At 39.0% G+C, this 57,671-nt stretch carries 54 protein-coding genes and 1 pseudogene (2 of these 55 only partly in view); 27 read left to right on the forward strand and 28 right to left on the reverse strand.

The genetic code is table 11. From position 1 onward, the window contains the following. Positions 1-1,657, forward strand: the 3' portion of a protein-coding gene (locus O99_RS04140) for a MacB family efflux pump subunit (protein WP_035006502.1). The gene continues 326 nt to the left of window position 1, outside the view; only the last 1,657 of its 1,983 coding nucleotides appear in the window; its start codon lies beyond the left edge, outside the window; the stop codon is at positions 1,655-1,657. A gap of 175 nt (positions 1,658-1,832) precedes the next feature. Here the strand turns inward: O99_RS04140 and O99_RS04145 are convergent, their stop codons facing one another. The 5 genes from O99_RS04145 to O99_RS04165 all read right to left on the reverse strand — a co-directional run bounded on the left by O99_RS04145 (position 1,833) and on the right by O99_RS04165 (position 7,319). Then, positions 1,833-2,528, reverse strand: coding sequence for a YdcF family protein (locus O99_RS04145; protein WP_078674024.1), 696 nt, complete (start codon positions 2,526-2,528; stop codon positions 1,833-1,835). A gap of 4 nt (positions 2,529-2,532) precedes the next feature. Next, positions 2,533-3,507: a cell division protein FtsX gene (locus tag O99_RS04150; protein ID WP_035006503.1), complete on the reverse strand. Its 975-nt coding sequence runs from the start codon at positions 3,505-3,507 to the stop codon at positions 2,533-2,535. Beyond that, positions 3,500-4,159, reverse strand: coding sequence for a cell division ATP-binding protein FtsE (gene ftsE / locus O99_RS04155; protein WP_035006504.1), 660 nt, complete (start codon positions 4,157-4,159; stop codon positions 3,500-3,502). The genes O99_RS04150 and ftsE overlap by 8 nt, the downstream gene beginning before the upstream one ends. A gap of 101 nt (positions 4,160-4,260) precedes the next feature. Further along, the gene (gene acs, locus O99_RS04160; protein ID WP_035006505.1) at positions 4,261-6,216 is read right to left on the reverse strand and encodes an acetate--CoA ligase; all 1,956 of its coding nucleotides are present in this window, start codon (positions 6,214-6,216) and stop codon (positions 4,261-4,263) included. A 422-nt stretch (positions 6,217-6,638) separates the two neighbouring features. Beyond that, positions 6,639-7,319: a YggS family pyridoxal phosphate-dependent enzyme gene (locus O99_RS04165; protein ID WP_035006506.1), complete on the reverse strand. Its 681-nt coding sequence runs from the start codon at positions 7,317-7,319 to the stop codon at positions 6,639-6,641. Positions 7,320-7,466: 147 nt separating this feature from the next. Between O99_RS04165 and leuS the strand changes: the two genes are divergently transcribed. Together leuS and O99_RS04175 are read left to right on the forward strand one after the other, a co-directional pair. Next, a complete protein-coding gene (gene leuS / locus O99_RS04170; RefSeq protein ID WP_035006507.1) occupies positions 7,467-10,091 on the forward strand; it encodes a leucine--tRNA ligase in 2,625 nt (874 codons plus the stop codon). Next, the gene (locus O99_RS04175) at positions 10,078-10,674 is read left to right on the forward strand and encodes a hypothetical protein (protein WP_035006509.1); all 597 of its coding nucleotides are present in this window, start codon (positions 10,078-10,080) and stop codon (positions 10,672-10,674) included. The genes leuS and O99_RS04175 overlap by 14 nt, the downstream gene beginning before the upstream one ends. 164 nt (positions 10,675-10,838) lie before the next feature. Here O99_RS04175 and fsa read toward each other — a convergent pair whose 3' ends face one another. Beyond that, complete coding sequence (gene fsa, locus O99_RS04180) at positions 10,839-11,492, reverse strand: fructose-6-phosphate aldolase (protein WP_035006510.1); 654 nt, start codon at positions 11,490-11,492, stop codon at positions 10,839-10,841. A 292-nt stretch (positions 11,493-11,784) separates the two neighbouring features. Here fsa and O99_RS04185 point away from each other — a divergent pair, with 292 nt between their 5' ends. From O99_RS04185 to O99_RS04225, 9 genes are all read left to right on the forward strand, one after another. Beyond that, positions 11,785-14,013, forward strand: a complete 2,229-nt coding sequence (locus O99_RS04185) for a primosomal protein N' (RefSeq protein WP_035006511.1) — start codon at positions 11,785-11,787, stop codon at positions 14,011-14,013. Between the two features lie 61 nt (positions 14,014-14,074). Beyond that, a complete protein-coding gene (locus O99_RS04190; protein WP_235692221.1) occupies positions 14,075-14,689 on the forward strand; it encodes a hypothetical protein in 615 nt (204 codons plus the stop codon). A 186-nt stretch (positions 14,690-14,875) separates the two neighbouring features. After that, complete coding sequence (gene atpH / locus O99_RS04195; RefSeq protein WP_035006513.1) at positions 14,876-15,460, forward strand: ATP synthase F1 subunit delta; 585 nt, start codon at positions 14,876-14,878, stop codon at positions 15,458-15,460. Then, positions 15,460-16,995 carry a F0F1 ATP synthase subunit alpha gene (atpA, locus tag O99_RS04200; RefSeq protein ID WP_035006514.1) on the forward strand — a complete coding sequence of 512 codons (1,536 nt, stop codon included), beginning with the start codon at positions 15,460-15,462 and terminating at the stop codon, positions 16,993-16,995. The genes atpH and atpA overlap by 1 nt, the downstream gene beginning before the upstream one ends. Before the next feature lie 20 nt (positions 16,996-17,015). Continuing rightward, a complete protein-coding gene (locus O99_RS04205; RefSeq protein WP_035006515.1) occupies positions 17,016-17,927 on the forward strand; it encodes a F0F1 ATP synthase subunit gamma in 912 nt (303 codons plus the stop codon). A gap of 19 nt (positions 17,928-17,946) precedes the next feature. Beyond that, positions 17,947-19,539: a F0F1 ATP synthase subunit beta gene (atpD, locus tag O99_RS04210; protein WP_035006516.1), complete on the forward strand. Its 1,593-nt coding sequence runs from the start codon at positions 17,947-17,949 to the stop codon at positions 19,537-19,539. A gap of 17 nt (positions 19,540-19,556) precedes the next feature. Continuing rightward, on the forward strand, positions 19,557-20,003 hold the full coding sequence (atpC, locus tag O99_RS04215) for an ATP synthase F1 subunit epsilon (protein ID WP_051668858.1): 447 nt from the start codon (positions 19,557-19,559) through the stop codon (positions 20,001-20,003). Positions 20,004-20,023: 20 nt separating this feature from the next. Beyond that, positions 20,024-21,664 carry an MFS transporter gene (locus O99_RS04220; RefSeq protein ID WP_035006517.1) on the forward strand — a complete coding sequence of 547 codons (1,641 nt, stop codon included), beginning with the start codon at positions 20,024-20,026 and terminating at the stop codon, positions 21,662-21,664. 23 nt (positions 21,665-21,687) lie between these two features. Then, a complete protein-coding gene (locus O99_RS04225; RefSeq protein WP_035006518.1) occupies positions 21,688-22,659 on the forward strand; it encodes an HlyD family secretion protein in 972 nt (323 codons plus the stop codon). 200 nt (positions 22,660-22,859) lie between these two features. On the opposite strand, the gene O99_RS04230 is transcribed toward O99_RS04225, so the two are convergent. After that, positions 22,860-23,147 carry a hypothetical protein gene (locus O99_RS04230; RefSeq protein ID WP_035006520.1) on the reverse strand — a complete coding sequence of 96 codons (288 nt, stop codon included), beginning with the start codon at positions 23,145-23,147 and terminating at the stop codon, positions 22,860-22,862. Between the two features lie 255 nt (positions 23,148-23,402). Between O99_RS04230 and ispG the strand changes: the two genes are divergently transcribed. Then, entirely contained in the window at positions 23,403-24,641 is a 1,239-nt protein-coding gene (gene ispG / locus O99_RS04235; protein ID WP_035006521.1) for a flavodoxin-dependent (E)-4-hydroxy-3-methylbut-2-enyl-diphosphate synthase, read from the forward strand. A gap of 170 nt (positions 24,642-24,811) precedes the next feature. Here the strand turns inward: ispG and O99_RS04240 are convergent, their stop codons facing one another. After that, positions 24,812-25,714 carry a polyprenyl synthetase family protein gene (locus O99_RS04240; protein ID WP_035006523.1) on the reverse strand — a complete coding sequence of 301 codons (903 nt, stop codon included), beginning with the start codon at positions 25,712-25,714 and terminating at the stop codon, positions 24,812-24,814. A gap of 118 nt (positions 25,715-25,832) precedes the next feature. Here O99_RS04240 and mtgA point away from each other — a divergent pair, with 118 nt between their 5' ends. Further along, the gene (gene mtgA, locus O99_RS04245; RefSeq protein WP_035006525.1) at positions 25,833-26,501 is read left to right on the forward strand and encodes a monofunctional biosynthetic peptidoglycan transglycosylase; all 669 of its coding nucleotides are present in this window, start codon (positions 25,833-25,835) and stop codon (positions 26,499-26,501) included. A 165-nt stretch (positions 26,502-26,666) separates the two neighbouring features. Next, positions 26,667-26,846: a 50S ribosomal protein L32 gene (gene rpmF, locus O99_RS04250; protein ID WP_035006774.1), complete on the forward strand. Its 180-nt coding sequence runs from the start codon at positions 26,667-26,669 to the stop codon at positions 26,844-26,846. 551 nt (positions 26,847-27,397) lie between these two features. Here rpmF and O99_RS04255 read toward each other — a convergent pair. The 3 genes from O99_RS04255 to O99_RS04265 all read right to left on the reverse strand — a co-directional run bounded on the left by O99_RS04255 (position 27,398) and on the right by O99_RS04265 (position 30,140). Further along, entirely contained in the window at positions 27,398-27,973 is a 576-nt protein-coding gene (locus O99_RS04255) for a CarD family transcriptional regulator (RefSeq protein ID WP_035006527.1), read from the reverse strand. 250 nt (positions 27,974-28,223) lie between these two features. After that, positions 28,224-28,562 carry a ferredoxin FdxA gene (gene fdxA, locus O99_RS04260; RefSeq protein ID WP_035006529.1) on the reverse strand — a complete coding sequence of 113 codons (339 nt, stop codon included), beginning with the start codon at positions 28,560-28,562 and terminating at the stop codon, positions 28,224-28,226. Positions 28,563-28,604: 42 nt separating this feature from the next. Then, positions 28,605-30,140 carry a hypothetical protein gene (locus O99_RS04265; RefSeq protein WP_035006776.1) on the reverse strand — a complete coding sequence of 512 codons (1,536 nt, stop codon included), beginning with the start codon at positions 30,138-30,140 and terminating at the stop codon, positions 28,605-28,607. A 503-nt stretch (positions 30,141-30,643) separates the two neighbouring features. Here O99_RS04265 and O99_RS04270 point away from each other — a divergent pair. Then, the gene (locus tag O99_RS04270; RefSeq protein WP_035006531.1) at positions 30,644-31,555 is read left to right on the forward strand and encodes an RNA polymerase factor sigma-32; all 912 of its coding nucleotides are present in this window, start codon (positions 30,644-30,646) and stop codon (positions 31,553-31,555) included. Positions 31,556-31,632: 77 nt separating this feature from the next. On the opposite strand, the gene O99_RS04275 is transcribed toward O99_RS04270, so the two are convergent. Further along, a complete protein-coding gene (locus O99_RS04275) occupies positions 31,633-32,946 on the reverse strand; it encodes a M48 family metalloprotease (protein WP_456061746.1) in 1,314 nt (437 codons plus the stop codon). A 345-nt stretch (positions 32,947-33,291) separates the two neighbouring features. On the opposite strand from O99_RS04275, the gene O99_RS04280 reads away from it, so the two are divergent. Beyond that, positions 33,292-33,927, forward strand: a complete 636-nt coding sequence (locus O99_RS04280) for a thiamine diphosphokinase (RefSeq protein ID WP_035006532.1) — start codon at positions 33,292-33,294, stop codon at positions 33,925-33,927. Positions 33,928-34,247: 320 nt separating this feature from the next. Here O99_RS04280 and O99_RS07225 read toward each other — a convergent pair whose 3' ends face one another. Next, entirely contained in the window at positions 34,248-34,472 is a 225-nt protein-coding gene (locus O99_RS07225; protein WP_153300835.1) for a GvpL/GvpF family gas vesicle protein, read from the reverse strand. Between the two features lie 4 nt (positions 34,473-34,476). On the opposite strand from O99_RS07225, the gene O99_RS04290 reads away from it, so the two are divergent. Next, positions 34,477-36,300, forward strand: a complete 1,824-nt coding sequence (locus O99_RS04290; protein WP_035006536.1) for an ABC-F family ATP-binding cassette domain-containing protein — start codon at positions 34,477-34,479, stop codon at positions 36,298-36,300. Here the strand turns inward: O99_RS04290 and O99_RS04295 are convergent. Continuing rightward, on the reverse strand, positions 36,297-36,554 hold the full coding sequence (locus tag O99_RS04295) for a DUF2312 domain-containing protein (RefSeq protein WP_035006538.1): 258 nt from the start codon (positions 36,552-36,554) through the stop codon (positions 36,297-36,299). The two genes, O99_RS04290 and O99_RS04295, sit on opposite strands and share 4 nt — an antisense overlap. A 326-nt stretch (positions 36,555-36,880) precedes the next feature. Between O99_RS04295 and O99_RS04300 the strand changes: the two are divergent. After that, positions 36,881-37,345, forward strand: a pseudogene (locus tag O99_RS04300) (DUF1036 domain-containing protein); the annotation flags it as partial. A 340-nt stretch (positions 37,346-37,685) separates the two neighbouring features. On the opposite strand, the gene O99_RS04305 reads toward O99_RS04300, so the two are convergent. Both O99_RS04305 and O99_RS04310 read right to left on the reverse strand, forming a co-directional pair. Continuing rightward, positions 37,686-38,051, reverse strand: coding sequence for a cell division protein ZapA (locus O99_RS04305; RefSeq protein ID WP_035006540.1), 366 nt, complete (start codon positions 38,049-38,051; stop codon positions 37,686-37,688). Between the two features lie 11 nt (positions 38,052-38,062). Continuing rightward, on the reverse strand, positions 38,063-38,338 hold the full coding sequence (locus O99_RS04310; RefSeq protein ID WP_035006542.1) for a DUF4164 domain-containing protein: 276 nt from the start codon (positions 38,336-38,338) through the stop codon (positions 38,063-38,065). 312 nt (positions 38,339-38,650) lie between these two features. Here O99_RS04310 and tkt point away from each other — a divergent pair, with 312 nt between their 5' ends. The 4 genes from tkt (at position 38,651) to O99_RS04330 (ending at position 44,186) form a co-directional block, all read left to right on the forward strand. Continuing rightward, a complete protein-coding gene (tkt, locus tag O99_RS04315) occupies positions 38,651-40,657 on the forward strand; it encodes a transketolase (RefSeq protein ID WP_035006544.1) in 2,007 nt (668 codons plus the stop codon). Continuing rightward, complete coding sequence (gene gap / locus O99_RS04320) at positions 40,654-41,661, forward strand: type I glyceraldehyde-3-phosphate dehydrogenase (protein ID WP_035006546.1); 1,008 nt, start codon at positions 40,654-40,656, stop codon at positions 41,659-41,661. The genes tkt and gap overlap by 4 nt, the downstream gene beginning before the upstream one ends. A gap of 220 nt (positions 41,662-41,881) precedes the next feature. Then, complete coding sequence (locus O99_RS04325) at positions 41,882-43,075, forward strand: phosphoglycerate kinase (RefSeq protein WP_035006782.1); 1,194 nt, start codon at positions 41,882-41,884, stop codon at positions 43,073-43,075. A 79-nt stretch (positions 43,076-43,154) separates the two neighbouring features. Next, positions 43,155-44,186 carry a class I fructose-bisphosphate aldolase gene (locus tag O99_RS04330; RefSeq protein ID WP_035006547.1) on the forward strand — a complete coding sequence of 344 codons (1,032 nt, stop codon included), beginning with the start codon at positions 43,155-43,157 and terminating at the stop codon, positions 44,184-44,186. 294 nt (positions 44,187-44,480) lie between these two features. Here the strand turns inward: O99_RS04330 and tolB are convergent, their stop codons facing one another. From tolB to O99_RS04385, 11 genes are all read right to left on the reverse strand, one after another. Continuing rightward, complete coding sequence (gene tolB, locus O99_RS04335; protein WP_035006548.1) at positions 44,481-45,803, reverse strand: Tol-Pal system beta propeller repeat protein TolB; 1,323 nt, start codon at positions 45,801-45,803, stop codon at positions 44,481-44,483. 37 nt (positions 45,804-45,840) lie between these two features. Beyond that, a complete protein-coding gene (locus tag O99_RS04340; protein WP_035006549.1) occupies positions 45,841-46,992 on the reverse strand; it encodes a hypothetical protein in 1,152 nt (383 codons plus the stop codon). Between the two features lie 76 nt (positions 46,993-47,068). Next, positions 47,069-47,521, reverse strand: coding sequence for a protein TolR (gene tolR, locus O99_RS04345; RefSeq protein WP_035006550.1), 453 nt, complete (start codon positions 47,519-47,521; stop codon positions 47,069-47,071). An 11-nt stretch (positions 47,522-47,532) separates the two neighbouring features. Next, complete coding sequence (gene tolQ, locus O99_RS04350; RefSeq protein ID WP_035006551.1) at positions 47,533-48,246, reverse strand: protein TolQ; 714 nt, start codon at positions 48,244-48,246, stop codon at positions 47,533-47,535. Between the two features lie 146 nt (positions 48,247-48,392). Then, positions 48,393-48,863 carry a tol-pal system-associated acyl-CoA thioesterase gene (gene ybgC / locus O99_RS04355; protein WP_051668860.1) on the reverse strand — a complete coding sequence of 157 codons (471 nt, stop codon included), beginning with the start codon at positions 48,861-48,863 and terminating at the stop codon, positions 48,393-48,395. Beyond that, the gene (gene ruvB, locus O99_RS04360) at positions 48,856-49,938 is read right to left on the reverse strand and encodes a Holliday junction branch migration DNA helicase RuvB (RefSeq protein ID WP_035006552.1); all 1,083 of its coding nucleotides are present in this window, start codon (positions 49,936-49,938) and stop codon (positions 48,856-48,858) included. The genes ybgC and ruvB overlap by 8 nt, the downstream gene beginning before the upstream one ends. Next, positions 49,938-50,585 (reverse strand): Holliday junction branch migration protein RuvA, encoded by a 648-nt coding sequence (gene ruvA, locus O99_RS04365; protein ID WP_035006553.1) that lies wholly within the window; start codon positions 50,583-50,585, stop codon positions 49,938-49,940. The genes ruvB and ruvA overlap by 1 nt, the downstream gene beginning before the upstream one ends. Continuing rightward, positions 50,582-50,764, reverse strand: coding sequence for a hypothetical protein (locus O99_RS04370; RefSeq protein ID WP_035006554.1), 183 nt, complete (start codon positions 50,762-50,764; stop codon positions 50,582-50,584). Before O99_RS04370 ends, ruvA begins: the two co-directional genes overlap by 4 nt. Continuing rightward, positions 50,761-51,270 carry a crossover junction endodeoxyribonuclease RuvC gene (gene ruvC, locus O99_RS04375; protein ID WP_035006555.1) on the reverse strand — a complete coding sequence of 170 codons (510 nt, stop codon included), beginning with the start codon at positions 51,268-51,270 and terminating at the stop codon, positions 50,761-50,763. The genes O99_RS04370 and ruvC overlap by 4 nt, the downstream gene beginning before the upstream one ends. A 208-nt stretch (positions 51,271-51,478) precedes the next feature. Continuing rightward, entirely contained in the window at positions 51,479-51,997 is a 519-nt protein-coding gene (locus O99_RS04380; protein ID WP_035006785.1) for a DUF1465 family protein, read from the reverse strand. A gap of 179 nt (positions 51,998-52,176) precedes the next feature. Beyond that, on the reverse strand, positions 52,177-53,298 hold the full coding sequence (locus O99_RS04385; RefSeq protein WP_035006556.1) for an OpgC family protein: 1,122 nt from the start codon (positions 53,296-53,298) through the stop codon (positions 52,177-52,179). 105 nt (positions 53,299-53,403) lie between these two features. Here O99_RS04385 and O99_RS04390 point away from each other — a divergent pair, with 105 nt between their 5' ends. The 4 genes from O99_RS04390 (at position 53,404) to O99_RS04405 (ending at position 56,562) form a co-directional block, all read left to right on the forward strand. Next, a complete protein-coding gene (locus tag O99_RS04390; protein WP_035006557.1) occupies positions 53,404-54,087 on the forward strand; it encodes a thiamine phosphate synthase in 684 nt (227 codons plus the stop codon). After that, positions 54,084-55,118 (forward strand): tetratricopeptide repeat protein, encoded by a 1,035-nt coding sequence (locus O99_RS04395; RefSeq protein ID WP_035006558.1) that lies wholly within the window; start codon positions 54,084-54,086, stop codon positions 55,116-55,118. The genes O99_RS04390 and O99_RS04395 overlap by 4 nt, the downstream gene beginning before the upstream one ends. 76 nt (positions 55,119-55,194) lie before the next feature. Next, on the forward strand, positions 55,195-55,767 hold the full coding sequence (gene efp / locus O99_RS04400) for an elongation factor P (protein ID WP_035006559.1): 573 nt from the start codon (positions 55,195-55,197) through the stop codon (positions 55,765-55,767). A gap of 3 nt (positions 55,768-55,770) precedes the next feature. Beyond that, positions 55,771-56,562, forward strand: coding sequence for an inositol monophosphatase family protein (locus O99_RS04405; protein WP_035006560.1), 792 nt, complete (start codon positions 55,771-55,773; stop codon positions 56,560-56,562). Between the two features lie 188 nt (positions 56,563-56,750). Here O99_RS04405 and O99_RS04410 read toward each other — a convergent pair whose 3' ends face one another. After that, positions 56,751-57,671, reverse strand: partial view of an ABC transporter transmembrane domain-containing protein gene (locus tag O99_RS04410; RefSeq protein ID WP_051668862.1) — the final stretch only. 936 nt of this gene lie beyond the right edge of the window; only the last 921 of its 1,857 coding nucleotides appear in the window; its start codon lies beyond the right edge, outside the window — the gene reads right to left on this strand; the stop codon is at positions 56,751-56,753.

A 57,671-nucleotide genomic window follows, 5' to 3' on the forward strand; every position in this document is an offset into this window, starting at 1 on the left:
TGGAAATGTTGAAATTCCGGCTATTTATGCAGGATGTTCAGTAGAAATAAGAAAACAACGTGCACAGAGCCTTTTAACACGTTTAGGAATGCGTGATCGGATGGGCCATTATCCCAATCAGCTCTCAGGAGGGCAGCAGCAACGTGTTTCAATTGCTCGTGCTTTAATGAATGATGCTGATATTATTCTTGCAGATGAACCAACCGGTGCTTTAGACAAAAAAAGTGGTCAAGAAGTTTTGCATATTTTAGATGAGCTTCATCAAGAGGGACGGACTATTATCATTGTAACGCATGATATGCAGGTCGCCGAAAGGGCAGATCGTATTATTGAGATCAGTGATGGGGAGATTATTTCTGATACTGTTTCAAAAATTAACAAAACACCTAATAAAGAACACTCTTTTCAAAAAGAAGGTAATTTCAAAAGTACTCAACAGTTGGGAATTTTCCGCGCTTTTATGGGACGTTTTGGTGAAGCGTTTGTTATGGCTTTATTGGCCATGAATGCCCATCGAATGCGGACTTTTTTAACAATGCTTGGGATGATTATCGGTATTTCTTCAGTTGTTGCGATGATTGCTTTGGGAAATGGTACCCAGAAAAAGATTCTTGAAAATTTAAAGAGTTTCGGGACCAATACTTTGACAATTATGCCAGGTAAAAGCTTTTCTGATCCACAATCGGGAAAAATAACCAGTTTAGTGGAGGCAGATGCAGAAGCACTGTCTGAATTGCCTTATGTTGCTGGTGTTACGTCTCAGATTTCGGTAAGCTCGATGGTGTATTATAATGCAATTGAAACAAAGGCTATTGTTGTTGGTGTAGGAGAACAATTTTTTGAAATACAGGGGCTGAAAGTCATTCAAGGAAGGTTATTTGATCAATCAAGTGTGCGTGATCGGGCTGTTGATTTGATCATAGAAAAAGAGGCGCTTTCTGTTCTTTTTCCCCATAGTCAAGAAAATCCTATTGGAAAAATTATACGTGTGGGGAATGTGCCAGCTCGTATCATTGGTGTTGTGGATTCACAAAACAATAGCGGTGTTTCAGATACAATACAGATTTATTTGCCTTATACGGCAGTACAAATGCGCTTTCTTGGTAGAACAGATGTTCGTGCTATTATTCTTAAAATTGCTGATAACGTTGATTCACATTTAGCAGAAACTATGATTCGGCGTTTGTTAATTATGCGGCATGGGCAAGAAGATTTTTTTATTAAAAATTCGGAAGAGTTTCGCAAAAAAATTGTGAATAGTACAGATATTTTAACGCTTTTAGTGACTTCAATTGCAGCAATTTCACTCATTGTGGGCGGAATTGGAGTCATGAATATTATGCTTGTTACTGTTTCTGAGCGGATTAATGAAATTGGGGTACGTATGGCGATTGGTGCACGTCAGAGTGATATTTTGCAACAATTTTTAATTGAATCAATTTTGGTTTGTTTGATTGGTGGAAGTTTAGGGGTTCTCTTTGGACTTGCTATTGGGGGGATATTTATGTTGGGAAATTCTCCTATACAATTGATTTATACTGTTCGTTCAATCATAATAGCTGTTCTCTTTGCAGCCTTTATTGGGGTAGGCTTTGGTTTTTTTCCAGCACGAAAAGCTTCACGGCTTGATCCTGTCGTTGCTCTTGCACGGGATTGAGAAACTTCATTCAAGAGGATGATGACTCTTTTCGTAATTGTAAGAGCAAAGGATGGTCTTGTTTATAAGATTGTTGAGTTGTTTTTGGAATGTTAAGAGTTAAAAATATCTATGATGCAGGGAAATATGAAAAAAGGATTGATTGTCTAAAGTGAAAAGACAGTTGAAAATTTTTTTACAAAGAAGACAATATGATTCTTATTTTTACACTGATGCTTTTGATATATTCAAGGGCAAGAAGACGTATTTGATTGGCTTGTTTTATCCAGTTATCCGCAACATTTTGTTTTATCGGATAGGCAATAAAATTGACGTCAGGCATTAAATATTTAAACTCAAGTAAAGAACGGATCATATGATAATCGTGAGTAACGATATAAAGTGTTTTATAGCGATGCTTTTTGATCCAATGAGCACTTTCTTTAGCGTTTCCTTGAGTGTTGACTGCTTGATGATCAATGTCAACACAACAGGAAAAGAGTCGAGGATTGATGTTCATGATACGGATCAGTCTGTTGGGATGTGTTGTTGTGTTCACTCCGCTGATTAAGAGTCGCGAACCAAGCTTTTTTTGTAAAAGCTTTAATCCTGTTTCTATTCTGTTTTTTCCTCCTGTAAGGACAATAATAGCATCAGCTTTCGGTAAAGGCTGTGGAGGAGTAAGCTGCCCAACTTTTTCAGTAAAGGCAACAAAAGTAAAACAAAAAATGAGAATGATGATCAAAATAAAGAATGCTGTTGGTGGCAAATAGTAAAAAAATCGTTTACGTTTTCTCGTAACATCTATTCTGTATTTAAGAAGAGAATTTTGCGGTCTATCATGGGCAAAATTGTTATGCGAAAAATTGGGATCAGGAGTATTGTGGGTCATAAAATTAAAATAAGCCGTTGTCGCATTGATCGATTTTTTTAAGTTGTGCGAGAATCGTAATTCGATTGGTAAGCGCTGTGATGATAGCAACACAAAGAATAAGAATGAAAATTTTTCCATAGGTGGTCAAACTAATGGAAAAGTGCCCAAATAAAGCGATAATTTGACGCGTTTTTTCTAAACCTAAATTGTAATTTGTCCAAAAAAGAAAAACATTAAAGAGTAGTATACTGATCACACCGCCATATAATGCACCGCGGAATGCAGTTTTAAAAAAATGCCAATCAAACTGTTGGGCAATGAAGACGGTTTCAGTACCCAGAAAATATAAGACATTAATGATATGTGCATTTTCTGCTAGCGCGTTACATGTAGCGAAAATAATTGTAAGGATTAATGAGCCAAGAATGAGAGCTAGAATTGCAAAACCAATAAAAACAGTTGTTTGTGTCATAGTGCTAAATCGATTCATCCAAAAGCGGTGATCATCGAATTGACCACCTGGAATTTGTGTTTTAATAGCGTGACTGATTGCTTGAAAATCAATTTTTTCATTTTCTTTCAAAGTGACAATGATAAGTCGGGGAATGGGAAATTCTTTGAGGGATATACCTGTTCCAAGCCATGGTTCGAGTAATTGTTCAGTGGCTCTTTGATCAATAATTTTGGCGTTTTGTACACCTTGAAATGTTTTCACTAATTTAACAGCATCATGGAGAGATTTTTCAATATCAATATTTTCAATTGGACGGATTTGAATCGTTGCTTCATAGCTTATTTGACTGCTCCAGTTATTGGCAGCGCGTTGTATTAAATCAACGCTGATTAATGTTAAGCTTGAAAGAAATGTCATAATAGCAATGACTGCAACTAATGCTTGCCCAGAGATATTATTACTAGGAATAAGAGGTGTTCTTTTTCCTTTATCAGCTGTAAAGATGCGTTTTAGAATGTAGAAAATGGAGGAAGATTTATTCATAAATTGTCATCCGTCCCTGGTGAAGAATTAAACGCCGCGCTGAAACTTGCTCCATCAATGAGATATCGTGGGTAGCAATGACGACAGCTGTGCCAAAACGATTTAATTCAATAAATAAGCGAAGTAAGCGCGATGCTAAAGATGGATCAACATTTCCTGTGGGCTCATCTGCAAGAAGAATTTCGGGTTGATCAATAAGAGCACGTGCAATCGCTACTCTTTGTTTTTCTCCACCTGAAAGGACGGGTGGTAAAACATGAATATAATTTCCAAGACCAACCCATCGCAAAAGATCTTCCACTTCACTGCGATAGGTTGCTTCTTCTTGTCCTTTGATGCGTAAAGGCAGAGCAACATTTTCATAAGTTGTCATATGATCAAGCAATCGAAAATCTTGAAAAACAACCCCAATACGTCGTCGTAGAGCGGGAAGCTCTCGTCGTTTAAGTAATGCTGTATCATTGCCAAATAAATCAATGTGACCACGATTTGGTTTGATTGCAAGAAACATAAGACGCATCAACGATGTTTTTCCTGATCCAGAAGCTCCGGTTATAAATTGAAACGACCCTTCGGGAATGTGAAAGCTAATATCCCGGAGGATTTCGGGTCCCATTCCATAGCGCAAACCAACATTTTCAAAACGAATCACTTTTAAATACCACTTCTGTTTTTGGAGTGAATATGATGACAATGCTCTCTTAAGTACTTAATTTACTTTCTTTTTCCAATGTTATTGTTCTATTGGTAACCTCAATTATTTTCTATATTTTGCCGGTTTGCAATAAGATCATCGATGACTTGTGGTTCGGCAAGGGTTGAAATATCTCCTAGGGTATCAAGATCATTTTCAGCAATTTTTCGCAAAATACGTCTCATGATTTTTCCTGATCGTGTTTTGGGCAATTGGGCAGTAAATTGAAGTTTATCTATTATTGCAATAGCCCCAATTTCTTTTTTTACATGTTGAATAAGATTTTGGTGTAACTCCTCACTTGATGTTATCCCTTCCATTAAGGTTACAAAACTATAAATTCCTTGTCCTTTAATAGAGTGAGGATATCCTACAATAGCTGCTTCTGAAACAGAAGGGTGTGAAACAAGGGCTGATTCAAGTTCAGCAGTTCCTAGTCTGTGACCAGAAACATTAAGTATATCATCAATTCGTCCTGTAATCCAATAATAGCCATCGCTATCCCGTTTACATCCATCGCCTGTAAAATATTTTCCTTTATATGTGGAAAAATATGTTTGGATAAAGCGCTCATGGTTATTATAAAGGGTGCGCATTTGACCAGGCCATGAATCAGCGATACAAAGGCTTCCTTCTGCTTCTCCTTCCAAAACATTTCCTTGCGCATCAATGATTTGTAAACGGATGCCAAAGAATGGATGTGTAGCTGATCCCGGTTTGAGTGTTGTTACTCCGGGGAGAGGAGTGATGATATGTCCTCCTGTTTCTGTTTGCCACCATGTGTCAAGAATGGGACAACGGCTGTCTCCAATGGTATGATAAAACCATTCCCATGCTTCTGGATTGATCGGTTCGCCTACTGTTCCTAAGAGGCGAAGAGAGGTTCTTTGAGAGCGGGTGACATATGAGTCTCCTGCGCCCATTAAAGCACGAATAGCCGTTGGTGCGGTGTAGAGTGTATTGACTTTGTGTTTATCGACAATATCCCAGAATCTCCCTTTATCAGGGAAAGTTGGTGTGCCTTCGAACATTAAGGTAGTCGCACCATTACATAAAGGTCCATAGACCAAATAAGAGTGGCCAGTGATCCAGCCAATGTCAGCTGTACACCAATAAATTTCATGGGGATGGTAATCAAAAACATATTGATGTGTCATCGATACATAGACAAGATATCCACCTGTTGTATGCAGAACACCTTTTGGTTTGCCTGTTGATCCTGAGGTATAGAGTATAAAAAGAGGATCTTCTGCATTCATTTTTTCAGGGGGACAATCAGTTGGAGCTTGAAGTGCTTCTTCATGGTACCAGAAGTCACGTTCTGCAACCCAGTTAATTTTTTCATTTGTGCGTTGTATGACCATGACGTGGTTGACATGCACATTGTGGCGTGCTGCTATATGAATAGCTTGATCAATATTCTCTTTTAAATTAATTGTTTTTCCTCCACGTAAACCTTGATCAGCAGTAATGATAAAAGTTGATTCACAATCAATGAGACGCCCTGCAATCGCTTCAGCAGAAAAACCAGCAAAGATAACTGAATGAATAGCTCCAATACGGGCACATGCGAGCATAGCGTAAGCTGCTTCAGGAATCATTGGTAGATAGATGGTGACTCTGTCTCCTTTTTTAATACCGTATTTTTTTAAGATGTTTGCAAAACGACAGACTTTTTCATACAGAGAATTATAAGTTATTTTTTGATCAATATTGGGATCATCACTTTCCCAAATAAGTGCGATTTGATCACCGTGATTTTTTAAATGACGATCAATGCAATTATAAGCTACATTGGTAATTCCGTCTTCATACCATTTAATCGATACAGAGTCATTAAATGAAGCGTTTTTTGCCTTTGTGTAGGGTTTAAACCATTCAATACGGCGACCATGTTTTGCCCAGAAAGCTTCTGGATTGTTAATGCTTTCTTGATACTGTTGTTGGTAGGTTTCGTAGTGAATGAAAGCATTTTTTTTGAGATGCATTGGTACTGGATAAGTTTTTTCAGACATTGTTTCCCCCCTATTTTATTGATGTCAAAAAGATTGCTCTATGGCTCTCTTGTTCTTCTGTTTTTTGAGATGCATTGGGTCTGATAAGTTTTTTCAGACGTTGTTCCCCTTCATTTATTGATATCAAAAAGATTGCTCTGTTGCTCTCTTGTTATGCTATTTTTGAGATACATTGGATCTGGTAAGTTTTTTCAGACATTGTTTCCCTCCTATTTTATTGATATCAAAAAGATTGCTCTATGGCTCTCTTGTTATTCTATTTTGGGGACAACTTTTTCATGAGTACTTTGATAAGAATGAAAATTTTATATTTAACTTAGTTTAAATCATAGGCTTGAATAGTTAATTTTATGCAATGAAGATCAAAAAAAGCTTTTTTATGTGTGTTTGTAAAAGGTGGAAAGTCTTAAAAAAGACAATCATTAAAAGGAGCGGGGACCAAATAAAGCTGATCCAATACGAAGAACATTTGCACCAAATTGGAGAGCGATTTTAAAGTCATTGGACATGCCCATAGAGAGTTTTGAAAGACCAATTTCTTTTGCAAGTTTTGCTAAAAGAGCAAAATAAGGGCCGGGATTTTCTTGAATAGGAGGGATGCCCATCAGTCCAACGATATCAAGCCCATAATTATTTTTGCATTGAGCAACAAAGGCTTTCACTTCGTGTGGAAAAATGCCACTTTTTTGTGGTTCTAATCCTATATTGACTTGGATATAGCAGGGGAGATGCTTTTTTTGCTTGTGCATTTCTTCTGCTAGGCTTTTAGCTATTTTTTCTCGATCAACAGTTTGAATCACATCGAAGATTCTGACAGCTTCTGCTGTTTTGTTGGATTGTAAGGGACCAATAAGATGAAGTTCGATTGTGTTGAATTTTTGTCGTAAGGAAGGCCATTTTTCGGCTGCTTCTTGCACGCGATTTTCAGCAAAAAGGGAGTGGCCTGCTTGTAGAAGAGGAACAATATTGTTTGCGGCAACAGTTTTTGAAACAGCAATGAGTTGAATATTCTCCACGGGGCGATGATAGTCATGACATGTTTTGGCAATGTCTTGTTGAAGGTTTTTCCACGCGTCAATAGAGGAAATATGAGGTATATTCATAGGGGTGTGCTTTCTGTTTTTATGCAAGAATGAGATAATTTTTTTATAAAAGCTTTAAAATAATTCATGAAAAGGTTGACGATAAAGTTAATCCGTGGTGAATCTTGCAAGAATTTTGAAGTTAATTTTATAAAGAGTATAACGGGAATGATAAGCGAACGCTATAATCCACGTGCACAGGAAAAAAAATGGCAAGCGATTTGGGATGAAAAGAAAATTTTTCAAGTCGCTGATAATGGTGAGCATGAAAAATATTATGTTTTAGAGATGTTCCCTTATCCTTCTGGACGTATTCATATGGGGCATGTGCGCAATTATACTATGGGCGATGTTGTTGCCCGATATAAGCGGGCAAAGGGATTTCATGTGCTACATCCAATGGGATGGGATGCTTTTGGAATGCCTGCTGAAAATGCTGCCATGCAAAATAAAGTCCATCCTAAAGTATGGACCTATGACAATATCAAGGTCATGCGAAAGCAGTTGCAGCAACTGGGTTTTTCTTTGGATTGGTCCCGTGAATTTGCTACATGTGATGTCGACTATTATCATCGTCAACAAATGTTATTTCTGGATTTCTATCAGAAGGGGCTTATTGCACGGCAGGTGGCTAAAGTTAATTGGGATCCCGTTGATCAAACAGTTTTAGCGAATGAACAGGTTGTTGATGGTCGTGGTTGGCGTTCTGGTGCATTGGTTGAACAACGCGAATTAACCCAGTGGTTTTTCAAAATCAGTGATTTTAGTGATGATTTATTGGCGGGACTTGAAACGCTTGATCAGTGGCCAGAAAAAGTACGCATTATGCAAAAAAATTGGATTGGCAAATCACAGGGGCTTCTGATTCGTTGGGCTTTGCATAAAACCAATATAGTGGATGATGTCTGTGATGCATTTGATGAGATTGTTTGTTATTCAACACGTCCTGAGACTCTTTTTGGTGCTTCTTTTTTAGCACTTTCTGTTGATCATCCAATTGCAAAAGCTTTAGCGCAAAAAGATAAGACACTTGATACTTTTATTAAAGATTGTCAGTGTCATGGTACCACAGAAGCGGCATTTGAGACAGTGGAAAAACAAGGATTTCGTACGCCACTTTTTGCTCTTCATCCTTTTGATCAGACGGTGCGTCTTCCTGTTTATATCGCTAATTTTGTTCTCATGAATTATGGAACCGGAGCTATTTTTGGCTGCCCTGCTCATGATCAGAGAGATTTGGATTTTGCTCGAAAATATAATCTTGCTGTGCGTCCAGTAATTGTACCAAAAGAAAGTGACGCTAAGCAGTTTGTCATTGCTGAAACAGCTTATATGGGCGACGGCGTGATGATGAATTCAGGTTTTTTAGATAGTTTGACACCGCAAGAAGCTTTTCAAATGGTTGTTGAACGGCTTGAGAAACAGTTGCTCAAGGATCAGCCTCAAGCACAAAAAACAGTGCAATTTCGATTACGGGATTGGGGAATTTCGCGTCAGCGTTATTGGGGCTGTCCGATTCCTATAATCCATTGTACGGATTGTGGTGTCGTGCCTGTCCCACGTGATGATTTGCCCGTTGTGTTACCCGATGATGTCACTTTTGATCAGCCCGGTAATCCACTTGCGCGCCATGATGAATGGCAAAGGGTGGTTTGTCCTTCTTGTGGTCAGTTGGCAAAACGTGAAACCGATACAATGGATACTTTTGTTGATTCTTCTTGGTATTATGCGCGCTTTACAACACCCCATGCCCAAGAACCAATAGACCAGAAAATAGCAGCGCAATGGTTACCTGTTCAGCAATATATTGGTGGGATTGAACATGCGATTTTGCATCTTTTATATGCACGTTTTTTCACACGTGCAATGAAGATGATAGGCTATGTTTCGGTAGATGAGCCTTTCAAAGGCTTGTTTACGCAGGGTATGGTTGTTCATGAAACCTATCAAGATGAGAAAGGATGGGTTTCGCCAGCGGATGTCGCAATTGTTGAAAAGGATGGAAAACGTCATGCCTATAAGTTGACCGATCAAAGTGAAGTAAGGATTGGTTCAATTGAAAAAATGTCCAAATCAAAAAAGAATGTCGTTGATCCTGATGACATTATCGCTTCCTATGGGGCGGATACTGTACGCTGGTTTATGTTATCGGATTCTCCTCCTGAGCGTGATGTCATTTGGTCGGAATCTGGAATTGAAGGGGCGCACCGTTTTGTGCAGCGTGTTTGGCGTTTAGTGGCTTTAAGTGCTCCGGTTTTAAAGGAAGCAAAGTCATGTGCAGGACAGCAAGGAGCTGCTTTGGAGCTTTCCAAAGCAGCCCATCGCACACTTTGTGCTGTAGAAGATGATTTAGAAAAACTCGCTTTTAATCGAGCTGTCGCACGCCTTTATGAATTATTGAATGTGATTGCTTCCTCTTTAAATAATATAGAAAATGCTGAAGATGAGATGAAGTCTGCATTGCGTCAAGCAATGGATTTTTTCATTGCAATGATCGCTCCTATGATGCCTCATTTAGCAGAAGAATGTCATGCTGCTTTGGGTGGGAATACACTGATGTCGCAGTGCGCTTGGCCTGCTTATGATTCTGCATTAACGGTTGAGGAATATATTACTTTACCAGTGCAAATTAATGGCAAAAAACGAGGGACTGTCACTCTTGCTGCAGTGGCTGATAATGCGGCAATTGAAGAAGCGGTTTGTGCTCTTGACTTTGTCCAAGCACACTTAGCTGGCAAATCTATTAAGAAAATGATTATTGTTCCAAAAAGGATTGTTAATGTCATTATTTAATGGATTGAGTGTTGCTATTTTTTCTTGTTTGTTTGCTTTTCTTAGTGGATGTACCGTTGAACCACTTTATCGTCAGGTTTCACAGGGATCGACATCCGCAATTTCTCTTTTGCATGGTGGGACATCAGAAAAGATTTCTACAGGACTTTCTGAGAAATTTGCAGCCATTGTGATTGAAGAACCCTCTGATCATTTCAGTCAAATGGTTCGTAATCATTTATTGTTTCTTCTCTATGGGCATGGAGGAAAGCCTTCTGTACCTCTTTATCAATTGTCATTGCAAACATCGGTTTTTACACGAACATCTTTCGAGATAGATATAGATAATGACCAGGAAGGGGATGGAAGGGGACACCCTTCTGTTGGGACAATTGTGAGTAGAGCTTCTTATCTTTTAAAGACTATGAACAATGAACTTATTGCGAAAGGGGCAGGAACAATAAGGGCTTCTTTTGATCGACTTCGTCAAGAATATGCAACGGTGCAAGCTGAAAAAAATGCGCAAAAACGCGTTGCTGAAGAATTAGCTGAACGCATTTTTATGTTGCTTGCAAAAGATCTCGCAAAAAATTCTTCTTTGTAAAAGCTCAAATTCTTTCACAATTAAAAGGATATGAAGAAGTTTTGGACACGGTATAGCCAAAAAATCTTATTCTCATCCCTTCAATTTATATTTTTGTTTGTTTCAACATCCCAGTTGAGATGTTTGAAGAAGAATCATAATATTTGTAGGGTTTTAAATGCTTTTTAAGCGATGCTTTGTCCCGTTTTTGCCCAGTCCGCCGCAAATGTTTGTAAGCCCTGGTCGGTTAGAGGATGTTTAATCAGATTTTTTAGGATTGCTGGTGGAACAGTTGCAACATCTGCACCACTTAATGCTGCTTCTTTAACGTGATTGACAGAGCGGATAGAAGCAGCCAAAATTTGAGTGTTGAAATTATATTGGTCATAAAGAGTACGAATTTCATCGAGCAGTTCAATACCATTATATCCACAGTCATCGATTCTTCCGATAAAGGGTGAAATAAATGTTGCACCTGCTTTTGCAGCTAACAAAGCTTGATTGGCCGAAAAACAAAGGGTAAGGTTTGTTTTTAATCCTTGTTCAGTGAGGGCTTTACAAGCTTTTAATCCATCAAGTGTTAAGGGAAGTTTGATGCAAATATTGTTGGCAATCTTTGCTAAAACAGCCGCCTCTTTCATCATATTATCGAAGTCAGTTGCAACAACTTCAGCAGAGACTGGTCCGCTGACAAGAGCGCAAATCTCTTTGATGGTTTCCAGAATATTCCGTCCAGATTTGAGAATGAGAGAAGGGTTGGTTGTGACACCATCGACTAATCCTAAATTTTGTAATTCTTGGATATCTTCTCTGTGAGCACTATCCACAAAAAATTTCATTTCACATCTCCTTGGTTTTTAAAAGTTTGTTTTTAACACTTCCATTGGTTCTTTTTGTCTATGTTATGCGTTATTCTTTATAGAAAAAGCAAGGATTTGGTTGATGGATAGAGAAGTGGTACAAAACGTCTTGAGACGAAAGAAAATTGATGAAAAAAGTCTCTTATCTTATTGTTTCATTCTGGGATAGTTATTGGATTGGTTATATAAAGCACAGACCAGGGAAAAAATAGGGTAGTACAAGAATAGAAAAATGCGACAATAAAACCAAAGTACTATTGATGAAAAGGTGATGTCCATTGTGACAGAAATGAAAATTGTTTCGGTTGTGGTGCCGATCCCAGTTTTTCAAGCTTATAGCTATGGGGTAGAACCGCATATAGAGGTCAAAGTTGGTTCTTTTGTGCGTGTTCCTGTTGCAGGACGCGAGATTTGTGGTTTTGTGGTTGCTGTTGGTGAGTCGATCTTTGAAGAAGAACAAAAGGATCATTTAAAGAACATAACCGCTGTTTCTGTAACGCGTGATAAATTGCGCTTTGTGACGCACGTTTTTGATTGTCCGCCATTAAAAGCTGAGATGATCGCGTTTTTGCGTTTTGTTAGTCAGTATACCATGACGCCTTTCGGTCTTATCGCGGGGTTAGTTTTACGTGTACCGACAGCTTTAGATCCAGAAGAAAAGATGGTGGGACTGCGTTATTGTGGAGGGAACGTGGCACGATTAACACCAGCACGATCGCGCGTTTTAGACTTGGCGCGTGATGGAATGATTTGGAATCGTTCTGATCTTGCTCATGCGGCCAAAACTGCGCTTTCCGTGGTAGATCTTTTAAAATCACTTGGGGTTTTTGAAGAAGTTATGGTGCCAGCACAAGCAGTGGTTGCTCTCCCTGATCCTGATTTTTGTCCACCTGTTTTAGAAGGAGCACAGAAAGCGGCAGCGAATGTGTTGCGAGAAGGTGTTTTGTCTTCTCAATTTCAGGTTTTTTTGCTTGATGGAGTTACGGGATCTGGAAAAACAGAAGTCTATTTTGAAGCGGTAGCTCAAGCGCTAAGGGACAACAAACAGGTTTTGATTTTACTGCCAGAAATTGCTTTAACACAACAATTTTTAGACCGTTTTCGTGCGCGTTTTGGAGCTTCAGCAGCTGAATGGCATTCTGATTTAACCCCACGTCGTCGTGAACGTGTGTGGCGGCAAATTTTAGAAGGAAAGGTGCGGGTTGTTGCAGGAGCGCGTTCAGCGCTTTTTTTACCCTTTCTGGATCTTGGATTAATCGTTGTTGATGAAGAGCATGATGGTGCTTATAAACAAGAAGAGCGTATTTTTTATCATGCGCGGGATATGGCTGTGGCGCGCGGATCTTTTGAGCGTTGTCCTGTTATTTTATCATCAGCGACTCCTTCCATTGAAAGTCAAGTGAATGTTTTATGGAAGCGTTATCAGCGGGTGCATTTGCCTTCACGGTTTCAAGCAGCAGCACTGCCGGATTTGCAAGTCATTGATATGCGTAAAGGGGGTGTAGAAAAAGGACGCTTTATTTCTTCTGTTCTTGAACGAGCTTTAAGAAAAACTTTGGAAAAGGGTGAGCAGGCGCTTTTGTTTCTCAATCGGCGTGGATATGCGCCTTTAACACTTTGTCGAATGTGTGGGCATCGTTTCCATTGTACGGATTGTTCAAGTTGGTTGGTTGAGCATCGTTTGCGAGGACAGCTTAAATGTCATCATTGTGGTTATTATGAACCTCTTCCAGAAGCGTGTCCAGAATGTGGGACATTGGATCATTTAGTGGCTTGTGGGCCAGGGGTGGAAAGAATTGCCGAGGAAACACAGAGACTTTTTCCACAGGCACGGTTGCTTATTTTATCTACTGACTTAAAAGGAAGAATCAGTCAATTGCGGCGAGAATTAGAAGCAATTGCAAAGGGGGATGTGGATATTATTATTGGAACACAGTTAGTTGCTAAGGGGCATCATTTTCCCGGATTGTCTTTGGTTGGGGTGATTGATGCTGATTTAGGGCTTGCCAATGGTGATTTACGTGCAAGTGAACGTACCTTTCAACTTTTGTCTCAGGTTACAGGGCGTGCAGGGCGTATGGGATTAGAAAGTTTAGGATTGTTGCAAACATATCAACCAGATCATCCGGTTATAAAAGCTTTGCTTTCACAACAGCGTGAGGATTTTTATAAGCGTGAGATTGCAATACGCCAACATGATGTTTTGCCTCCTTATGGACGACTTGCAGCTTTGATTATTTCTTCGGAAAAACGCCAAGTGGCGGAAAATTATGCCCGTGCATTGCGCCAGGTTGCACCATCGATGAAAGGTGTATCGGTAATGGGGCCTGCAGAAGCACAGTTGGCACTTGTGCGGGGGCGTTATCGTTTTCGCCTATTATTTCATGGGCAGCGCTCTTTTGATTTACAAGGGTTTATTCGTGTTGTTCTATCTCGTGCACCAAAAAAGCCTAGTTCGGTTCGGGTTCAGATTGATATTGATCCGCAAAGTTTTCTCTGAAAAGTTTAGGGATATTTGTTTGTTAAAAGACTGTTTTAAAGGGGGAGTTGTTTTGAAAAAGATGGGATTTATCCTTTTTATTTTGAGTTGGTTTATTGGGACAGGAGCGCACGCATCGGTTTCTGATGTCATTAAAAATAATGAAAAAAAGGAAATGAAAAGTGCCGATGCGACTGTTTTTGTTTTTACTTATCGCTTAATAAGAGAAGTGGAAAAAGTTTTTCAGCCAATCATTGCTTCTCCACAAAAAACAATGCAGTCCCTTTGTGGTTTTCCAGTTGTAAATGCTCGCCAGTTGGTTTACGCCTACGCGGTTTTTTATGATGATATAATTTTGCAAGATATTATGGCCTTTAATAAATTATTGAATATTGATCATAAGGCTGTTGTCGGACCTTTGACAGCACAAATTTTGCAGCATTTAAAAAATCATCGCAAATTGATGGAAAAGGCACGTATATTGGATCTTTCAGGAGATGTTGTGAAAGCTCTTTTGATGGATGAAAGTTTTAAAATCGATATTTTATTATCCAAAGTTGGACAAGAAATTTCCTCTTCAGTGTTCGACACCTTTCATGAAGGAGATATGAGAAACTTAAATCAGGTCTCAGCCAAGATTAAAAATGGACTCAAAAAAAATTGTGTTCCTCATCCATCAACTGAAAAGCTATTTTAATTATTTTAACGAAAAATTTTCAAAAAGCACTACTTTGTGGTGTTGCGAGTCAATTATGTCTATGCTAGAGATTGGAAAATTTTTTGTTCTGAGTTTCAAGAAAAAAGATTTTTAGAATTTGAAATATGTGGTCCATTTTTTCTGATCAATATCAGAGAATCCCTTAAGGAAAAGAGGCGGTATTTCGTGTCAAATTCAGTTTCTCTTGTCCCATTGCCGCTCGTGAGCCAGCGTTATGCAAAAGCTTTTTTTGATTTGGTTCAAGAAGCAGGATGTGTCGAACATGTGGAAAAGGAAGTGGCGTCTTTATTGAACATTTTAGAGCAAAATGAGGATTTAAAATACTTTGTGCACAGTCCGTTTTTTTCAGAAAAAGAACAAAAGGAAGCGTTAAATGTCCTTTGTGAAACTATAGAATTTGCGCATGAAGAGGCAGGTCGTATTTTTCGCAATTTTTTAGGGGTTATCGCAGCTAATCGTAGGCTTTTTGCACTCTCTAGTATTTTACGTGCTTTTCAGCGTCATATTGTTCTTTTCCGGAGAGAGTTTTTTGCGCAAGTTGTTTCTGCATATCCATTAAATGCTGATCAGAAAGAAATGTTGCGCACGGCATTGGAGAATGTTGTGAAAGGAAAAATTGTATTACAATTTTCCAGTGATCCAACAATTCTTGGTGGGTTTATCATTCGTTTAGGGTCATGTCAGATTGATGCGTCCCTTATAACAAAATTATCTTCACTTAAGCTTGCATTGAAAAAAGAGGTCAGCTGATGGATATTAGACCGTCTGAAATTTCAAAAATCCTAAAAAAACAAATCAAAAGCTTTGACCAAAAAGCTGAAGTTTCAGAAGTTGGTTGGGTTTTATCTGTGGGTGATGGAATTGCTCGCGTTTATGGTTTGGATAATGTCCAGGCAGGAGAAATGGTTGCTTTTTCCAATGGTGTGCAGGGGATGGCGCTGAATTTGGAAACGGATAATGTTGGGATTGTGATTTTTGGATCAGATCGTGACATTCATGAGGGCGATACCGTTAAGCGGCTCGGGGCTATTGTGGATGTTCCTGTAGGGCCTGCTTTGCTTGGTCGTGTTGTCGATGCACTCGGTAATCCCATTGATGGAAAAGGTCCTATTAAAGCGAAGGAGCGTCGTCGTGTTGATGTTAAGGCTCCTGGTATTATCCCACGTCAGTCTGTGCATGAGCCAATGTCAACTGGATTAAAGGTTATTGATGCCTTAATTCCCATTGGACGTGGGCAGCGTGAATTGGTGATTGGTGATCGTCAAACAGGAAAAACAGCGATTTTGCTCGATACATTTTTAAATCAGAAGCATTTTCATGACAATGATACTGAGGAAGATCAAGACAGAGTATATTGTATTTATGTGGCAATCGGTCAAAAACGTTCAACGGTTGCACAGTTTGTTAAAGTTTTAGAAGAACGCGGAGCTCTTGACTATTCAATTATTGTTGCAGCGACAGCTTCTGATCCTGCTCCGATGCAATTTATTGCTCCTCTCGCTGGTTGTGCTATGGGAGAATATTTTCGTGATAATGGTCAACATGCGTTGATCGGTTATGATGATCTTTCTAAACAGGCTGTTGCTTATCGTCAAATGTCTCTTTTGTTACGCCGTCCTCCTGGTCGTGAAGCTTATCCAGGAGATGTTTTTTATCTGCATTCTCGTCTTTTGGAGCGAGCTGCAAAGCTTAATGCTGATTATGGTTCTGGATCTTTAACGGCACTGCCAGTAATTGAAACACAAGCCAATGATGTTTCTGCTTATATTCCAACCAACGTGATTTCGATCACTGATGGTCAGATTTTTCTGGAGACAAATTTATTCTATCAAGGGATTCGTCCTGCAGTGAATGTTGGTCTTTCTGTTTCACGTGTTGGTTCTGCTGCTCAAATTAAGGCAATGAAGCAGGTTGCTGGTTCTATCAAGGGTGAATTAGCGCAATATCGGGAAATGGCCGCTTTTGCGCAATTTGGTTCAGATTTAGATGCGTCAACGCAGCATCTTTTAAATCGTGGTGCATGTTTGACCGAGCTTTTAAAACAGTTACAATTTTCACCACTTAAAGTAGAAGAACAAGTTGTTGTTATTTTTGCTGGTGTGAATGGTTATCTTGATTCATTAGCTGTTTCTGATGTTGGGCGATTTGAACAAGGGCTTTTAACACTACTCCGCAATAATCATGTGGAGCTCTTAGAGGCGATTGCTGAACAGAAACAAATAACGGATGAAATTAAAAGGCAGATGGTTGTTGTTCTTGATTATTATGCAAAGAATTTTTCTTAATTGATTGGTGGAATGCTTGAATGGCATCGCTAAAGGATCTTAGAGACCGTATTGCCTCGGTTAAGGCAACGCAGAAAATTACCAAAGCTATGCAAATGGTTGCAGCAGCAAAGTTGCACCGTGCGCAAGAAGCGGCTGAATCTGCACGGCCTTATGCTCAGCATATGGCTGCTCTTTTAGCGCATGTGTCTGCTGATCTTGATCCAGTGGATTCCCCAGCTTTGATGCGTGGTACGGGTCGAGACGATAAGCATCTCTTGGTTGTATGTACGGCTGAGCGTGGTTTGTGTGGGGCTTTTAATACGCAAATTGTTCGTCGTGCGCGTGAACACATTAATAGCCTTCTTTCTCTCGGTAAGACAGTTAAAATTTTAACTGTTGGAAAAAAGGGAGCGGATATTTTACTTCGTGATTTTAAAGCTTTGATGATTGATCATATTGATTTGCGCTCTGTGAAACAGATCAGTTTTGCAGAGGCGGTTAAAGTAAGTCAACGTATTATTGACCTTTTCAATGAAGAGGTGTTTGATGTTTGTACACTTTTTTATTCTGAATTTGTGTCGGTTATTAACCAGTCTCCAAAGGCCGTCAATTTGATTCCAGTCGTTGCTCAAAAGGAATTTTCTGATGAGGGTGGTGGTGTTAAAAAAGAAAAAAAAGGTGGGAGTGTTCAAGCAGCTGTTTATGATTATGAACCGGATGCAGTTTCTCTGGTGGATGCGCTTGTCGCACGTAATCTCTCTGTACAAATCTTCCGTGCTTTGCTTGAAAATGTCGCGGGTGAAATGGGCGCAAAAATGAGCGCTATGGATAATGCATCACGGAATGCCGGTGAAATGATTAATAAATTGACGGTAACGTATAATCGTCAGCGTCAGGCGCAGATTACGACCGAATTGATTGAAATTATTGCGGGCGCTGAAGCGCTTTAAAGTGAGAAGGTAAAGATTAATGATGAAAGCAACAACGTCAAAAAAAAGAACAGCAAAGGGTGAAGAAAAAAAATCAGTTGCTCGTTTAGGCGTAAAAAAGACTTCCTCAGCAAAATCGGCAAAAAAGACCAAGGACTCTTCTAGTCTTGCGCATGTTGATTCTAAGACTGTTTATCACAAGGGATCTATTGGTGAAATTAGGCAAGTGATAGGCGCTGTTGTTGATGTGCATTTTGAAGGAGAATTACCTCATATTCTTAATGCGTTAGAAACAGAAAATTTGGGCAATAAGCTTGTTCTAGAAGTTGCTCAACATTTGGGTGAAAATACAGTTCGCACCATTGCGATGGATACAACAGAGGGCCTTGTTCGTGGTCAAAAGGTTTATGATACGGGAGCGCAAATTTGTGTGCCTGTTGGAGAGGCAACTCTTGGTCGTATTATGAATGTGATTGGGGAACCTGTTGATGACGCTGGACTTATTATGGCGACTAAAAAACGCTCAATTCACCAAGAAGCGCCTCAATATGTGGAACAATCAACCGAATCAGAAATTCTTGTTACTGGAATTAAAGTGATTGATTTGCTTGCTCCTTATTCGAAGGGGGGAAAGGTTGGTTTGTTTGGGGGAGCTGGTGTTGGTAAGACTGTTTTAATTATGGAACTCATCAACAATATCGCAAAAGCACACGGGGGTTATTCAGTGTTCGCCGGTGTAGGAGAGCGTACACGTGAAGGGAATGATCTCTATTATGAAATGATTGAGAGTCGTGTGAACGTTGACCCGAGAGAAAATGGGTCCACTGTGGGTTCAAAATGTGCTCTTGTTTATGGACAGATGAATGAGCCACCAGGGGCACGTGCACGTGTAGCACTTTCAGGCTTGACAATTGCAGAGAATTTTCGTGATGAAGGGCAAGATGTGCTTTTCTTTGTGGATAATATTTTCCGTTTTACACAAGCTGGCGCTGAAGTTTCAGCTCTGTTGGGACGTATTCCTTCTGCTGTGGGGTATCAACCAACCTTGGCAACGGATATGGGAGCTTTGCAAGAGCGTATTACAAGTACCAAAACGGGGTCTATCACGTCTGTTCAAGCTATCTACGTTCCCGCTGATGATTTAACTGATCCAGCGCCTGCTACGTCTTTTGCGCATTTAGATGCCACAACGGTTCTTTCCCGTTCAATTGCAGAGAAGGGGATTTATCCAGCAGTTGATCCACTCGATTCTTTTTCGCGAATGCTGGATCCATTGATCGTGGGTGAAGAGCATTATACTGTTGCTTGTCAGGTTCAGACTATTTTGCAGCGTTATAAATCTTTGCAAGATATTATCGCTATCCTTGGTATGGATGAATTGTCTGAAGAAGATAAATTGTTGGTTGCGCGGGCGCGTAAAATTGAGCGTTTCCTTTCGCAGCCTTTCCATGTAGCGGAAGCTTTTACTGGGGCTCCTGGAAAGTTGGTTTCTTTAGAAGAGACTATCGAAGGATTTAAAGGATTGTGTGCTGGTGATTATGATGGTTTACCAGAAGCAGCTTTTTACATGGTTGGTTCGATTGATGAAGCAATTGAAAAAGGAAAACGTTTGATTGAAGAAGCTTCTTCATAAAAGGTGCTCTGTGATGAATGTTTGTCCTAGAAAAACAAGGGGTTCCCGTGGAAAATAAAAGAACAGAATCTTTCTTGTTTGAGCTTGTATCACCTGAAAAACTTATCTTTTCAGAAAAAGTGATGTCTGTTGTTCTGCCTTCAGTATCGGGATATTTAACGATTATGGCTAATCATGCTCCTTTAGTGGTGAGTCTCGTTCCAGGTGTTATTAGGGTTATGTCTTCCTCAGAAGAAAAAATATTTGCTCTTTTAGGAGGGGTTGCAGATATTACATCTTCGGGGTGCTCTCTCTTAGCTGAAACCGCTGTTGCCGTTAATCATTTATCTCTTCAGGATCTTGAACAACGCATGGCAGAAGTTCGAGTCATGGTGGAAGAAAACGCGAGTGGTGGAACTCATCATAAAGTGGTAGAGGTTTTTCAGAAATTAATTTCTATGGATGGTGCTTCAGTACTGGCATAATGAAATGCGAGAATAGAAAGATGAGTAACGAGAGGAACAGTGGGGGATCTGCCGCAGAACTTGGGTCTTTCACTCATCCAGGTATTATTTTTGCAGGACCTTTGCCAAAATGCTTCACTTATATTTTTGCTTCTTTTATTTTACAATGGGCTTATGGCTTAGGGGCCAATATGGTTCAATCCAATATTATCGAGCTCACAGGAGATTTCAACACAACACTTATTGAAACGACATGGTTGGTCAGTGCTTATATGGCACCGCATGTCAGTATTGCAATCATGTTGATTAAGATTCGTTATCAATTCGGCTTAAGGAATTTTGCTGAATTATCGATTCTTGGATTTGTTGTGGTGTGTATTTTGCATTTGTTTGTTACGGATTTACGTTCAGCTTTGATTATTCGTTTTTTCGCTGGTATTGCTGCTGCACCAATGGCCTCGTTAGCCTTTCTCTATATGATGGAGGCTTTTGCACCGGAAAAAAAATACACTATCGGTATCAGTTTAAATTATATGAATGCGGCTTTAGCAGTTCCTTTAGCTCGTTTGATTTCACCAGGTCTTCTTGAAAATGGCGGATTTTCTAGTCTTTCAGCAATGGAGATGGGATTTGTTTTGATTGGTTTAGGATGTATTTTTTCTCTCCCACTTACACCAGTTGTTTGCAACAAGGTCATTAAGAAATTAGACTGGGTAAGTTATAGTTTGATTGCCCTTGGACTTGGTTTAAATGCTATCGTAATGTCTATTGGCAAATGGTATTGGTGGACTGAAACGCTATGGATTGGTTGTGGGCTTGCACTTGCCGTTTTCTCTTTGACGATTGCTATTATAATTGAACTGAATAGAGAAACTCCGTTGATTGATTTACGGTGGCTTTTTAGCAAAGAAATGATCCAAGTTGTTTTGGTTTTGTTGGTGTTTCGAATTCTTTTATTAGAGCAATCAACTTTAGCTGCGGATTTCTTTAATCTTTTTGGTTTGTTAAATCGTGATATGGCCCCTATGTATTTTGCGGTTACTTTTGGTACCCTTTTAGGAGGCGGTGTGTGTGTCTTTTTTTTACGAATGGGTCGGGAGGATTATTTTTATCTTTTATCTTTGAGCTGTTTAGCACTGGGCTCTTATTTAGATAGTCATGTGAGCCAGTTAACCCGTCCAGTGGATATGATTATAAGTCAGGGCTTGATTGGTTTTGGTTATGCTCTTTTTTTGCCTCCTGCTTTATGTAATGGTTTTGTTAAAGCGAGTGCCCGAGGACCCAATTATGTTTTAAGTTTTATTGCAATTTTTTTATTGGCACAAGTTACAGGAGGGCTTATGAGTGCAGCTCTTTTTAGTAGTTTGCAATTTTTTTTCGCACGTCATCATTTTGAATATTTAACACAAGAAATTACAACGACGGGCACACTTATTTTTGAGAAGATAAATCACTTATCTTCTCCTTACAGTGCTTTAGTTTCTCATAGCTTAAAGAGTGAAAAAACGATATCAAGTCTAACGGATCAGTTGCAATTGACAGCAAATGTTTTGGCTTATGATGATGTTTTTCGACTTTATTTTTATATGACAATGATTGTTTTAATTATTTTTCTCCTCAAAGTATTTTATAAATCATATTTTTATGAGAATTTTATGATGTTGTTAAAAAGTAAAGTGTGATCAGTAAGGATGTGTGAAAAGCAATGATCAAAATCTTGCGATCAAAATCAACCATTGTTGCCTTTCTGTCCGGTATAATGGGAATTGTATTGATTTTATGGGCTTGGCAATTGCCGCCATTTGTGAGTACCCTTCAAAAAACCGATAATGCTTTGATTAAGGGGAATATTACTCTGATAAGTCCGCAAGTTTCTGGTATCGTGAAACGGGTTTATGTTCAAGATTATCAAAAAGTTGAAAAGGGAATGGTTTTATTTGAACTGGATGATACCCTTTTCCGATATCAGCTTGCACAGGCGCAAGCAATTCTTGAGGCAAAAAAAGCAAAACTTGCGAGTGTTTTGTCACAGATTCAATTGTTGCAAAAGGAAATTGATAGGCTAATAACCGAGTTGTCTCATTCTAAGGGTTTAAGTTTTCAAGGAACTTTGCCATTATCTTCTGCTGCTTCACATTTAGTTGCGACATTTGAAACAAAGAGCCAGTTGCACAAGAAATTAGAATTTGAACGACAAGGTTTACAATCGGATATTGTGGAAGCAAAAGCGGGTGTTGAAGTCGCTGAGCTAAATTTAGCGCACACTAAAATTATTTCTCCTGCTGTAGGACATATTGGATCGGTTGGCATACAAGTAGGGCAATATGTAGAGTCTGGTATGCGGTTGGTGGCTGTTGTTTCTGATGACATTTGGATTATTGCCCATTATAAGGAAACACAGATTTCTAATATGCGTATTGGACAGCCTGTTGTTTTTTATGCTGATGCTTTAAAGAATCAAAAATTAACAGGCCGTGTGGTACGCTTTGCTCCTGCGACAGGATCAGAATTTTCATTATTAGGAACAGAGACTGCACATGGTAATTTTATCAAAATTGCGCAACGCATCTCTATTCGTATTGCCATAGATCAAGGGCAAGAGGGAATAGAAAAACTTATTCCTGGAATGTCGGTGATTACCTATGTTGATACAGCATCCCACCATTCTAAGGATTGAAATATTCTCTTTATTTTATCCTCAAGTGTATTTTCAGTTTAGAGGATTGCGTTGGGTTTATTTTTTTATTGTTATTTTGGTTTTAAAGAATGGTGCGAAATTCTTATCTTTGCAAGATAAGAGAACAGAGTGCCCATTTTGGATGAATGGTGAAAAAACTGTTCAATGAATCCTTAAAAAAGGAGCATTTAGTGCGTTGGTTAGTTTTTGCGCATTAAACAATAGCTGGTTAAAACGAGTCCAGCAGTTAATAAGAGAGTGGTTTTAGGATTGTCTTTTGCCTTCTTTTTGAGCTCTTCGGCATGGTTGTTTATGTGGTAAAGAGCGTGGTGTCCTTTTTGTTTCCATTTTTTCAGCATTTTGGAAATGCTATCGAAACGATTGTTTTGAAGGGACTGACGGTTGATGGTTGTGAGCTCCTCTTTTAATTGCGCAATGCGTTTTTTGATTTTATCATTTTTACTGCAAGGGCTTTGAAAGATATACATGGGTTTACTCCTTCTTATTTTTAATGTCTTATAGCAAATATATAAGATGGGAATTTTCTGTGGAATTTGATATAACGGATTGAACATTGAAAGGTTGCATTTTCTTTCTGAATCTCTGTTGAGCGTTGGTTTTTGATGTTTAAAAAGAGAGACTCTTGAAAGAATTTTCTCATGAATCCATTCTTTTGAATTGTGCTATGGTGCGTATTACCATAAGGCTAGATAAGTTCAAGTTTTGAAAGTTTTGAAGAGCTGATGAATATAGCACATTATTTATCTAAACCTTTAGAGCATCATCGGTCTGTTGCGGTTGCGGTTGGTGATATTATGATTGGGGGCGGGAATCCAATTGTTATTCAGTCTATGACCAATACGGATACGGCTGATATTGATGCGACGGTTGCTCAAGTTGCTGCTCTTTGGCGTGCAGGATCTCAATTGGTTCGAATAACTGTTGATCGGAATGAAGCAGCAGCGGCTGTTCCTAAAATACGAGAGCGGTTGGAACGGTTGGGTATTTTTGTACCATTGGTAGGGGATTTTCATTATATTGGCCATACGCTTTTGGCTGATTATCCTGCTTGTGCAGAAGCGCTTTCAAAATATCGCATTAATCCTGGCAATGTTGGTTTTGGTGCAAAAAAGGATAAGCAATTTCTTCAAATTATCCAGATGGCATGCCATTATCGTAAACCTATACGGATTGGGGTGAATTGGGGGTCACTGGATCATGTGTTATTAACACGGCTTATGGATGAAAATGCTCGGCAGGAAAAGCCTTTGTCTGTTACTGAAGTTATTCGGGAAGCTGTCGTTCAATCGGCACTTCATTCAGCTCTTTTAGCGGAAGAAGCTGGTTTAGGACGGGAATATATTATTCTCTCTGTTAAAATGAGTGATGTACAAGATCTCATTGCTGTTTATACTATGTTGGCACAACGGTGTAATTATGCTCTTCATCTCGGGTTGACAGAGGCGGGCATGGGGACAAAAGGAATTGTTGCTTCATCTGTGGCTTTGGGAATTTTATTGCAACAAGGAATTGGTGATACAATTCGTATTTCATTAACACCTGAGCCAGGCGGTGATCGAACGCGAGAAGTAAAGGTCTGTCAAGAACTTTTGCAAGTTATGGGATTTCGGCAGTTTGTTCCTGTGGTTGCTGCGTGTCCAGGATGTGGTCGGACAACGTCGACGGTTTTTCAACAGTTAGCACAAAAAATCGAAGCAGATTTATGCAAAAATATGCCAATTTGGCGGAATAAATACCCTGGTGTTGAAGGTTTAAAAGTTGCTGTTATGGGGTGTATTGTTAATGGACCAGGGGAATCAAAACATGCCGATATTGGAATCTCCTTACCTGGGGTGGGAGAAAATCCAGCGGCTCCTGTTTTTATTGATGGCAAAAAAGTAAAGACTTTGCGCGGTCCTCATATTGCCGAAGAATTTGAAGCGATTTTAAAAGAGTATATTCATACCCGTTTTGGGACATAATGGATAGAAGAGGAGTATATTGTTCCCTCTGCTTTGTTCTCAATTGCTGAGATATTTGAAGAAATTTTAGAAGAATATATTGATGTGTATTTTTGGTATGGGTGATACAAAACAATTATTTCGTTCTACTTGCTTTTATTTTATTGATGATCCCCAAAAAATGGGAAGTGTTAATTTTTACGTGTTGCAATAAAGTGTGCTGCTTGTTTCAATGGGATTGCTTTTGCTCCAAAAGGAAGAAGAAACTCTTCTGCTTTTGTGATAAGTTCATCTCGTTTTTTTTTAACTTCGTCAAGGCTATAAAGATTGATGAGTGTTGCTTTGTTGGCTATTTGATCTTTCCCTGCAGTTTTTCCAAGAATTTTTGTATGAGAAGTAAGGTCAAGAAGGTCATCGGTCAATTGAAAAGCTAAGCCAATATGTGTCCCAAAGGAGGCTAGTTTATGCGTTAATGTTTTGGAGGCTCGACCCATAATAGCACCTGCTTGACAAGCAAAACGGATAAGAGCAGCTGTTTTCATTTGTTGTAAAGTGATCGTTGCACTTTCATTTTGTGGTTTTTTTTCAGCTTCTAAATCGAGCATTTGTCCACCGATCATACCGCCGAGACCTGCAGCCTGTGTAAGAGCTGTAATCAGTTCAATTCTCGTTTTTGAAGAAAAGGAACAGGCTTTATGGGCAATGATTTCAAAGGCAAAAGTGAGAAGCGCATTCCCTGCTAAAATTGCAGTGCCTTCATCAAAAGCTATGTGAACAGTTGGTTGTCCACGTCGGAGTGTGTCGTTATCTAAAGCAGGAAGATCATCATGAATGAGTGAATAACAGTGAATACATTCCAATGCGACACCAATATCAAGAGAGTCTTCAGGAGAGATATCAAAAAGAGCAGCACTTTGAATTACCAAGAAAGGACGTAAGCGTTTGCCGCCGTTCAAAACACCATGGCGCATGGCATTGATGAGAATTTCAGGCCGGGTAATTTCATCATTTTGGGCTTTATGACTAAGAAGTATATCAAGTCGCTTTTCAACATTCTGCGCATGTTTTGCAAGAAGAGTCGTGAATTCATGCATCATTTCTTCCTTTCTTCTTTGCAAAATGATAAGGTTCTTTTTATGATAAAAAAATAAAGAATAAAACGGTTATTTTCACACTCTTAAATTTTGTAAAAAAATAAAAAGAAAGAAAAAGATGGCGATGGGGCGAATGCGTTATTTGATCAGTTTTCTTGTGTTTTTATTTTTATGTCCAATTATTTTGTTGTTCATTTATCGTTTGGATTGTGTTCACCCTATTTCTACTTTAATGATTCGTGATTGGGTGAGTGATAAAAAATACAAGCGTGAATGGGTTGCACTGTCTGATATTGCATTTTCAGTTCCATCTGGAGTTATTATGTCCGAAGATGGGCGATTTTGTCATCATTCTGGCGTTGATTGGGCTATGTTGATCGATATCTTAAAAACAGATTCAAAACCTTTGAGAGGAGGATCAACAATCAATATGCAAGTGATTAAAAATCTTTTCTTATGGTCTAATAGATCTTATATCCGCAAGATTATAGAAATTCCTTATTCTGTTATGGCTGATGTTATTTTATCAAAAAAACGAATTATAGAAATTTATTTGAATGTTGCAGAATGGGGGCCAGGAATTTATGGAATAGAAGCTGCCGCTTTTTATTATTTTCAAAAGTCTGCACGAAATTTAACTGTGCAACAGGCTGCTGCTCTTGTGGCAAGCTTACCTAATCCTTATTGGCGCAATCCATATCAACCAATCGATAATTTTATAGCTTTAACTCATCTTATTGAAAAACGAATTCGTTTTTCACGTGCTTATACACACTGTCTTCATTAAAGAAGAGTGAGAATTGTTAGAAAAGAAAAATAAAAAAATTATATAAAAGTCTGGTCAAAAGATTATAATCAATGTATAAAGAAATGGAATTTTATTTTATTGTTGACAGAAGTTGTCATTTTGAGCATTAGCGCTTCTGTGTTGATGAGTGTGGAGTGTCCTGTTATGGCTGTACCTAAACGAAAAACTTCTCCGTCTAAACGCGGTATGCGCCGTTCGGCTGATGCCCTTAAAGCACCAACTTATATCGAGGATAAAAGTTCTGGCGAGTTGCGTCGTCCTCATCATATTGATTTGAAAACAGGTATGTATCGTGGGCGTTCGGTTTTGCCTGCTAAAGAATAAGCTTTCTCTCAGTTACCACATAAGTTTATTGTTCCTGTTGTCTCCTGAGTTTAGTCAACAAAGGGCTTTTCCGCATTCCTTGCAGTTAACTGCTTGTTCTTTTGATAAGGGAAGTTTTTTGTTTTTGTAGCGATTATATATAATAAAAGTTCTGGCGAGTTGCGCCGTCCTCATCATATTGATTTGAAAACAGAAGATTGTAGGCGTTCGGTTTTGTTTACTCAAGATCAATTGTCTATCAGATGTCAATAATCAAGTTGATCGCAAATTCTGTAATCCGGATTAAATGAACCGGAAGCTTTTTCATAGTTTATACAGTTCATTGTTTTTATCATAAAAGCTTTTATTGTGTTTACAATCTACTTTATAAAGCTATAGTCTCTCAGAAAAAGAGAGACTATAGTGTGTATGCGACTGCGACGTTGATATATTAAAAGAAATCCTTCTGCTTGCAATTGCAAAGGATGAAAGCTTAAGAAGCAGATCAAGGAATAATTAAAAATTGACTTTTTACCAATTTATCTTGTTATAAGGCAAAATTTTTCAGGAGATTACGCAGCGTAAACAGCATTATTTCCTTCATCAATCTCATTTTTAAAATCGCATTTCGACTTTTTATCGAGGTGTTTTTCTATTAAGTTTATTGCTTCTGTTTCGGTGAGATTATTGATAATAGCAATTTCACGGGCCATACGATCGAGAGCAATAGCGTAGAGTTGACGTTCTGAATAAGATTGCTCAGGTTGTAGAGCTGAACGAAATAGATCGCGAACAACTTCAGCAATAGAAATAATATTTCCTGAATTAATTTTAGTATCATATTCTTGAGCACGTCGTGACCACATAGTGCGTTTAATGCGTGCTTTTCCTTGAAGAATTTTAAAAGCACGATTCACAGAATCAACTGTAGATAATTTGCGCATTCCAGTAGAAAGAGCTTTTGCAACGGGCACTTTTACATCCATTTTATCTTTAGCAAAGTGGATTACAAAAAGTTTTAATTTATGTCCTGCAACTTCTTGTTCTTCAATCGCCATAATTTGACCTACTCCATGGGTAGGGTAAACGATATACTCAGAAGTTGAAAAATCTTCAGCACTGAAAGAGGTATTTCGCGGGGGTGCCATATTTTAGTTTACTCCCTTTATGGCCAATAATAATATTGGCAAACGGATTAAATGCTTTAAAGCTAAATATCTTTAGAGTTGAGCGTTGAAGCTAAGTACTTTAAGGCCAAAAAAATGCTTAGCAAAATAGTTATGTTAAGACTTTGTTAACATAAAAATTCAAAAGAATCAATCATTTCTCTTAAGAATTTTGTATACCCATACAATGGTTTAAACTTTTGGAAAGATCTTTTGTTGAGAAGATGAGGTATTATTCGCCATTTCCTGGATTTTCTGAAAAACATTTTTCTAGTTTATTGGGAATACCATCCATTTCTTTTGCTTGGGGAAGTGGATCTTTTTTTGTCATTAAATTAGGCCATTTCTTTGCATAACGGAGATTGAGTTCTAGCCATTTTTCGAGTCCTGGTTCAGTATCTGGTTTAATCGCTTCAGCTGGGCATTCTGGCTCGCAGACACCACAATCGATGCATTCATCAGGGTGAATAACAAGCATGTTTTCACCTTCATAAAAACAGTCAACAGGACAAACTTCAACGCAATCAGTATATTTGCACTGAATACAATTGTCAGTTACAACGTAGGTCAAGATCAAACTCCATTTTCTGTCTTAGTGATCTTTAAAAAGGGTTTATAAGCGTGCGTCTTTATCACGTTTAAGTTGATCACGCAGCACAGCCAATTTTGCAAAAGGTGAATTGGAATCATGATTTTGTGTTCGCGATGATTTATTGTGTAAGGAAGCCGTTTTCTTTTTATTATATTTATAAGAATGTTGAGTTTTTAAAGGTTTTTCTTGAGAAATTTTATAGAGTGTATTGCTTCCTGGGGTGGAAGTTTTTTGGCTCTTCTCTTGCCATTTTTGTTGAGAGCTATTACGCTTCCGATTATGTTGTGTTTGTTGAAAATGATAATGCCATAATAAAATAGTTTTATTTTCTGCTTTATTTTGTATGTGTTTGGCAAAATCACCAACGGGTTCAGCTTTTGGTAGACAATCTGTAGCACAAGAGTGCTGTTCAAGAGAAGAAACCGTTTTTATTTCGGCTTGGGGTGTGTTGGAGTGTTGTATTGTTTTCCAAAGATCACCTACACATTCTGCTTCAGGAAACAGTGTCCTTGTTTTTGAGCCATTATGCGCCAAATCTTGGTGGGCGAGATTTTGTGTAAGCACAGAATTATCGTAACGATTCGATCGATAACCAAGTCCTTTAAGAATTTCCTCCATATCAGTCTCATTGGCTCCAAGAGTAGACATCATCGCTGGAGTCACAAAAAAACTTTTACCATCATAGGCGCCGTCTGGTTTTGGCTCTAATCCTGGTTTCCAATGGAGTGCAGGGCGAATAAGATTGGCAAGACGTTCTAGAATATCAATACGTACGGCACGTTTGCCTAGAACTTGATAACCCGCTAAACGATAAAATGTGGGGTTATATGTTGGGTCCGCAACAAATGAAGTTCGTCCGTTGTTCAAAGCAGCTAATATTTCATTTAATCCTGTTTGATCACTGTCTTTATTTTGGAGACACCAAAGCAGTGTGAGTGCTTGGATCGGTGCTGGTTTGAGCATTCCCATAACATAGATATTAAAAGCACCGAAGCGAATGCCGAGCTGTCGAAGATTTCCCCGTGCTTCTTGGTCAAGATTTTTAACCATTTTGGCAACACTACGACGGGGTAAAATGCCTAAAGAATTGAAAAGTTGTGAAGCAAGTTTAGCTGTTGAATCTGTCAAATGATCAGCATTGCGTAAATCTAAGAGCGGTTTTAAAATTGTTTCAAAATGAAAGATTACAAAACGCTCTAATCGCGCTATTACTTGATCACGAGGTTCGCCTGTTAGTTGTGCATCTGCTAAGAGAAGAACTTTGGGCTTTAAAATATCTGTTGTTGCAATGAGTTGTCCGACAGGTTGACCAATCCAGCGAATAATCCCATCGGAACTGAGTGTAAAATCCCCATTAGCGGCAGCACAAAAACGTGTTGCACGTTTCGTAAAGGCAGCAATTAAACTTTCGTTATTGATATTGTTTTGTTCATCAGTTTCTTTATCTGTATCTGTGTTGCCTTTATTGATATAAAAACGAAACCCCTCAAATCTACCACTTCCACTTTTTTCAATAAGAACATCATCCTTTTGAATAATTTCGCTCTCCATGATCATTTTCTTTCTCAAAGTTTTATGGGGTAAAAGGTTATTCTTAATAAGACCATTTTGCATTCTCTTTAGCATTTTAGCATGTTTATTATGCTTGCTTCAATGTGTTCTTATTGTCTTTTTGTAGGTATTTTAATTTTCGATATTGTCTTATCAAGACAACTATACAACTTTTAATTGTAAATATAGGCAATAATGTTAAAATTTCTCTCTTATTTCACAATTAAAGTGAGTGATAAAAGACACTAATTTCTCTTTTATTTATCCTTTTTAATTTTTTTTCTTCATTTAGTTATGTGGTGAAAGCAAGCATTTGCAGGCATTTGCTGTGTAAAAACCTATGCGTGAAGAAATAAGTTGTGTCGTCAAAATAAAAAAACAATTGCGATTGTAAAAATACACGTTAAAGTAGTATTCGTAATAATAAACAACTTTAAAGTTTATTAGAGCAAATAATGATGTTGTTGTCAAAACAACTTAGAAAATAATTTTAATCGCAAGGGATTATTATGAGTAGTCATTCACATGTTGTGTATAAAAGCAGTAAAAATTATAATAATACTGACACAAGTTTGGGTCGCAATATGATGCGTTCTGCGAAGCAGGCGCCCTATCTTGAACGAAAAAAGGAGCATGATTTAGCACTGCGATGGAAAAATAAACGTGATGATAATGCTATGCACCAAATTGCAGCGGCTCATATGCGTTTAGTTATTTCAATTGCTAGCCGTTTTAAACGTTTTAAAATGCCCTTAGGTGATTTAGTTCAAGAAGGATATGTGGGACTCTTAGAAGCAGCTGCGCGTTTTGATCCTGATCGTGGAGTACGTTTTTCCACCTATGCGACATGGTGGATAAGGGCTTCTATTCAAGATTATATTTTACGGAACTGGTCAATTGTTCGGGGAGGAACGAGTTCTTCGCAAAAAGCACTCTTCTTTAATCTTCGACGTTTGCGTGCTAAATTAGCGCAAGATGATAATACTTTGACCAAACAAGAAATTTTTCGTGCGATTTCTGAAAAGCTTGGGGTTTCAGTGAATGATGTTGAAAAAATGGATTTCCGTTTTTCTGGGACGGATAATTCATTAAGTCTTTCTATTTCTGAGAACGGTGAAACTCCAATTGCTAAAATGGATTCTTTAATAGATGATCATCCTCTCCCTGATTCTGTGATTGAGCAAGCAATTGATGGGCAACGGCGGGCGCAATGGCTTCATGAGGCTTTACAAATTCTCAATGAACGAGAACTCGAAATTATTCGTTTTCGCCGCTTAAATGAAGAGGGCACAACCTTAGAAGTGCTTGGTGAAAAATTGGGGATTTCAAAAGAACGTGTACGCCAAATTGAAGTGCGGGCTTTGCAAAAACTTCGGTGTGCTTTGTTAACAGTGAATTCTGCAGAAGTTTATCAAGTATAGGATAAGTATTCGGTGCTTCTTTGAAAAAAATTAAAATTATCATTGTTGAATGAGGAAGCAAAAATATTTTTCTGCATTCATTCAGAAATGATTTTAACATATGAGCTTTCAAGAAGAGTTTGTGTTGGTGACAGTCCATTAATCACCCGAAAGAGTTTTTCTTTGTGTGGTGTATCTTGCATTTTATCCGAAAGGCTTAAAATTGTATCTTTCTGTTCAACGCGGACGATATGAATCTTTAAAGGGGGTAATTTCCTCAGCTCTTGAGGAGAAAGGGTGTGAAAACTTTCGGTTGTATTTTTTGCGATAGCTTCAAAATTTTTGGAATGATGAGGGGCAGCTGTTAGAAAGCGGAAAACACGATTTTTGATGGGAATAACAACTATATCAAATTGCCATTGTTTATTAGTCGCATGGGCATGGGCTGCAGGTAAGCCTTGAATTATTATTGGTTGAACAGAGGTTTCATCAAGTCCAGAAACCCAACCGCTTTTCAAGTAATCGCTTGCAGATATGTTTGTTGGAAAAGGGATGGCATCAAAACGAATAGCAATTTTATCTGGACCACTTGCAATGACAGCTGGAGAAGAATTGTTTATGGTAAAATTGGTTGGAACTGAGAAAGTGACGCCCCATTTTGGATGGACAAATTTATTCTCTCGTATATATCCTTTTTCAGGGTTATCTCCAAAAATCATGTTATCAAGGCTCTTAAGAAAGGTATCACGATCAGTGTTTTTAGTCTTAGGATCAGATGCGCTTATTTGATATGCTTTATTAATAGCTAGGCGAATTCGTTGTGGGGTTGTAGGATGGTGGGATAAAAAGTCTAATGAATCATTCGTTGTTCCGGAGATGTTGCGAAAAGCTTTATAAGCTTCCATGGATTGCAAAAAGCGTGGAAAAGCAAATGCATCATATCCAGCATGATGGAGCATTTCAATTCCAATGGCATCAGCTTCAAGTTCCTGATTCTTTGAAAATTGAGCCAGAGTTTGTTCTGTTTTTACAGTGTTGTGCAATTTCATGTCAGAGGATAATTCAACATGTGAGGACGTGTTGTTCGTGTATTTCAATTCTACTTTTTTTTGTAGGCGTAAGATACCATGATTAGCCGTAATATGCGCTATTTCATGTGCTAAGACAGCAGCGACTTCTGAAGAGTCATTAGCAAGTGCTAGCATTCCACGGGTTACATAAATATAGCCACCAGGTAACGCAAATGCATTTACATGGGCTGAGTTTAAAATTGTAACATGATAGGTTTGATTGGGGTTGTGTGAAACGGCAACGAGTTTTCCTATAATTTTTGCTAACATACGCTCAAGTTTTGGATTATTATATTCCTGACCATAAGTTTTTAAAATGCGGGGATGTTGTGTAGCACCCAATGTGGCATAAACATCATTGTTGTTGGAATGAGTCGTTTTTATAGGGAAATCTGAAGGATGTAAGTGATTATTCCCTTTAAATTTTATTTGGCATGCGACAAGGAAAAGAGAGAAGCTTACGAAAAATATTCTATAAATTGTGTGGTAAGAAAAGAATTTTTTTGGAAAAAATCTGAATCCTTGAATCATTGCTTTTTTCATTTTTTATTATTTCAACTTTCAGCTTTAAGATTTTGTTTGCACTTTATATTTAAGAATTTTTATAAGGATTCTTGAGATGTTTTCATGATTATAATCTATAGCAGTAATATATTAAAGGACGTTTTATACAAGGCATAATATGGCATGAAAACATTTACAATATTATTAAATGGCGACATTTGCGTTACGCAACGTTTACGTGATCAAATTCGTAACAGTCGCGTCATTGCTGCTGATGGGGGGATACGTCATGCTGAAGTATTATGCGTTGTCCCCGAATTGTGGTTAGGGGATTTTGATTCTTCTGAGCAGGATTTATTGCAGAAATATAGCCATATTGCACAGGAATTTTTTCCTTCTGATAAAGACGCAACCGATAGCGCATTAGCTTGTGAGCGCGCTTTACAGGAAGGTGCTCAACGACTTATTTTATGTGGTGCTTTTGGAGGAGAAAGAAGTGATCATACTTTATCTCATATGACTCAAGCAATAGCAATGGCAGAGAAAGGCATTTCAGTGTTATTGACCAGTGGTTGTGAAGAAGGATGGCCAATCATATCAAACTCTTTTTCTTGTGATTTGCCGAATGGATGCTTGTTTAGTATTATTGGATTTTCTGATTTACAAGGTTTAACAATGTCAGGGGTTAAATGGCCATTGTTAGACAAAAATGTGCCTTTTGGATCTTCTTTAACACTCTCTAACCGTATTTGTGGAACTTTTTATTGTTATTTGTATTCTGGTAAAGCTATATTATTAGCGTCTATACCTGTTTCATAGAGTCTTTTTGTCTGTGTAAGGCAAGTCGTTTATATGTATGAGATAAGTAAAAAAGCAGGAGCAGGAAAATCAGGGGGACTGATATAATAGTATAACGTGATTTTAGACTTTAAAGTAGAAAAAGAAAGGGTTTAATATGTTAAAACCAGTTTTTACAATGGCAGTTATTGCAGCTGTTGGGTTGAGTTCAACAGCATGTACAATGTCTGAACGAAAAATTACAGAATATGGTGTTGGAGGTGCTGCATTGGGTGCTTTAGCTGGTGCGGCGCTTGATGGTGGAAAACTTGGCGCAGTAACGACAGGTGCGGCTGTTGGTGCTATTGCAGGAACCGTAACAGGTGTTGCTGCAGTTCAAAGAAAAAATCAAAAGAAAATGGTACAACAGCAAGTGATTCAACAGTCTGGCTTATGCACCTATCGTGATGGAAAAGGGTATGTGTATAAAGCACCTTGTACTCATCAGACACCACATCAGATACCACAATTGTGCACTTATACTGATCAAAGAGGACAACGTTATCAGGCTCCTTGCCATTAATCATGTGAATGGCTATTCCACTTCTGCGGCTTGATCGTATTTTCTTAACCTTTGGAGGGCATCCTTTACTCGATCAGGTGAGTTTATCAATTGGTCAAGGTGAGCGTATAGCTCTTGTGGGCCGTAATGGGTGTGGAAAATCGACGCTTTTAAAAATTGCTGCTGGATTATTAGAGCCGAGTGGAGGCGAGGTTTTTCGCCACCCTCTGGCGACGGTCCATTATGTGTCGCAAAACCCTGATTTTTCAGGATTTGATGATGTTAATGCTTATATACAAGCTGGTTTAAATGAGACTCACGATAGGCAGTGGGTCAACACTCTTTTGGGGAATTTTGGTTTTTCGGGTACAGAAAAAGGAGAAACCCTTTCTGGAGGAGAAAAACGTCGTCTCTCATTATTACAAGCAATTGCAGTGCAACCCGATATTTTGTTGTTGGATGAACCAACCAATCATCTTGATTTACCAACGATCGAATGGTTAGAGGGTATGTTATGTTCTTTACGATCAGCGATTGTGGTTATTTCGCACGATCGGAGGTTTTTGGAAACGGTGACGCGTTCAACAGTTTGGATTGATAGGGGCACAGCTAAAAGGGTTGAAAAGCCTTTTTCTGAATTTGAAAAATGGCGTGATAAAGTGCTCGAGGAAGAAGCGCGTGATCAGCATAAATTGAACCGTCAGATTGAACGAGAAGAACAATGGTTGCGTTATGGAGTTACTGCACGACGTAAGCGCAATGTACGGCGATTAGGAGCGTTAAAGGAATTGCGTCAGCGTTCTCAGACCTATAAAGGACCTCTCGGAAATGCCTCATTTGAGGCGTCTAAAAGTCAAGAATCTGGGCAACTTGTGTTGGAAGCGAGGAAGATTTCAAAATCTTATGGGGATCGTATTCTCGTTAAGGATTTTTCATGGCGTCTTCAACGGGGGGACAGGGTAGGCTTGGTTGGCCGAAATGGTATTGGAAAAACGACATTGCTTTCTGTTTTGATAGGGCAGGAGCCTGCGGATCATGGAATCATAAAGCGGGGATATAATTTATCGATGGCCTTGCTTGATCAACAGCGTACTGTCAATGAAGAAGAAACATTAGCGCAGTATTTAACGGGAGGCAGAGGCGATACTCTTTTAATTAATGGGCAAGAGAAACACGTTGTTTCTTATATGAAAGATTTTTTATTTTTACCAGAACAAGCACGCACGCCGCTGAAGGAGTTGTCAGGCGGTGAAAGAGCGTGTTTAATGTTGGCACGTCTTTTGTCTCAACCTGCAAATTTTTTGATTTTAGATGAGCCCACCAATGATCTTGATATGGAAACACTTGATCTTTTACAAGAATTTATTGCTGATTTTCCTGGAACAGTTTTGCTGGTAAGTCATGATAGAGATTTTTTAGATCGAACTGTATCTCATATTTTAGCGCCTCAAGGGGATGGTCATTGGATCTTATATGCTGGGGGCTATAGTGATATGGAGGTGCAAATAAAAAAAGCTGCGCTTCCTTTGCGTAAAGAGTCGCAAAAATTAACAACTCTGGAGCAGAAAAAACAAACATCATTACGTACAAAAACAGCACCCCGTAAATTATCCTATAAGCAAACATACGCTTTGGAAAAATTACCAGAACAGATTACTGTTTTGCAGAATGAAATCAAGAAAATTGAAGATTCTCTTTCTGATCCAGCGCTTTATTGTTGTGACAAAAATCGTTTTGAAGATTTATCCATAGCACTGGAAGAGAAGAAAAAGCTCTGTGCGCAAAAAGAAGAAGAATGGTTAGAACTTGAGCTTTTACGTGAAGAAATAGAACAAAAATGTCTCACTGATTAAGTCATCCCCAGGGCGTCTTTATAAAGTTGGATTACTGCTTCTTCTTCAATTCGTTGGTGATCTTCTTTTTTGCGGAGTCTTATGATGCTGCGGACTGCTTTACTGTCAAAACCAGATCCTTTAAGCTCCGTATACACATCTTTGATGTCATCAGAAATTGTTTTTTTTTCTTCTTCTAACCGTTCAATCCGTTCGATAAAACTACGCAGTTGATTAACGGATATAGCTTGTGTGGTATCAATCACATCGCTCATCGTATTCTCTCCGAATATATATATATTGTTTATTGGACTGTTGATAATAAACCCTTATTGGGGATGCCTTAAGAAGGGGTAGAGAGTCAAGCTCTACGTTTTTTTTTAATCTATTGATTTTAATTTTTTGTATAAACGAGTTGTCTACATTGAGATAAAGAGATCAAGGAGTAAAAAAGAGATAGAAAGAAATATAAAAAGAGATAGAAAGAAATATATAGAGTGCTATAATTTTGAAAAAAGAGAAAAATGGATATTTTATTTTCAATATTTGCCTTGTGAAAGTGAACTTATGAATTTTAAAACGAAGATAAGGAGCAAGGACTGTGCTAAAAGAGTTTAGAGTTTTGTTCTTCAATATTCTTTTTTTCTTCTCTGCTTTTGAGTGTGCGAAAGCTGATTTTCGCGTTTGTAATACAACGCAAGAGTCTGTCGGTATTGCTATTGGCTATCGTACAGTTTCAAATTGGGTTACTGAAGGTTGGTGGATTGTTCCAACAACAGAGTGTAAAACTTTGATCGATGGCCCCCTTGCATCACGATTTTATTATTTATATTTCGAAAACACGCGAAAAAAAGGGAGTGGGGTAGGGAAAGTTATGATGTGTGTCCAAGATAGCCAATTTACGATTGAAGGTATTCATAATTGTTTTGTAAGAGGGTTTCAAAGAGCTGAGTTTGAAGAAATTGATACCGGTGATCAAACCAATTGGATGGTGCAGCTGACCGATAAGCCTGTATCGCACGATTCAAGTGTACTCAAACCCACCCCTATATCTAACGCTTCACCATCTAAGGCGGCTACATCTGTGCCCCTGTTTGTCCCTTCTGCTGAGCCTCTTTCTTCACCTGTATCTATTCCTGTTCCTACACTTGCACCTTCAAAACCGTCATCTTCATCATAAAATATATCGTTGCATAAAGTGTCAGTCGCTTTTTTCTTGCTGATATTTGGATCTGTTTTCATGAATGACAAACTTTTTAAAGCTACGATAAAAAGCTTAATTCTTAAATATGAAAGAGTGTTAAAGGAAATAAAGTCTTTTCTCTTGGTTGAGAGGAGGCTCACTGGGTCCTTTGTTTATGTGTTAGTACGGTCGTTTAAGGATCCAGATAAGCATATATTTTGTTTTATTCCTGTAGAGAAGATTCCTCTTTATTGTCTTTGAGTAATTGATAGGTGATCTTTTCAATTCTTTTCGTTGTTTCTGTTATAATTTTATCCATCATACAGTCTTTTTTCTTATTTTCTTCGAGAAGAGCTTTATAACTTTCTTGTAATTTTTTATTTTCTCGTTTTATTTCTTCCATTTCATCTATGATCATAATACCGGCCATAAGGGAGAGACGCTGATCACCAATTTCCCCAAAGTTTTTTTTAAGATGTGCAATATATTGATCCAATTTAGCAGCGAGCTGAATGAGATATTCTTCTTGCCCTGCATCGCAGGCCATACGGTAAGTTTTGCCATCAATCGTGACAGAAACGGTTTCCATTTTTTAAACCTTTATCGATCAACTACAACACGAATTGTTTCCATAACTTTAATCAGACGTTTAGAAACGTCCTTGTTGATTATGGTCAATCGTTCCGTCTGCGCTTCGGATTTATCAAGTTCTTGAGCAAGACGACTACGATCCGCATTCATTCGTTGAATTTCTTCTTCCCATTCGTTGCTTTTATCAATAATAGTATTGTGATTGATAACAGCAACTTCTAAATTTCTGAGTGCTTTTTCCAATTGTTCTAGAGCTTGTGGTAAAATAACAGTCTCTTGATTCATAATGAGTGCATTCCTTAACAGTCATTTATGCAAAAACGAATCACTTATATTCTTTTTGCATCTTTTTCATTTTTAAAGATATAGGCTATTTTAGCAAGCAAAGCAGAAGATTGATGTGAATTAAAAACTGGATTATTTGACATTATAGGCAGAAGTGTGGTGTGCATAAGGATGATAAGGAAGGATGTTCTTTTAGTTGATATGAGGTATAGGTGCAAAGTGTGCGCGTATTTTAAGAATTAACCGGCATAAGAACGGCATAAAGAATGATTAAGATAAAAGTAAATTTTACAAAAAAGTGGTCTATTATTTATGACAAATAACGAACAACAAAATCAAATGGCCCATGCCATTCGTTTTCTTGCTATTGATGCAATTGAAGCTGCTCATTCTGGTCATCCCGGTTTACCAATGGGAGCTGCGGATATTGTTACTGTTCTTTACACAAAATTTTTAGCCTATGATCCTAAAAATCCACATTGGCCTAACCGTGATCGCTTTGTTTTATCTGCAGGGCATGGGTCAATGTTACTGTATGCTCTCTTGTATCTTTCTGGTTACGAGGATGTCTCTTGTGAGGATTTGCGCAATTTTCGCCAAATAGGATCTAAGCTCGCCGGTCATCCAGAATATGGACATGTCGCTGGGGTTGAAACAACAACTGGTCCTCTCGGTCAGGGGCTTGCGAATGCTGTCGGAATGGCATTGGGAGAACGCTTGCTCAATGCCCGTTTTGGGGAGTTAATTTGCCATTATACTTATGCTCTTGTGGGAGATGGGTGTTTAATGGAAGGGATTTCTCAAGAAGCGATAACCTTAGCAGGACATTTAAAACTCAATAAGCTGATTGTGTTTTGGGATGATAACGATATTTCGATCGATGGGGCTATTTCATTAACCGATAGTACAGATCAAATAGCGCGTTTTAAAGCATCTGGCTGGAATACTATCAAAGTGAATGGGCACAACCAGGCTGCTTTAACGCGGGCTATTGAAGCGGCACAAGCTTCTTGTAAACCGACGTTAATTGCTTGTAAAACAACGATTGGTTTTGGAGCGCCTAATAAAGGTGGAACGAATAAGGTTCATGGCTCTCCTTTAGGAGCAGAAGAAATTGATGCAACCCGTAAAGCTTTGGGGTGGGAAGAAGAACCCTTCGTTGTGCCGGCTGATATTCTTGATAGTTGGCGTTTGGCTGGTTTGAATGCTGCAAAAAAACGAAAAAAATGGGAAGAGAAATTTCTTGCTTTATCTGTTGCAGAGCGGGTTGAGTTTGAGCGATTGATGCGTGGTGATCTAATCGGAAATTTTGAAAATGCTGTTGATGCTTATAAACAAAAATTGACTGTTGAATGCCCTGCTGTTGCAACCCGTAAGGCCTCTGAAATGGCGCTCGAAGTTATCAATGAGGTTGTTGAGGAAACAATTGGTGGTTCTGCTGATCTTACTGGATCTAATAATACCAAAACAAGTCAGATGAAAGCTATCTCTGCAGAGGATTTTTCAGGACGCTACCTCCATTATGGAATTCGTGAACATGCTATGGGTGCGATGATGAATGGTCTTGCACTTTATGGTGGTTTTATTCCTTATGGTGGGACCTTTTTATGTTTTTCAGACTATATGCGTCCTGCAATGCGCCTGTCGTCTCTTATGGGATTGCGGGTTATTTATGTCATGACCCACGATTCAATTGGTTTGGGTGAGGATGGTCCTACCCATCAGCCAGTAGAACATTTAGCAACATTACGTGCGTTACCGAATCATTTTGTTTTTCGGCCAGCGGATGCTGTTGAAACACTCGAATGTTGGCAATTGGCTTTAAAATCAAGAAAAACACCTTCTACTTTGGCTTTAAGTCGGCAAAATTTACCTCTTGTCCGTCAAGAATATATAAAAGAAAATCTCTGTATGTTTGGGGCATATGAATTATTAACAGCCAGTGATGATGCTCAAGTTACACTCTTTGCTTCTGGTTCAGAGGTGCATATTGTTGTCAAAGCGCACTCTGTTTTAGAAGAAAGTGGGATTCCAACACGGGTGGTTTCTGTCCCTTGCTTTGAATTATTTGCACAACAATCTGCTGCGTATCAAAAGGCACTCATTGGTGATGCTCCAATTAAAATTGCTGTTGAAGCAGCTATTCAACAAGGGTGGGAGCGCTTTATTGGCTGTGATGGAGTCTTTGTTGGAATGGAGGGATTTGGAGTCAGTGGGCCAGGTGATGCCCTCTATGGGCATTTTGGCATTACCTGTGAGGCTGTAGTGGCAATTGTTAAAGAAAAACTTGAAGAGATTAATAAGGAAGTGATGATATGAGTGTTCGCGTTGCAATTAATGGATTTGGACGGATTGGACGTAATATTTTACGGGCTGTCGTTGAAAAAAAACGCCAAGATATTCAGATTGTGGCGCTTAATGATTTAGGATCGGTGGAAGCAAATGCGCACTTATTGCGCTACGATTCCGTTCATGGGCGTTTTCCTGCTCCTGTGAAGGTGGTGGGGGATAGTTTGGATGTTGGATGTGGTGCGATTAAAGTGATCGCTGAACGTGATCCGGCACAATTGCCGTGGAAGTCTTTAGATATTGATATTGTTCTCGAATGTACGGGGCGTTTTACAGCGCGTGATAAGGCGTGTCTTCATTTAGATGCAGGGGCAAAGCGTGTTTTGGTTTCTGCACCTTCTGAAGGGGCTGATTTAACCGTAGTGTATGGAGTCAATCATCAGGCATTGAGCAAAGAGCATCGTGTTGTTTCGAATGCTTCTTGTACAACGAATTGCTTGGCTCCCGTTGCACAAGTGCTCCATCAAGCAATTGGAATCGAAAAAGGGTTTATGACAACGATTCATTCCTATACCGGTGATCAGCCTGTTTTAGATACAATGCATAAAGATCTTTATCGTTCGCGTGCTGCAGCTCTTTCTATGATTCCCACATCAACAGGAGCTGCTAAAGCAGTGGGATTAGTTTTACCAGAACTAAATGGTTTGTTAGATGGTGTGTCACTGCGGGTTCCAACACCCAATGTTTCTGTTGTGGATTTAACGTTTACTGCTAAGCGTTCTACGACTGTTGAAGAAATTAATGCGGCTATTCGGATGGCTGCTGAAGAATCTCTAAAAGGAATTTTGGATTATACAGAGGAAAAACTTGTGAGTAGTGACTTTAATCATGATCCACATTCAGCAATTTTTCAGAATGATCAAACCAAAGTGATTGATGGAACATTGTGTCGCGTTTTGGTTTGGTACGACAATGAGTGGGGTTTTTCAAATCGGATGAGTGATACGGCTGTTGCTTTTGCCAAAACATTGTGAAAGAAGGATTTTTGATCCTTGTTGTCGCATAAAAAAGAGGGTGTTTTGAAAAAAATCTGATGTTTTTGAGGAGCATCAAAAAATATTTTAGCGCAAGAAAAATGGTGAAGGAGTGCTATGAAGGCTTTGAATATATAAAGAACTGATGAACAGTGAGCTAAAAGTGCACGCCAAAGGAAAGAAGAGTGTTTTCAAGGATAAAGAAGAAGAGAAAACAGTTATGGAATTTCAAACACTCGATGATGTTGATGTAACAGGAAAACGCGTGCTGGTGCGGGTGGATTTTAATGTCCCTATATTGAACGGGAAAGTGTGTGATGCAACCCGGATTGAAGGCCATAAAGACACACTTGTTGAACTTCAAAAGCGTGGGGCTAAGGTTATTATCCTGTCTCATTGTGGTCGTCCCAAAGGACAAGTTGTTCCAGAATTTACCGTGCGTTCTGTCGTTGAGGTGCTCGAAAAAATCATAAATCAGTCGGTTTTATTTGCAAGTGATTGTATAGGGGAGGTCGCTCAAAAAGCAGTCAATACAGTACAAGAGGGGCAAATTCTTTTGCTTGAAAATGTGCGGTTTTATCCGGGAGAAGAAAAGAATGATCCTTCTTTTGCTCAAGCTTTAGCGCACAATGGGGACCTTTATGTGAATGACGCTTTTTCTGTTTCTCATCGTGCTCATGCTTCAGTAGAAGGGATTACACATCTCTTACCTTCTTACGCAGGGAGGGCGTTGCAGAAAGAATTGCGGGCATTAGAAAAGGGTTTGGATCGTCCGATGCACCCAGTGGTAGCGGTTGTTGGAGGGGCTAAGGTTTCTAGTAAGCTTTTTGTTCTTAATCATTTGGTTGAAAAGGTTGATTATTTGGTTATTGGCGGTGGTATGGCCAATAGTTTTCTAGCAGCACAAGGTGTTTCTGTTGGTCAATCATTGTGTGAAAAAACGCTGATGACAACAATAAAAGAAATCATTGAGAAAGCACAGAAAAATCACTGTACACTCCTTTTACCTTTGGATGTCATTGTTGGATTTCATTTCGCAAAAGAAACACCGCATCAGTGTTATGCTCTTGAGGATATTCCTGAAGAAGGAATGATCTTGGATATTGGTCCTCGTTCTATTGCACATATTCAAGCAGCAATTGATAAGGCAAAAACGCTTGTCTGGAATGGTCCACTTGGTGTTTTTGAAATGTCTCCCTTCGATCAGGGAACGGTGACAGTTGCACGGTATGTTGCAGAACGCAGTCAGCAGGGACAATTGGTATCCATTGCTGGAGGAGGAGATACAGTTTTTGCGTTAAATCACGCAGGTGTTGCCAATGATTTTACCTATCTTTCAACAGCAGGTGGGGCGTTTTTAGAATGGATGGAAGGGAAAGGTCTTCCTGGAATTCTCGCTCTTCAGCATGTATGAAGGGAAAAGCATCCGATGACTTCAGCAAATGGGCTGATCGGTTATTGATTTTATAGCGTGGAAAAAGAGGAGCTTGATTATGAGTGAGCGTCTTGAAGATATTGCAGTTTCTCTGGTTCGTCCGGGAAAAGGCATTTTAGCAGCCGATGAAAGTACAGCAACGATTGGAAAACGATTCCAAACCATTGGTGTCGAATCTACCGAAGAAAATCGTCGGGCTTATCGTGAAATGTTGTTTTCAGCAAAAGAAGCAATGGAAATGGCTATTTCTGGTGTGATTTTATTTGATGAAACAATTCGTCAAAAAGCATCAACAGGGCAAATGTTAACAGATCTCATTCGTCATACTGGTGCTGTGCCAGGCATTAAAGTTGATACAGGGGCTAAGCCTTTGTCTGCTTTTCCTCAGGAAACAATTACAGAAGGATTGGATGGTCTGCGTGAGCGATTGAAGGATTATTATGCGTTGGGTGCGCGTTTTGCTAAGTGGCGTGCGGTGATTGCAATTGATGAACATTCTTTGCCAACAAGGGGTGCAATCAATCAAAATGCTCAAGCTTTGGCACGCTATGCTGCTTTGTGTCAGGAAGTTGGACTCGTGCCAATTGTGGAGCCTGAAGTTTTGATGGATGGTCCGTCGCGTCAGCATTCAATTGCTCGCTGTTTTGAAGTAACACAAACAGTTTTAAAAAGAGTCTTTGAAGAATTATTTCAAGCACGTGTTCTTTTGGAAGGCATGATTTTAAAACCTAATATGGTTATTGATGGCAAGGATGCACGCAAGGCTTCCGTTGATGAAGTCGCTGAAAAGACAGTTCGTGTTCTAAAACAAACTGTTCCTGCTGCTGTTCCAGGAATTGCTTTCCTTTCTGGAGGGCAATCCGATGAAGAAGCAACAGCGCATTTGTCTGCTATGAATAGTTTTGGTTTATTGCCTTGGAAATTGACTTTTTCTTATGGACGTGCGCTACAAGCTGCAGCTTTGAAAGCATGGGGTGGAAAAGCCGAACAAAGCGCTGCGGCACAAAAGGCTTTTTATCATCGTGCGCGCATGAACCATTTGGCGGCTTTAGGACAGTGGACAAAAGAACAAGAACAGTCTTGTGCATAATGAAAAATAAAGGAGAAGATAAAAACAAATTTTAGATTGTCTTCAATCCCTGTCCTTTATGATGGAAATGATAGACAGGGGTTTTAGATGTATAATTTTTCCTTCTTCTCAAGGGGTGTATTCTTTAGTAAATACCCTTCTTCGTGGTTTGAGCAGTATTGATCGGGGGAATTTGTCTGACCGAAACAGCACTGATACAATCCGTTGTGTATAAAGAGAAGGCTGCAGACCGTAAGAGTAGTTTTGAGAGTTTATTTAAAAGAGAATAGTCTCTTTATTTGTCCTTTATCCTTTTTATTGCATATTGAGGAGAGGAGACCATGCTGGGTCAGAGGCATCATTTGGAGTGGGCAAGAGGCGTTCATTGCGTCCGGTAATATCAATTGTGTAAATTTTTGAGCCTTCTCCTGGATTTTGACGAAAGAACATCAGTACTCGGCCATTGGGTGCCCATGTAGGACCTTCATTATGGAAACCTGTTGTTAAAATGCGCTCGCCTTTTCCATCAGGATGCATCACGCCAATGGAAAATTGACCCTGAAATTGTTTTGTGAACGCAATATAATCCCCGCGCGGAGACCAAATAGGTGTGGAATAGCTTCCTTCATTAGAAGAAATACGTTGGAGATCACTGCCGTCTACGTTCATCGTATAAATTTGTGGTTTTCCATTCCGATCAGAGGAAAAAACAATTTTAGTGCCATCTGGTGAATAAGAGGCTGATGTATCAATCGCTTGGGTTGCTGTTAAACGGGTCATTTTCCGTGTGCGTAAATCCATCGTATATAAATTAGCACTTCCATTGTTTTGTAACAAACTCATAATCACCTTTTGTCCATTCGGAGAAAAGCGGGGAGCAATGGTCATGTTATCAAAACTTCCAATCAATTCTCTTTGTCCTACTTCCATTTGCTGGAGATAAACATGAGGTGTTTTGTTTTTCCCATAAGCCATATAAGTGATTTCTTGTCGCTTAGGAGAAAAACGTGGCGTAAGGATAAGTTCACTGCCATCGGAAAGATAGATTAAATTTGCTCCATCTTGATCCATAATTGCTAAACGTTTGATACGCGCATTCTGTGGTCCTGTTTCATCAATAAAGACAATGCGGGTATCAAAATAGCCCTTTTCACCTGTCATTTGGCTATAAATTTCATCTGCAATCATATGGGCAACACGGCGCCAGCGTTCCGTTGCTGTATAAAAGCGTTGTCCTTTGATTTGTCGCTTGCCTGCAACGTCCCATAAACGGAAATCAACTTTAAGCCGTCCATCTGTTTCTCTATAAATTTTTCCTGTGACTAATCCTTGAGCGTTTATTTTTTTCCAATCAGGAAAGTTTGGTTGTTGATCGGGATTAGGTGTTATTTCAGGAAAAGAAGATTTCTGCAGGGGAAAAAAAAGGCCTGATCTTTCGAGATCTGCTGCAACGACAGCTGCAATTTTAATGCCTAATGAATCGTGAGAAACAAAATCCGCGACGGCAATGGGAATGGGGTTAAAATCAGCCTTTGCAATCGTGCCTTTCAGCTGTGCATATGAAGATGAAAAACCGGAAAACCATAAATATACACTGAAAAAAAACAAGGAAGAAATTATACGTTTTATCACAGTCATGTGGTCTTCATCCTTTCTTTATATCAAAACTGTTGTTTTATGGTGCTGTTTCTTGAAAAGGATCAACATTAAAATCAAAGCCTTGTCCCCATAAATTATATTGATCACGGGGAAGATTTTCATAGGGTTGGCACGAAAAAACAGCAGCATAAACTTGTTGTGTCATGATAGCAAGCTGACTTTCTTCACCTTTGAGAGGATCGATCTTTGGTTCGCCTATCACATTTCCATTATTATTTAAATAAAATTGTAAACGCACAACAGGGCGATTGTTCAACTTCCCTCCGATAGCAACAAGTTTGAGCTTTTGTTGAATACAGGTGCCTACAATATTAACGAGTGTTTGTGCTTTTTTTTCGGAATCACCAATATTTTTTTGCGCACCTAAAGCTTCTGGTTTGTTGGAACGTTTTGCACCTCCCCCTTGGGTTTTTGCACGATTAATAAGCTGTGTTTTTTCCATTGCTAAAATGTCTTCAATCGTTTGTTCTCCTTTGGGAGGAGATTTTTGTGCCTTTTGAAGATGAGAAGAGTCAACCGGCTTTTCCTTTGGTTTAAACGATGGGACAGGAATAGTGTCTGGAAGCGTCATTGTTGGTGTTGATTCATGAGGGCTTTCCTCAGTAAGTTCTTCTAGTATTTTCTCAAGAGGATCTTCGGGCTTTGTTTGTTCTAAAGCTGTAGGAGGAACTGTTTGGTCTGTTGATTCCGGTTCTTGTGGCAGTGTTTTCACTTCATTTTTTGTCAGTTCTGGTACTGGGTGGAATAAGGCTTCTGTTTCTTTTGTTGTCAAATTTTGCGTTTTTAGGGATGTTTTAGGGATATCCGATGCATCTTGTTGTCCAAAAGAAGAAGGTGTTGCATCCATAGATTGCACTTTTTCTTTTGGCTGAAAGGGCGCTTGAAGATCCATCGTTCCTTCACCAAAATGACGCGCATCTTCTTTTTCTTGTGGTTGCGTCGTTGGTTTGGGAGCAGAGTCTTCAAGAGGAGGAGCGTTCGATGAGCCCTCTTGAACAGCAAGCTCTTGGTCAAGAGAAGATAAAGTAATCGGAGCCATTTCTAAGGGGTGTTGCATGAAAGGAGAAGAGGGAGTGAAGTGTATTATTCCCCAGCTGAAAAGAATGAAATGCAGTGCAAATGATAAAGTTAAACTTTTCTTCATGCCGTGATGAGAGCCTTTTTCCATTTGTATGCCTTGCTGTTTTGTTTTTTACTCTTGCAAGGAGTTTTGAGATAGATAATGCAACAGTTTATAGAGAATTTTATTGTCCTAAACTGGCCAAAGCAACCTGCGAAAAACCTGCTTTTTGAATATGTGCTAAAAGTTGCAAAACTTGTTGATATTCAACAGTTTTGGCGGCACGGACAAAAATACGTTTGTTCTTTTGCTTAGGATCCTCGGCTAAGAGGGCTTTGAGGTGATCAATCAAAGCTTCTTTTGTATCGTAGTAGTTTTGATTGATAGCTAAACGCCCTTGGGCATCAAGCGAAACCGTTAAGGGGGTGCTTTCCATTTGCACGGGTCCTGCTTGGCTGTGGGGGAGATCAAGAGGAACACCGTTTACCAAAAGAGGAGCGGATACCATAAAAATAATCAGTAAAACGAGAATAACATCGACAAAAGGTGTAACGTTAATTTCGCTCATTAAAGAAGTGCGTGAACGGTGCCGTCTACGTGTCGTTTTGTGAGCGGAAGAAGCAACAGATAGTCCCATAGCACACCTCTTTATAAGGATGAATTGTTGGATGTTGTTTCATCAATTCGCCGTGACAAAATTGTCGAAAATTCATCAGCAAAATTTTCTATTTTTGCTATAATCTGCCCACTTTCACTTGTCAATTTATTGTAAGCAATAACAGCGGGAATGGCCGCAAACAAACCAATGGCAGTGGCTAAAAGTGCTTCTGCAATGCCTGGAGCTACAATTGCTAGCGATGTATTTTGAGAGGCAGAAATAGAAAGAAACGAATTCATAATTCCAACAACGGTTCCAAATAAACCAATGAAAGGACCTGCAGATCCGAGAGTTGCTAAAAAGCCTAATCGTGATTCTATTTTTACACTTTCACGGCCTAAGGTTAGATCCATTGCTTTATCAATTCTAGATTGGAGGCTTAAGGGTGTGGGCAATCCTTTTGAGAGTGACTTTTTCCATTCCGTCATTGCGGCAAGAAAAACAATTGACATACTATTATTTCGTTGACTTTTATAGGTGCTGTAAAGGTCGTCTAAAGATTGTCCTGACCAAAAATTTCGCTCAAAATGGTGGATATCACGCCGTATTCGTCGATAAGAAACGATCTTATCAAAAATAATAGCCCAGCTCCATATAGAGGCAAAGATTAACCCAAGCATAACAGCTTTTACAATCCAATTGGCTTGCATAAATAGGCTTAATATTCCTATTGTTTCTGGACTTGCAAATTCTACTTGTGCCATGATCTTTTAACCTCTTCAATGAAAGATTCATTTCTTTACAGTCCATTACAGCATATTGTTTTATAGTTTCTAAATTTGACAAAACAAAGTTGCGTTTTTTTAACAAAAATGTCTAAAAAGTTTCTTTATTTTCTTCCAAGAGCAGTTTACCCTTTAAGGACTTCTGATCCAAGATTGCTTTTTAAAAGAGCAGAGGAGAGATTCTTAGGTAAACGGCGCGGTTTTGCTTCTTGATTAATGAGGGCAATTTCAACTTTTGCTTTAATTAAGGTCATTTCATTGCGCAAAATGATCTGATTCATAAAAAAGCGCGCCCCTTGAATGCTTTGCAGGGATGTTTTGATAGTCAAAAGATCATCAAGCGTGGCTGGTTTGGAAAAGGTGATGTCCATATGACGGACGACGAAAAATAATTTCTCCCCTTGGCTATCCGAGAGTAATTCATTGTTGTTAAATCCCATATCACGCAGAAATTCTGAACGTCCTCTTTCTAAAAACTCAAGGTAACGTGCATGATAAACAACACCGGAAAAATCCGTATCAGCCACATAAATTCGTGCTTGAAGAGTATGAGAAGAGGAAGAAGGTGATTGTGTTAAAGGTGTGGTTTTATTCATTGTCTTGCTCCCACAGAGAAGATTGAGAAGACGTCTTCGTTGATGAAGAAACCTTTTTGATTGATTCTGCTGTTGTGGGAGGACAAAGTCTTAAATGTGTCCAGGCTTTTTCTGTTAAAATCCTCCCACGTGCTGTTCGTTGAATAAAGCCTTGTTGAAGCAAGTAAGGTTCGATAATATCTTCAATTGCATCACGCGGTTCTGAAAGAGCCGCAGCAATTGTTTCAATCCCAACCGGCCCTCCTAAAAAAGTTTGCGCAATGAGGATGAGATAACGGCGGTCTAAAGGATCAAGGCCAAGATGATCAACTTCAAGACGTGAAAGAGCTGCATCAGCAATTGTATGATCAATTTTTTCAGCCTTTTTGACTAAAGCAAAATCACAGACACGTCGTAAAAGACGCCCTGCAATTCTGGGGGTCCCACGGGAACGGCGCGCAATCTCATGAGCACCATCATCACTGATCTGAACTGAAAAAAGACGCGCATTGCGTTGAACAATGTATTCTAATTCCTCTATGGTATAAAAATTTAATCGGATGGGAATGCCAAAACGATCCCGTAAAGGGGTGGTCAGTAATCCTAAACGTGTTGTTGCTGCAACTAAGGTAAATTTAGCTAAGTCAATTTTGACTGAACGAGCCGCAGGACCTTCACCAATGATAAGATCAAGTTGATAATCTTCCATGGCCGGATATAAAATCTCTTCGATAGCCGGGTTTAAACGATGAATTTCATCAATAAAAAGAACATCTCGCTCTTCTAGATTGGTTAAAAGAGCTGCCAAATCACCTGCTTTGGCAATGACAGGTCCTGAAGTCGAACGAAAATTAACACCTAATTCCTTTGCCATAATTTGTGAAAGTGTTGTTTTTCCTAAACCAGGAGGTCCAACAAATAAGACATGATCTAAGGCTTCATGTCGTGTCCGCGCTGCTTCAATAAAAATTTTTAAATTCGCACGGGCAGCTTCTTGACCAATAAAATCATCTAGGGTTTGAGGCCTTAAGGAGCGATCCGGATCGTTAGGAAGAGGGATAGATCCGAGAAGGCGGTGAGAATCATCTTTATGCATTATGCATTGTTCCCTTGATTTTGTGAGGAAAGAAGTTTGAGACTATGGCGCACAAGAAGTGCTGAGGAAATCGTTTCTCCTTTAAGAGCAGAAACGGCCGAAGCTAAAGCTGTGGCCGCTTTTTCATGATCAAAACCAAGCTTGATTAACGCTAATAAAGCATCGTTGGTTGGCTGATACTCCTCTTCTGAAGAAAAAGTCAAAGAAGACGAGAAAGCAAGATTCTTATTGTCTTCTTTAGAAAATTGAAGCGTTTTGTTTTTGAGTTCGCTTACAATTCTTTCGCTGACTTTTTTGCCAACGCCTGGAGTACGACTGATCGTCGCAATATCGTTGAGGGTAATTGCTTGGGTGAGCTCATTAACGGATAAGGATCCTAAAATTGCCAATGCAACTTTTGCGCCAACACCCGGGACATTTTGTAAAAGGCAAAACCATTCTTGTTCAGATTTTGTTGCAAAGCCAAAAAGCCGAATCGCTTCTTCACGGACATGGGTTTCGATGAATAAACTGAGACTTTCACCTATGGCTGGTAAAGAAGAGTGAAGGCGGTTAGGGATAAAAATAATATATCCAACACCCTGCACATCGAGAATAATGTGATCGCTAAAAATATGTTCAAGAATGCCTTTGAGTTTCCCAATCATGCGCTTGCCTTTAAACGGTTAGAGGGACTTGTGTGTTGAGAACTATGGCAAATGGCAAGGGCTAGGGGCGTATTGCGTTTTCCAATCCTGCGCTTGCCTGTAGAGGGGTCAGAAGAATGTGTGTGTTGAGCGCTGTGGCAAATGGCAAGGGCTAGGGGTGTGTTGCGTTTCCCAATCATGCGCTTGCCTTTAGGCGGTAAGAAGGATTTGTGTGGTGAGCACTATGGCAAATAGCAAGGGCTAGGGCATCGGCTGCATCACTGCTATCAAATTCAGCTCGAGGGAGAAGAATTTTCACCATCATGTGAATTTGCTCTTTCTCTCCATGTCCCACACCAATAACTGATTTTTTGACTTTATTCGGAGCATATTCGGAAATAGGAAGACCTTCTTGAGCAGGAACAAGGAGTGCAATGGCACGGGCTTGACCAAGTTTTAAAGTGGTCGCAGCATTTTTATTGACAAAAACATGTTCAACAGCTGCTTCATGGGGCATAAATTGATGGACAACTTTTGAAAGCCCTTCATAAAGTTCACATAGTCTAGAAGCAAGGTCATTCTGCGCATTAGAGTGAAGTGTTCCCGATGCTACAAAATGGAGATGATTGCCGCATAGGTCAATCACTCCCCATCCTGTACGTCGAAGTCCAGGATCAATTCCTATGATGCGAATCGTGTCTACCATAAAATCCAGTTTATTTGATTTCTTAGTATTTTAATAGATGGAGTTAACGAATAGAACAAAAGAAGAAAATATAAAGTAAAGAAAGTTCAAAAATATTTGAAAAAAAAAGACAAAAATATAACCTTAAAAAATTGTTTTTTCTTTTTAAAGGCCTTTATAGAGAAAAATAGAAGAAGAAAGTTTAAGAGGGCATTAAGGGTGAAAGTGCTTAAAGGCGCTGAAAAGCTGTTTTAAGCAATTGAAGTTGTTTATTGACTGGATTGTTTTGAGATACAGTCTGTAAAGAAGTGTGTTTTTTATCATAGTTCATATGCTGCATTCTTTTTTCTAATCGAAGCGAGCGTTTGACAAAGTGACGAAAAACTTCTGGCAATTCTTTCCAGTGTGCAGATTTTGATTCAAGGGATGGGGTGGAAAGAGAGACTTTTGCGATCTCTTTTTGAATTTGTTCCGGCGACATTTCCCCTTCACGCTCGGCTCGAATTAATAAAAGCTGAGAAGCAATTTGCATTAAACGTGTACTCAAATACATTGCTTCTTTCCCATAAATTTCAGAGAGCTCTACCGAAAGATCGCGGGCAATTAAGCGACCTTCTGTATCAATATAAGTTGCTGTCTCTTCAATCAGGGCCATTGTTTCTTCATAAAGACGATTAAACACGTTCTCAAAGGCATTGTGTTCAATCATGACAATGGCTTGATTGTGTGGACGCTCATGTACGTTCACCACCTACTATACTCCAAAACTAGAACAATTTTGGGAACATTTAAAAAATAACACTACAGAAATTTCTTTTTTCAAATGCCTCCTGAAGGGTAATAAATACCTTTTTTAGCATTATTGTGCAATGTCCTTTTTAGGCTAAGGTTAATGAACTTGAAGGAGAAAGGTTTCTCCGTTTTTTTTTACAGTGAAGTGGAATACGCATTTTTGTTTTCATAATAATAAGCGATCATAAATTGAAGACAGAGGCCACTCATGATCAAAAAACTATCCCATATAAATGTACTGTTCATTGCCGTTTTTAAAATCTGTCCGCACATAGCAAAAAGAGTTCCAGTTACAAAAACCGGTAAGCTCTGTTTTCCTAAAATCGCTAAGGGATGTCGTGTTGAGACATGAAGCTTTTGATGTATCCAAGGAAGACAAATAAGCAAAGAAGATAAAGAAAGAATATGCAACAGACGTGGGAGGCTTAAAAAAGTTTTATTGAAATTAATCAAAGGGGAAGACCAACTAAGCCAACTAAAGCTTCCCCACCAATTTAAGCGTACCCATAACAGAGAAAAAACAAGATAGATGATAGAGAATGTCAACAAAAAAGGGCGAAAGGGAATCGATTTCTTCTCTTTGAGAAAGAGAGTCGTTGTGAGGCCAATAACAAAGAGAAATTGCCATGAAAGAGGATTTAAAAACCATTGCCCTTGAAGAGGATAAGAAGGAGGCGCAATTCTATAAAGGCCACAGAGAACATAAAGTGTGAAGGAGGTGAAAAGAAGAAGCCCCTTGTGCCGACAGCTCAAATAAAGCATAAAAGGCCCGAAAATCATGAAAACAACGTAAAGCGAAAGAATATTGTTATAGCCAAGTTGATGACCAAAGCTTAAAATACTCAAAAATGCCAGAAAAGGGTCTGTAAAAAATAATCCTACGTTATTCATAGAGGTGAATTTCTCTAAATGCCACAGGGAAAAAGCTCCCCAAAAAAGGCCTAAGGTGACAAAAGTAGTAAAGAGATATGCTTTATAAAGGTGAAAAGCTCTTCTCCAAAGTTTGCTCATCAGAGAAGAAAAAGGTAACTTATACCAACGCGCATGAAAGCTAAGTCCAAGTGAAACGCCTGAAAGAAGGACAAATATTTCTGCTGAATCAGAAAAACCAAAGTTTTTATGGGTGAGATGTTCATAAAATGTACCAGGAATATGGTTGATGAAAATTGTCAACAGCGCTAAAGAACGACAAACATCAATCCGTGTATCACGGGGAATCTGTAAATTATGATGAGAAGACGTTCTAGAATATGTCATGAAGGGGCCCTTAAGGTATCAAATAAAGAGTCTGTTTTTAAAAGCGCATGACCATAAAATGGTTTTTAAGTGTGAGTCGTGCAATGCAATGTTGAAAGATGCAGGATGACAAAACAAAAAAGTGAACCAATTGTGCAATGTCTTTCTCCTCAGTTGATTTTGACAGTCGATGTCCGTCGTACACTCAATCCTGTTTTATTTCGTCAGATTTTGCAAACGCAATCTTTTGTTTGCGTTATTTTGTATGATTCGCAAGGGGAAAAAATGGGGGAAGAGCATTTGCAAAAGAGTGGACACCTCTATGCTCATGATATTCAGCAGAATGGCGCAGCTTTGATTATTGCTGAGCAAAGTCGTGTTGTCGGCCGGATCAAGGCGGATGGTTTGCATTTAGAAAGCCATTTTAATCTTTCCCAAGTTATCGAAAACTTGAAAAAAGAAAAAAAAATAATTGGTTGTGGAAATTTTCAGAATCGCCACTCTGCAATGGTTATCGCTGAAACAGGCGTTGATTATCTTTTCTTTGGAAAATTAGGTGCCGACAAAAAACCTCGTGCCCATCCTCGAAATATTCAGCTGGCACAATGGTGGGCAGAGATTATGAACACGCCCGCCATTATTCAAGCGGGGAGTGAATATGCATTTTTTGATGAAACTTTGGAAACCGCTTGTGAATTTATTGCCGTGGAAGAAATGATTTTTATGCAGGATGATCCTTTGAGGGTGCTTGATATGATAAAAGAAAAATGTCAAAATGTTCTTCTACGGACGGAGAGGGAAAAGTCATGAATAAATTTTACAGGGTATTTATTCTGGGAACAATCGCATTTGTGATGGCTTTTGGAAGTTCTTCACAGGCTCAACAGGGAGGGCAAATTGTAGATATCTCTCAAAATATTCAAGAGGCTCAAAAAATTGTGATGCCTTTAGAAGCCGGTCAATATGATGAAGCCTATGATTATTACACCAAAGGGTATTATGTAAAAGCTTTTCGTGCCGCGCTCATGCGTGCCGAACACAATGATCCAATTGCTCAGACTTTGTTAGGGCGAATGTATATGGAAGGATGTATCGGACCTGTTGATGGGAAACAGTCCGCTTTGTGGTTTGAACGCGCTGCAAATCAAGGAGAACCACAAGCACAGCTCCGTTATGGTTTGATGTTGTTTGATGGAAAATTCATCGAAAAAAATATAAATCTTGCCGAAGAATTCATTCAAAAAGCAATGCATGCTGGTGTTAGAGAAGCTTATTTTTATGCTGGGCAAATTCACCTTTATAGAGCCTTGCACGAAAACAAAGCATCCGAGGAGGAAGATGTAAAAGAGAGTGATGTAAAAAGTCGAGAAAATGAGAGCATAGAACAAGCGTTAATATGGTTCTTAAAAGGTGCTTCTCTTGGAGATCCTGAAGCAGCTTTTGCTGCTGCGAAAATTCTTTCTGTAGGCACTTTTACAATCCCCAAAAATGATGATAATGCGCGCAGACTTTTGGAAGTTGCAGCACAAAATAAACATTTAATGGCTCAAGTTATTTTGGCACAATGGTTGTTGCAGGGACGTGGAGGAGAAAACGATTTTCAACGTGCTTTTAATTTATTTTTGGACAGTGCACATAAAAATATTGTGGTCGCACAGGTCAATTTGGCAAAGCTTTATCGCGATGGGATTGGGACAACCGAGAATCTCATTATGGCTGCTGCGTGGTATTTGATTGCAAAAGTTCAAAAAGCAAAAATTCCCGATCTTGAAACCATGATTGAGAGGATGGATAGAGATCAATTACAAAGAGCAGTGCAACAAGCAAAAAAATTGATCTAATAATTTTTAGAAGGCATTTAAACGAAAGTTTAAAGTTTTGAGGTCTCTTCTGTTCTTATCAAATTGGAGATGAACAATGAAAATTAATGGAAATGAAATTCGACCTGGAAATGTGATTGAACATCAAGGAGGTTTATGGGCAGTTGTGAAATGTAATGCCGTTAAACCAGGAAAAGGAGGCGCATTTAATCAGGTTGAAATGAAAAATGTGATCGATGGTACAAAGCTGAATGAGCGATTTCGTGCCGCTGAAACCGTTGAAAGAGTGCGACTCGAACAAAAAGATTTTACTTTCCTTTATCAGCAAGGGGATGTTTTGGTCTTCATGGATTCACTTTCCTATGAACAGCTCGAATTGCAAAAAGATTTCGTCGGCGAGCGTGCTGCTTTCTTAAACGATGGAATGACCGTGACTGTAGAGCTCTACCAAGAAAAACCCATTGGGGTATCTCTGCCCGATCAAGTAACTGTAACCATTGCTGAAGCCGATCCCGCAATCAAAGGACAAACCGTTACCTCTTCTTACAAACCAGCTGTGCTTGAAAATGGAATTCGTATTCTTGTTCCTCCTTTCATTAATTCAGGAGAGCGTATCGTTGTGGATACCAATGAGTTGAGTTATGTACGTCGTGCAAATGAAAAAGGATAAGAGATGGCTCATTCTGCAATCATGCATATTATGGTGCAGGCCGCTATAAAAGCAGGCCGTTCTTTGGTGCGTGATTATGGTGAAATTCAAAATCTGCAAGTATCTTTGAAAGGCCCAGGAGATTATGTAAGCCGAGCAGATTATAAAGCTGAGAAAATTATTTTTACTGAATTGAGCAAAGCAAGACCAAAATTTGGCTTTCTGATGGAAGAGTCTCAGGAAATTATCGGAGAAGATTCTCAGCATCGTTTCATTGTTGATCCTTTGGATGGGACAACAAATTTTTTGCATGGTCTTCCTTTTTTTGCTGTTTCAATTGCTTTAGAACGTCAAGGGCAGATCGTCGCTGGTGTTATTTATAATCCTATTCTTGATGAGCTCTTTACTGCTGAACGTGGCTGTGGGGCTTTTCTCAATGATCGCCGTTGTCGTGTCGCAGCACGACGCCAATTGGAACATTGTATCATCGCTACAGGGGTACCTCATTTGGGATATCCAAATCACGGAAATTACTTGGTGGAATTACGCAATGTAATGGCTGGAGTTTCTGGAATTCGTCGTTTCGGCGCTGCTTCTCTTGATTTGGCTTATGTGGCTGCTGGAAGGGTCGATGGCTTTTGGGAAAATCATCTTCAGATTTGGGATATGGCCGCTGGACTTTTGATGATTCGTGAAGCAGGTGGATTTGTAAGCGATAAAGACGGCGGGCAAGATATTTTTGATAAAAAAAATATTGTTGCTGGTAATGAGATTATTCACACCCAATTACGAAAAATCCTCAAAAAAGGAACGTGATAAAATACAAACTTTTTACAGAGGAAAGCAGCTTTTACAGAAGAAAGAAAAGCGAGGCTTTACGAAAAGTAAATGTCTGGCGAGAAAAATGGGGATGGTTTTCTTTTTCGTTTGAGTATTGATCAGCGTTGTTTGAAGGGAAGCACAAATCAGTTGGCATATATTCTTTAGATTTGAGGTTTTGGACTTTATTTTTTTGAGGATTTTCTTTTTTTATTTTCTTGAGATTTGTTTGGTTTCATTTTTTGTGAAGTTTGTTCAGGCGAAAATTGCAGTTTAGCTAAACGGGCATAAATTCCATTTTTCTCAATCAATTGTGTGTGCGTTCCTTCTTCAACAATAGAGCCTTGATCCATTACAAGAATACGATCTGCTTTTAAGACTGTTGCTAAACGGTGAGCAATGACCAAAGTTGTGCGATTTTTCATGAGTTCATCTAAGGCTTTTTGTACCAGCTTTTCGTTCGTTGCATCTAAGGCTGATGTTGCTTCATCCAATAATAGGAGAGGAGCATTTCTCAAGATCGCTCGTGCAAGACCAATGCGTTGTTTTTGTCCTCCTGAAAGCGTGATGCCTCTTTCACCTACTTGAGTGTCAAAACCCTTTGGTAAGGAGTCGATAAATTCAGATGCATTGGCTGCTTGGGCTGCAGCAATAATTTGTTCTTGATTAGGATTGTGAGCACCAAAGGCTATATTTTCGCGAATTGTTCCTTCAAAAATATCGATTTCTTGAGGAACATAGGAAATCGAAGAACGTAAATCGTGAAGGGAAAGGCGGTTAATGTCAATGCCGTCAAACTTGATTTGACCACTAATAGGATCATAAAAACGCAGAATAAGGGAAAAAAGAGTACTTTTCCCTGCACCTGAATGGCCAACAAAAGCAACAGTTTCTCCTGCTTTGATAGAAAAAGATAAATCACGAAAAATCTTTTTTTCTGGTCTGGAAGGGTAGCTGAAATGAACACGATCAAAAATAAGAGATCCTTGAATGGGAAGGGCACGCGATAAAGGAGATGCAGGTGTTGTAATAGTGGGTTTCTTTTGTAATAATTCGGCAAGACGTTCTGCTGCTCCTGCTGCTTGCACTAATTCTGCACCAATCTC

It is taken from the genome of Bartonella rochalimae ATCC BAA-1498, from assembly GCF_000706645.1.
GTDB classification, from domain to species: domain Bacteria; phylum Pseudomonadota; class Alphaproteobacteria; order Rhizobiales; family Rhizobiaceae; genus Bartonella; species Bartonella rochalimae.

Coding starts and splice junctions, on each gene's coding strand:
- O99_RS07225 (WP_153300835.1), bottom strand. CDS start 34,472: ATGATTAATGGCAAGGAGCCTGATAACGTTGTCCTCTTTGATCAGTAT.
- O99_RS04145 (WP_078674024.1), bottom strand. CDS start 2,528: ATGACCCACAATACTCCTGATCCCAATTTTTCGCATAACAATTTTGCC.
- O99_RS04190 (WP_235692221.1), top strand. CDS start 14,075: ATGGGATTTATCCTTTTTATTTTGAGTTGGTTTATTGGGACAGGAGCG.
- O99_RS04385 (WP_035006556.1), bottom strand. CDS start 53,298: ATGACATATTCTAGAACGTCTTCTCATCATAATTTACAGATTCCCCGT.
- O99_RS04340 (WP_035006549.1), bottom strand. CDS start 46,992: ATGGAAAAAGGCTCTCATCACGGCATGAAGAAAAGTTTAACTTTATCA.
- efp (WP_035006559.1), top strand. CDS start 55,195: ATGAAAATTAATGGAAATGAAATTCGACCTGGAAATGTGATTGAACAT.
- O99_RS04230 (WP_035006520.1), bottom strand. CDS start 23,147: ATGTATATCTTTCAAAGCCCTTGCAGTAAAAATGATAAAATCAAAAAA.
- O99_RS04165 (WP_035006506.1), bottom strand. CDS start 7,319: ATGAATATACCTCATATTTCCTCTATTGACGCGTGGAAAAACCTTCAA.
- tkt (WP_035006544.1), top strand. CDS start 38,651: ATGACAAATAACGAACAACAAAATCAAATGGCCCATGCCATTCGTTTT.
- rpmF (WP_035006774.1), top strand. CDS start 26,667: ATGGCTGTACCTAAACGAAAAACTTCTCCGTCTAAACGCGGTATGCGC.
- O99_RS04295 (WP_035006538.1), bottom strand. CDS start 36,554: ATGAGCGATGTGATTGATACCACACAAGCTATATCCGTTAATCAACTG.
- O99_RS04390 (WP_035006557.1), top strand. CDS start 53,404: ATGACAAAACAAAAAAGTGAACCAATTGTGCAATGTCTTTCTCCTCAG.
- O99_RS04370 (WP_035006554.1), bottom strand. CDS start 50,764: ATGATTGGGAAACGCAACACACCCCTAGCCCTTGCCATTTGCCACAGC.
- tolR (WP_035006550.1), bottom strand. CDS start 47,521: ATGGGACTATCTGTTGCTTCTTCCGCTCACAAAACGACACGTAGACGG.
- tolB (WP_035006548.1), bottom strand. CDS start 45,803: ATGACTGTGATAAAACGTATAATTTCTTCCTTGTTTTTTTTCAGTGTA.
- O99_RS04150 (WP_035006503.1), bottom strand. CDS start 3,507: ATGAATAAATCTTCCTCCATTTTCTACATTCTAAAACGCATCTTTACA.
- O99_RS04290 (WP_035006536.1), top strand. CDS start 34,477: ATGGCTATTCCACTTCTGCGGCTTGATCGTATTTTCTTAACCTTTGGA.
- atpD (WP_035006516.1), top strand. CDS start 17,947: ATGATGAAAGCAACAACGTCAAAAAAAAGAACAGCAAAGGGTGAAGAA.
- fsa (WP_035006510.1), bottom strand. CDS start 11,492: ATGAAATTTTTTGTGGATAGTGCTCACAGAGAAGATATCCAAGAATTA.
- O99_RS04240 (WP_035006523.1), bottom strand. CDS start 25,714: ATGCATGAATTCACGACTCTTCTTGCAAAACATGCGCAGAATGTTGAA.
- O99_RS04225 (WP_035006518.1), top strand. CDS start 21,688: ATGATCAAAATCTTGCGATCAAAATCAACCATTGTTGCCTTTCTGTCC.
- leuS (WP_035006507.1), top strand. CDS start 7,467: ATGATAAGCGAACGCTATAATCCACGTGCACAGGAAAAAAAATGGCAA.
- ispG (WP_035006521.1), top strand. CDS start 23,403: ATGAATATAGCACATTATTTATCTAAACCTTTAGAGCATCATCGGTCT.
- O99_RS04325 (WP_035006782.1), top strand. CDS start 41,882: ATGGAATTTCAAACACTCGATGATGTTGATGTAACAGGAAAACGCGTG.
- acs (WP_035006505.1), bottom strand. CDS start 6,216: ATGTCTGAAAAAACTTATCCAGTACCAATGCATCTCAAAAAAAATGCT.
- O99_RS04405 (WP_035006560.1), top strand. CDS start 55,771: ATGGCTCATTCTGCAATCATGCATATTATGGTGCAGGCCGCTATAAAA.
- O99_RS04330 (WP_035006547.1), top strand. CDS start 43,155: ATGAGTGAGCGTCTTGAAGATATTGCAGTTTCTCTGGTTCGTCCGGGA.
- O99_RS04280 (WP_035006532.1), top strand. CDS start 33,292: ATGAAAACATTTACAATATTATTAAATGGCGACATTTGCGTTACGCAA.
- gap (WP_035006546.1), top strand. CDS start 40,654: ATGAGTGTTCGCGTTGCAATTAATGGATTTGGACGGATTGGACGTAAT.
- O99_RS04305 (WP_035006540.1), bottom strand. CDS start 38,051: ATGGAAACCGTTTCTGTCACGATTGATGGCAAAACTTACCGTATGGCC.
- O99_RS04220 (WP_035006517.1), top strand. CDS start 20,024: ATGAGTAACGAGAGGAACAGTGGGGGATCTGCCGCAGAACTTGGGTCT.
- O99_RS04255 (WP_035006527.1), bottom strand. CDS start 27,973: ATGGCACCCCCGCGAAATACCTCTTTCAGTGCTGAAGATTTTTCAACT.
- O99_RS04205 (WP_035006515.1), top strand. CDS start 17,016: ATGGCATCGCTAAAGGATCTTAGAGACCGTATTGCCTCGGTTAAGGCA.
- O99_RS04395 (WP_035006558.1), top strand. CDS start 54,084: ATGAATAAATTTTACAGGGTATTTATTCTGGGAACAATCGCATTTGTG.
- mtgA (WP_035006525.1), top strand. CDS start 25,833: ATGGCGATGGGGCGAATGCGTTATTTGATCAGTTTTCTTGTGTTTTTA.
- O99_RS04270 (WP_035006531.1), top strand. CDS start 30,644: ATGAGTAGTCATTCACATGTTGTGTATAAAAGCAGTAAAAATTATAAT.
- O99_RS04310 (WP_035006542.1), bottom strand. CDS start 38,338: ATGAATCAAGAGACTGTTATTTTACCACAAGCTCTAGAACAATTGGAA.
- ruvC (WP_035006555.1), bottom strand. CDS start 51,270: ATGGTAGACACGATTCGCATCATAGGAATTGATCCTGGACTTCGACGT.
- atpC (WP_051668858.1), top strand. CDS start 19,557: ATGTTTGTCCTAGAAAAACAAGGGGTTCCCGTGGAAAATAAAAGAACA.
- ybgC (WP_051668860.1), bottom strand. CDS start 48,863: ATGAATAAAACCACACCTTTAACACAATCACCTTCTTCCTCTTCTCAT.
- ruvB (WP_035006552.1), bottom strand. CDS start 49,938: ATGCATAAAGATGATTCTCACCGCCTTCTCGGATCTATCCCTCTTCCT.
- O99_RS04265 (WP_035006776.1), bottom strand. CDS start 30,140: ATGATCATGGAGAGCGAAATTATTCAAAAGGATGATGTTCTTATTGAA.
- tolQ (WP_035006551.1), bottom strand. CDS start 48,246: ATGGCACAAGTAGAATTTGCAAGTCCAGAAACAATAGGAATATTAAGC.
- ruvA (WP_035006553.1), bottom strand. CDS start 50,585: ATGATTGGGAAACTCAAAGGCATTCTTGAACATATTTTTAGCGATCAC.
- O99_RS04185 (WP_035006511.1), top strand. CDS start 11,785: ATGTCCATTGTGACAGAAATGAAAATTGTTTCGGTTGTGGTGCCGATC.
- atpA (WP_035006514.1), top strand. CDS start 15,460: ATGGATATTAGACCGTCTGAAATTTCAAAAATCCTAAAAAAACAAATC.
- O99_RS04175 (WP_035006509.1), top strand. CDS start 10,078: ATGTCATTATTTAATGGATTGAGTGTTGCTATTTTTTCTTGTTTGTTT.